Here is a 55,778-nt window from a genome sequence, read left to right on the forward strand (position 1 = left end):
CGACCTCGAGGCGCTCCCGCAACAGGTTCAAAAACACCTTGTACTCGGCCGAGTGATCGGTGTCCTCGGGCGGGACGACACCGGCCTTCTCGAACTGCGCACCACGCAGCACGAGCATGGTCGCGTCACCACCGTCGTCGAGGATCATGTTGGCCGGCTCGTTCGGCCAGGTGAGCATCTGCTCGGCCGCCCACCAGTACTCCTCGAGCGTCTCACCCTTCCACGCGAACACCGGGGTGCCCTGGGGCTCGTCGACGGTGCCGTGGGGTCCGACGACGATCGCGGCGGCCGCGTGGTCCTGGGTGGAGAAGATGTTGCACGAAGCCCAGCGCACCTGCGCGCCGAGAGCGACGAGGGTTTCGATCAGGACGGCGGTCTGCACCGTCATATGCAGCGATCCGGAGATGCGCGCGCCTTTGAGGGGCTGCACATCGTGGTATTCGCGGCGCAGAGCCATCAGGCCGGGCATCTCGTGCTCGGCCAGGCGGATCTCCTTGCGGCCGAATTCGGCCAGCGAGAGATTTGCCACCTTGTAATCGATGCCGTTGCGCTGATCGGCGACAGGCGGCACAGGTGTGAGAACGGCGGTCATTGTCGATCCCTCGATTTCGTCAAGCAGAGACAGGAACGTGTCGGCCGAGTACCGCCTGCAACTCGGCGACGCGGTCGCACCGCTCCCAGGGCAGGTCGATGTCGGTGCGGCCGAAGTGCCCGTAGGCCGCGGTCTGCGCGTACAACGGGCGGGACAGGCCGAGATCACGAATGATCGCGGCCGGACGGAGATCGAACACGGAGCTGATCGCGGCCTGGATCTCGGCCGGGTCGTAGTTCTCGGTGCCGAACGTCTCGACGAAAAGCCCTACCGGAGCGGCCTTTCCGATGGCGTAGGCGACCTGCACTTCGATCCGTTCGGCCAAACCGGCGGCGACCGCGTTCTTGGCCACCCACCGCAGGGCGTAGGCAGCGCTGCGGTCGACCTTGGAGGGATCTTTGCCGGAGAACGCGCCGCCGCCGTGCCGAGCCATTCCGCCGTACGTGTCGACAATGATCTTGCGGCCGGTCAGGCCCGCGTCGCCCATCGGCCCGCCGACCACGAATGTTCCGGTCGGATTCACCAGCAGGCGCACATCGTCGGCGTCGATCCGCCCAGGCAGCTCATCCAGCACCGGATCGAGAACATAGGTACGCAGGTCCGGTGCGAGCAGATCGTCCAGGTCGATGTCGGGCGCATGTTGGGTGGAGAGCACGATCGTGTCGACGCGGACCGGAGTGTCACGGGCGTATTCGATGGTCACCTGAGTCTTGCCGTCAGGACGCAGGTAGGGCAGCACGCCGGTCTTGCGAACCTCGGCCAGGCGCCGGGAGAGCTTGTGCGCCAAGGCGATCGGCAGCGGCATATATTCCGGGGTGTCGGAATTGGCGTAGCCGAACATCAGCCCTTGGTCACCGGCGCCCTGCTGGTCGACCGGGTCACCGTGTCCGTCGACCCTGGCCTCGTAGGCATGCTCGACGCCCTGTGCGATGTCGGGCGATTGGGCGCCGATCGCGATGTTGATGCCACAGCTGTGACCGTCGAACCCCTTCGCCGAGTTGTCGTAGCCGATCTCGACGATCTTCTCGCGCACGATGGCGGGGATGTCGGGTACCGCGGTCGTGGTGACCTCGCCGGCCACGTGTACCTGGCCGGTGGTTACCAGGGTCTCCACCGCGACCCTGGACGTCGGGTCGGCGGCCAGCAGCGCGTCGAGGATCGAATCGCTGATCGCGTCGCAGATCTTGTCCGGGTGGCCCTCGGTGACCGATTCACTGGTGAACAACCGCCGGGACGGATTCTGAAGGGACATCGGATTTCCTATCTGATCTCGGCCGGCCAGCGCACGGCCATGCCGGTGAACACGTAACGGCTGGCCTCGATCGCCAACAGCACCACGGTGTGGCCGGGCCGGATCCGGCCGTCGGCCAGGCCGGCGTCGAGCGCCAGCAGGACGGCGGGCGAACCGGTCGCGCCGACGTCGGCGAGGTTCTCCACGATCTTGGCTTGCAGGCTGTCGAAGTCGGCGTGGGAAAGACCCGCCTCCTCGAACTCGCGGCTGAAGTAGTCGGCGTTGCCTTCGGGCAGCACCACCGCGTCGACGTCGTCGAGGCGAAGCCCAGACTTGTCCAGCAGTTCACGCAGGGCGGTGACGAAGATCTGCGGACCGTACTTCGCGACACCGGAGGCGTCGAGCGTGATCTCCATGAGCCGCTTGCGTTGCAGCTGTTCGTGGATCGGCCGGTCGGTGCCGCCGCCGACCACCCGCATACCCGGTGCGCGACGGCCACCCATGCACGCGTTGACATAGCCATAGCGGGTCGCGCCCTCGGCGTCGCCACCGCCGCGCAGCACGACGGCCGCGGCGCCGTCGCCGAAGTTGTACAGCGTGAGGCGGTCACGCATCCGGACCATGTCGGGGTCGCGGCCGAGGAAGCTCGGCGCCAGGATCGGCGAGATCGCCTCGGTGCCGATGACCAGCGCGGTGGTGTGGGTGCCGTCGGCGAGCTGACGGAAGGCGATGTCGAGCGCCTGCACGGCGCCGACGCAGCCGGCCCGCACCTCGATGACGGCGCAGCGCTCGAGCCCGAGATGTTCCTGCACGTAGCTGCCCGCGGTGGGTAGATGGAACTCCGGGCTCGCCGTGGATACGACGATGAGGTCCACTTCCTCGGGGCTCACACCCGCCTGTTCGAGCGCGCGGCGGGCGGCGGCCTCGGCCATCCGGCTGTTGCTGATGTGATGGTCGCCGGCAGCGGGATCGATCATCCAGTGCCGGTGTTGCACCTGGAGTCCGGCGAGCACGTCGGCGGGCAGCGGACCGACCAGCTTCTCCAGGTCGTCGTTGCTGATCGGGGCGCCGGGCAGGAAGGAGCCGGTACCCAGGATGGTGACATTGCGGTCGATGGTCATGGCGGTGATTACTCCGTTTCCGGGACGAACACCAGGGAGAGGTGGGTTCCGCCCAGCGATGAGCTGTTGACGAGAACGGGAGCGGTCAGGGATGCCTGCTCGCTCAGGGCAAGGGCGGCCGAGAGATGGGCGCCCGCGCCGACCGGTTCGCCCAGGACTGTTCTGGGTCGTTCGCACCGAGCGCCGGTGCCGTCGAGCACCCTGGCCAGGGCGGCGGCCTCGGGTTCGTCGACCGAGCTGATACCCGCGGCATTGGCCCAGACCGCGCCGAGGTCGGCGGGCCCAAGCCCCGCCTCGGCCAGGGCCGCCCGCATGGCCCGCTCGATGCCCGCACCCTCGCGATCCCAGGCACCCACTCCGCGTGCGTCCGAGGCATTGCCGTAACCAGCGAGTTCGGCGAGCACCCGCGCGCCCCTGGCACGTGCGAACGACTCGCGCTCCAGGAGCAGGGTGATCGCGCCCTCGGCGAGGATTGCCCCGCCGCGGTGCTGGGCATCGAACAGCGGAATGCGCTGGTAGGCCTGGAGCGCGAACGGTGCCAGGGCGTCCACCGCCGGGCACAGCAGCGCGTCGGCGACCCCGCCGCGCAGCAGGTCGTAGGCGACTCCGAGCGCGGTGGCACCCGCGGCATGGGCGGAAGTGAGCGTGGAGGTCGGGCCGCGGACACCGAGCAGCATCGACACCTGGCCCGCCGCGGCGTTGTACACGGTGTTCGGGAAGATCGCCGGGTTGGCCGCTGCCGCACCGGATTCCAGGACCGGAATCGTGAAGCGCTCGAGGCTCTCCACCGGACCGAGGCCGGTACCGAGGATCACTCCGATGCGGTCGCGATCCTGGGCCGACAGATCGAGCCCGGCGTCGTCGAGGGCCATCCGGCTCGCGGCGACCGCGAAGATGCCGAGCCGGTCCATCCGGCGGCGCTGCTTCGGCGTCAGGTAGGGAGATGGGTCGAATTCGACCGGCGCGAAGGGGAATTCATCACCGGACAGCGGTGGCCGCAGGCCGGCGTGATAGGCGTGTGCCAGTTCCGACGGTGCGGTGCCGCTCGGCGTGATCACCCCGATCCCGGTGACGACGACCCGCTCGGCCGTCTGCGGTGCGCGCCGTCCGGCATCATGGCCCGCCCGCCCGAACATCACGGTGGCGTTCGCCCCGGCGAAGGCGAAGTTGTTCGACATCGCGATGTCCATCGCCATCGGCCGCGCGACATTGGGGACCGCATCCAACCCGCACTTGGGGTCGGGTTCGGTGAATCCCGCGGTGGGCGGCGCGATCTGGTCCCGCAGCGCGAGCACCGTGGCGATGCCCTCGACCGCGCCCGCGGCACCGAGCAGATGTCCGACCATCGATTTGACGCTGCTCAAGGCGATCCGGTCCTGCGCGGGCCCGAACGCGCGGCGCACCGCGTTGCTCTCCGCCGAGTCGTTCTTCGGGGTGCCGGTACCGTGCCCGTTGACGTAGCCGACCTCGGCCGGGCTGATGCCGGTGGCGGCGAATGCCGCGGTCAACGCGCGGGCGGCGCCTTCGCCTTCCGGATGCGGCGCGGTTGGGTGATAGCCGTCGGCGGACAGCCCGTACCCGAGCACCTCGGCGAGGACCGGCGTGCCCAGCGCGAGTGCCACCGAATGCTCCAGCAACAGCAGCATGCCGCTGCCCTCGCCGAGCGAAAGCCCTTGCCGGTCCTTGGAATAGGGCGCCGCGGGCACCGGCGACAGCGACTCCAGGCTGTAAAAGCCGGCGAACACTGTCTCGTTGAAGGCATCGCTGCCGCCGACCAGCATCGCGTCGGCCCGGCCTGCCCGGATCATCTCGACCGCGTGTGCCAGGGCGTGCGCGCCCGCGGCGCAGGCGGTGTTGACCGACAACACCGGGCCCCGCAGGCCGAATGCTCCGCTCAGGGCTTCGGCGATGGTCTGCGGCTGGATCATCAGATACTGCTGCCAGTGCGGCTGCTCGCCGTCGCGCTCGGCACGCCAAGCGTGTTCCAGGCTGCGCAGGCCGCCGTTGCAGGTGCCGACTGACACGCCCCAGCGGGACCGGTCGATGCCCGGCTCGCCGGCGTCCGGCGTCGCCGACAGACCGGCGTGTTCGATGGCCTCCCTCGCCGCGGCGAGGGCGAATTCGATCACCGGGTCCACGTCCGACGCCACCGACGTATCCCGGTCGGCCCGCCATGAGGTGACCTCACCGCCCACGGTGGTGCCGAACCCGGACATGTCCAAGCTCTCGACCGCGCCGATCGCGACATTGCCCGCGAGGAAGCCCTTCCACATCGCCTCGGCACCGGGGCCCTGCGCGGTCACCGCACCGACCCCGCTCACCACGATTCTCGGGAGAGTTCGCATCCCGATCTCACCTCGCCTTCGCCATGGCCAGCGAGACCGCCTGGCCTTCGAAACCTCTGGCCAGCGCGAGCGCGGTGGTCAGCTCTGCCTGCCGGGGACTGCCCGGCACGTAATCCAGGTCGCACAGGGGGTCGGGCCGATCCAGGTTGGCGGTCGAGGGAATCACGCTGTGGTACAGCGCGAGTGCGACCACCGCGGCATTGGCCGCTCCTGCCCCGCCGACCAGATGGCCGATCTGCGGCTTGACGCTGCTCACCGGCACATTCCCGGCATGCGGACCCAGTGCGGCGTGCAATGCCCGCGTCTCACTGACGTCACCGTCGACGGTGGCGCAGCCGTGCGCCGCCACATACGAGACCGCGTCCGTGCCGACCCGGGCGTCGCGCAGCGACATCTCGATCGCCTGGGCCAGCCCCCGGCCCTGCGGGTGCGGCGCAGGCGGCTCGTGGCATTCGTTGCCGGAGCCGAAACCGGTGATCTCGGCGTAGATTCGGGCGCCCCGCGCCTCGGCCGCACCACGCTCCTCGAGCACCAGCAGCGCCGCGCCTTCACCGAGGACCGAACCCGAACGCTCGGCGTCGAACGGCCGGAACGCGGCCGCACCACGGTCGTTGTCGGTGGCGAGCACGCCGACACCGTCGAGTTTGGACATCGGCCACCAGTTGGTGGCGTCGTCGTATCCGCCTGCCACCGCCAGGTCCGCCTCGCCGCGCCGGATGGCACGCATCGCCCGCCCGATCGCGGTGGCCCCGCTGTCGGCGGTGCCCGCGTAGAACGAGTTCGGGCCGCGGATGCCGAACTTCTGGGAAACGTGGAACACCGCGGCCGGCTGCAGTCCCTCGACGAAGAACAGCGGCGCCATGATCGAGGCACCCTCGGCGCCGAGGCGATGCATGTCGAGACTGCCGTCCGGGCGCCGGATCCGGACGATGCTCTCGATGAGATCGTCCAGGCGCGAGATCTCCTTGTTGCCACCGAGATAGAGCCCGGCCCGCGGGCCGAGACCGGACCGGGTGTCCAGTCCCGCGTCCTGCAGTGCCAGCGTCGCGCCGGCGACACCGAGCTGGTCACCGCGATTGAGCATGCGCAGTGACTTGCGCGAGGCGAACTGCGCCGGATCGAAGCCGGTGATCTCCGCGCCGAGCCGGGTACGCAGGGGCGCCGGGTCATAGGCATTGATCAGTCCGATCCCGGAACGCCCGGCCAGCAGCCCGTCCCAGGTGGTGGCGGCGTCCGCGCCGAGCGCGGTGAGCAGTCCGATGCCGGTGACCACCACTCGTCGTTGCTCGCTCATCGAGTCCCCCTGTCCTGTTCCAGGCGCAGCGTGCGCACCGTGGCCACTGTGCGTCCGTCGACTTCGGCAACGGCGCGACACTCGAAGTAGTCCGCGGTCACCGCGGTCGCCTCGACGGTGAGGCGTATCTGGTCGCCGGGTTCGACATAGCGACGGAACCTGGCTCCGAGAATCGATTGCTGCCGGTTCAGGTGCGACGGCGCGACCAGGACAGCCAGGGCGGCCATCCGTTCGAGCAGCAGCACTCCGGGCAGCACCGGGAAGCGCGGGAAATGCGAATCGAACACCGGCAGTGTCGCGGGCACGTTGGACAGGGCACTGCCACGCACACCCGCCTCCACCTCGAACACCCGATCCAGGAGGACCTGCGGTTCACTCATCGTGGGCTCCGATCACCAGGGCGGTGTTCGTGCCACCGAAGGCGAAGGCATTGATCAGGGCCGCCCGCACGGTCGCCGGCCTGGCCGCACCCGGGACGTAGTCGAGGTCGAGGCCACGGCCCGGCGTCGCCAGATTGATCGTCGGCGGCACCAGTGCGTGCCGGATCGCGCCGATCGCGGCGAGCACGTTCAGACCCGCGCCTGCTGCGGTGAGGTGCCCTGCCATCGATTTCGGCGAACTCACCAGCAGCCGGGACGCATGCTCACCGAATACCTTCTTCAGCGCCACGGTCTCGGATTCGTCGTTGCCCGGAGTGCTTGTGCCGTGCGCGACAACGTAATCGATGCCTTCGACGCCGAGGCCCGACTCGGCGATCGCACCTTCGACGGCCTCGACCGCGCCGGTGCCGTCGGGTGGTGAATCGGTGATGCGCCAGGCGTTGAGCGTGGAGGAGTAACCGAGCACCTCGGCCAGGATCGGCGCCCCGCGCCGCACCGCCGACTCGTGCTCCTCCAACGCGAACACCACCGCGCCTTCGCCGAGCACGAAACCCGAACGGCTGCTGTCGAACGGGCGGGAGGCGCGCTGCGGATCCTCGTTGTACTCGGTGGCGAGTGCACCGAGCAGACTGAACCCCAGGGCGTCGAGCCAGGTGGTCAGCGAGTCGTAACCGCCGGCCAGCATCAGGTCGGCATCGCCCTCCTGGATGAAGCGGTAGGCCTCCCCGATAGCGTGCCCCGAGCCCGAACACGCCGTGCTGACGCCGGCCACCGGGCCGGTCGCCTCGAGCAGCCGCGCCATCACCGCGACCGGGAGGTTCTGGTTGCCCTGCAGCGTGGCACTCGGCGACTGCCGCTGGAATGCGCCGCGATTGCCGGTGGTAGCCCGCTCGTGGCCGATGTCGACCAGCAGCTGCAGATCCGGCCGCCCCACGCTCGCACCCATCGCCACACCACGGCGGTGGGCCGGTGGCGCACCGTCACCGAGACCCGCCGCGGCGATGGCCTGCGCCGCCGCGGCGACACCGAACCCGCCCGCTCGGGACAGATGCCGCCACCGTGTGCCGGGTGGCAGATCCCGAGCGGGCACGAAATCACGCACCTGGCCCGCGATCCGCACGGGGAAGCCGGACACGTCGAACGTGGACAGCGCCCCGACTCCACTGCGGCCCGCGGCCAGGCTGTGCCAGGTGGTCTCCGCGTCGTTGCCCAGCGGGGTCACCGCGCCGATACCCGTGACGACGACCCGCCTCATGCGACCAGTTCCTTCCGGCACAGTGTCCGGCCCATCCGCGCGGTGGCGGCCGGGTCGTCGAGATTCTCGGCGGCCAGCAGCGCGCACATGATGCCCGCCGCGGTGAGAACCGGGTCGCCCTCGACCCGAACGGTCGCATCGATCACCGCGGCCTCGCCGGTGAGCGCGGCGACCCGGACCTCGACGACGAGCTCGTCACCGGGCACTACGGCAGCGAGATGACATACCTCGTCGACCGACAGCAGCGCGGCGCGCTGCCGGAAATCACTGCCGAGCAACAACAACCAGCTCGCGGTCTGACACGCGACCTCCAGGACGAGCCCCGGCGGCATGATCCGCGCGCCGGAAACCGCACTCACCCAGTAGGTCTCGGCGGCGGATGTCAGTTTCCGGCCGGTCGCGCTCCGCCCGGCCTCCCAGGAATCGATTCTGTCTATCAGGTGAAATCGCATCTGCTTCTCTTTCCGGATCAACTCATCCGCCCGGTGCCCAGCTGGGCGCCGAATCCGCCGTCGACCCGCATCACTTCACCGGTCATGTAGGCCGAGCCCGGTCCCGCCAGAAACGCGATGGCCTCGGCTATCTGCTCGACCTCGGCGAGAGCGCGCAGCGGAATCTGCCGCTCGAGCTTCTTGCCACCGCCGACCTCGAGCAGACCGCCGATCAGGTCGGTCGGCGAGAAACCCGGCAGCACCGCGTTCACCCGGATTCCGAAGCGGGCGAGTTCGACGGCACTGCAGTAGGTGAAGGCATTGATCGCGCCCTTGGATGCGGAGTAGTTCGACTGCCCGATCCAGCCTCGTTCGGCCATCACCGACGACACATTCACAATCACGCCGTCCCGCTGGGACATGAACTGATCCAGCACCGCCTTCGTGCTGTTGAACACCCCGCCGAAATTGACCTGCATCACCGCCAGCCAGTCGGCCGGCTCCATGTCGTAAATCAGTCCATCGCGGGCGATTCCGGCATTGTTGACCAGAATGTGCAGCCCGCCCAGTTCGGCGACGGTCCGTGCGACCAGGCTGTGCGCCTGGCTCGGGTCCGACACGTCGGCGCCGATCGCGATCGCGGTGCCGCCTGCTTCGGCGATCTCGGCGACCACGGACTTCGCCGCCTCCTCGTCCGCGCGATAGTTGACCGCGACCGCGGCACCGCGGGCCGCGAGCAGCCGGGCGGTGGCACGTCCGATACCGCGGGAACCGCCGGTCACCAGTGCGATCCGACCGTCGAAAGTCATGCCGTTACCTCCTCCGCCGCAGCGGCGGTGTCGAGTTCAGTACTGTCGGCGTCCGCGGCGGTGAGGACGACGAAAGCGATGGCCATTCCACCGTTGTGCGACAGCGAGATATCCATGTCGCCGATCCGGTGCCGCGCCGCGGCCGCGGCCGCGACACCCGAGAGGTGCAGCCGCGGTTTGCCGCTCGCGCTGTTGACGACTTCGACGTCGCGCCAGCGCATGCCCGCGCCCAGTGCCTTGAACACCGCTTCCTTGGCGGCGAACCGGGCGGCCAGATGCTCGGCTCTGCGCTTGCGCCCGGCGACGTAGGCCAGCTCGCGCGCGCTGAAGATCTCCTCGGCCAGCGCGGGCTGCCCGGCCAGGCGCGCGGCGAGCTGCTCGACATCGGTGATGTCGACACCGACGAAGATCTTCGAGCCCGCCTGCGCCCGCGCCCTGAACACCGCTCAGCTCGCTTCGGCTGCCAATGCGCTACGCGCACTGGCCATCTCGGCCAGGTTTCGGACCGTGAACAGGGTCATCACCTGGTCCGCGGTGAGCTTGCCCGCGAGCTCGGCGACATCGATCTGCGGCAGTACCGAAGCCAGCTGCGCCAGCCCGGCACTGCTGATGATGCCGTCGGCGTCCTCGAATTCCTCGTCGCTGAGCTCGCCCTGGAGCAGCTCGGCGATCTCGGAGGCCTGGATCTTCACCCCGACCTTGCGCTCGATCCGGAACAGGATGTCGAGCAGGTCGATCGACTCCGCGCCCAGTTCGCCCAGCACGGTGGCGTCCGGCTCGGCCTCGTCCAGATCGATGCCGACCGCTTCGGCGACGGCTTCCTGCACCGCGTTGAGGGTGTCCACATTGGTCTCGGTCATGATTGGTTCCTCTCCTGCACTTTCCTGATTGCGCGAATCGCCCCGTCGAGGCGGCGATCGTCCCCGGTACTCGACACCGGAAATCCCTCGAAGGTGTTCTTGACGAAGCCCGTCAGCACGCGGCCCGGGCCGATCTCGACGAAATCGGCGAATCCGAGCTCACCCGCGGTACCGAGCACTCCGGTCCAGCGCACCGGCTGGGCGAGCTGCGTGCGCAGTACCTGCCTGGCCTGCGCGCCGTCGCCGAGTCGCGTACCGGTGACCGAGCTGATCACCGGTATCTCGGCCTGCCCGAACGGATACCGGGCGAGTTCGGCGGCGAACTCCACTTCGATCTCGGCCATGAGCGAACTGTGGAAGGGCGCACCGACTTCCAGCATCACGACCTTCTCCGCGCCGGCAGCGGTGGCGGCTTCGGCGACCTCGGCCAGCGCGTCCCGGTGACCCGACACCACGACCTGCCGAGGATCGTTGTAGTTGGCGACCTCGGCGACGCCCGGCACTCGCCGCTCGGCACACAACCGCTCGACCACCTCGTGACCGAGGCCGATCACCGCCAGCATGCCGCCGTCACTGCTGCGTGCCACGCGGGCCATCAGCTCCCCACGGCGAGCCACCAGAGCCAGCGCGGCCTCGAGCGACAGCACCTGCGCCGCCACCAGGGCGCTGAACTCACCGAGGCTGTGCCCGGCCACTGCGGCAGGACGGAAACCGCTGGCCCGCAGTACTTCCCAGGCAGCGATGCTGGTGGCGACCACGGCCAGCTGGGTCACCTCGGTACGGGTCAATTCGGCCTTGGCGCCGGACACGCACAGCTCGGTGAGCCCGAATCCGGCCACCGCGTCCGCGGTGGCGAAGATCGGCCCGGCGATGCCCCCGTGTCGTTCGAGCAGGTGCGCGGCCATACCCGCACGTTGGGAACCCTGACCGGGGAACATCGCCAGAATCGGATCATCGACCGTCTGCCGCGGCGGCGGGGCCGTCCTTGTGGAAACCGTCATGTCTTGTCTCGCTTCCTGATTCAGTGAACGACAGCCGCAACCCTGCGCGGCCTGGCGCGGGGCTGGTGCTGCTCCCGGGCCCGTGGCGCCCATGCCCCCGGTGGCTTGCCGATCGGGGCCCTTCCGCTGTCGCGCCACGCGCCGGTGCCGGACTCGGCCGGCACGGCGGCGATGGCGGGCGGAGCCAGTAGTGCCAGCGCCGCGACCAGCGCCACGATCTCGCTGTCGGTGGGATTGCCACGCACGATGCGCAGGTCGGGCTCTTCCTCCCGCGCTGTCACAGCGGAATATTCCCGTGTTTGCGAACGGGCCCGTTGGCTCGTTTGCTCGCCAGCATCGCCAACGACCGGATCAGTACCGATCGAGTCTGTTCGGGGTCGATGACGTCGTCGACGTGCCCGCGGCGGGCAGCCACGAAGGGATTCATCAGTTCGTCCTGATACTGATCGATCAGTTCCCGGCGCAACGATTCCGGATCGCCGGCAGCGGCGATCTGTTTGCGGAAGATGATGTTGGCGGCCGCCTCGGCACCCATCACCGCGGTCTGATTGGTCGGCCAGGCATAGGACAGATCCGCGCCGATGGACTTGGAATCCATGACGATGTAGGCACCACCGAACGCCTTGCGAACGATGACCTGGATACGGGGCACGGTCGCCTCGCAATAGGCGTACAGCAGTTTCGCCCCACGGCGGATGACCGCGTCGTGCTCCTGGCCGACGCCGGGGAGGAAGCCTGGCACATCCACCAGGGTGACCAGCGGAATATTGAACGCATCGCACATCCGCACGAAACGCGCGGCTTTCTCCGAGGCCGCGATATCGAGGACACCGGCCAGTACCGCCGGCTGATTGCCGACGATACCGACGACTTTCCCATCCAGCCGTGCGAGCACACAGAGAATATTGCGTGCCCAGCCCTCGTGGACCTCCAGAAACTCACCGTCGTCGACGATATCGGCGATTACCCGGCGCATGTCATAGGGCACCCGGCCGTCGACCGGAACGATATCGAGAACTTGCGTGCACAGACGCTCCGCGGGATCCGACGTAGGATACTCCGGCGGGATTTCCTGGTTGTTCGACGGCAAATAGGAGAGCAGTTGCCGGACGTCGTCGAAACACGTTTCCTCGTCGGGCGCCACGAATGCGGCGACACCGGTGCCTTCGGCATGACGCCGGGCGCCGCCGAGTTCTTCCTGAGTGACGCTTTCCCCGGTCACCTCGCGGACCACATCCGGACCGGTGATGAACATATTCGCCATACCCTCGACCATGAAGGTGAAGTCGGTCAACGCCGGCGAATACACCGCGCCACCCGCACACGATCCGAGCACGACACTCAGTTGTGGTACGACACCGGACGCGCGGACATTCCGAGCAAAAAGACCGCCGAATCCGGCGAGTGCGTCGATGCCTTCCTGAATGCGAGCGCCACCACCGTCGTTGAGACCGACCACCGGTGCGCCCGCGGCGTCCGCCAGGTCGAGCAGTTGATGCAGCTTGCGGGCGTACACCGCGCCGAGCGCGCCGCCACGGATCCGGGCGTCATGGGCGAAGACGAACACCGTCCGGCCGTCGATCGTCCCCCAGCCGGTGACCACGCCGTCACCGGCCGGATGGGACTCCTCCATACCGAAACCGGTCGCCCGGTGTTCGGCGAACATCCCGACCTCGGTGAAACTTCCGCTGTCGAGCAGCATGTCGATCCGGGTCCTGGCATCGATCTTGCCTTTGTCGCGATGCCGGCGATCGGCGGCACCATCGGCAGCCGACAGGGCCGCGATGCGGTGCGCGGTGAGCGACTCGACCGCGACCCGCATCGAGGCAGGCGCAGGGGCGGCGGACCCGCGGCCCTGCGGTGGTTCTGGCAGGTGATCCAGGACAGGATCCCGGATCTCGTCGTGCAGAAACATCAGCTTCACCCCTGTCGCGTTCCATGACTGCAACCGATCCTGGGCGGTCGACCTTGAATTTTTCTGCTAGGCGGCCTCGAGCCGGAATTCATCCGCCGGGCAACAATTCGGCAAAGAACTCACGCTGGTACGATTCCACCCGTGAGCGAGACCGCGACATCGCCGCACGGCCCCCCGCCGTCATTTCCGCGCCATTAATTTCCGATGAACATATGCGATACCGGACGCACCGTAGCAGTACCAGATGTCGACCCGACCGGCCAGTTTCCGTTGTGTTGGATTTATCTCACCGGGCGACCGACTCCCAGACGGCCTACATCCGCACCCTCCGGTAGGCTGGGACCGCCGACCCGGATCACCGAATCGGCGCATTCGCTTGCAAAAATGCCACACTATCCGGGGGGATATATCGCACAACCACAGATCATTTGTCGTAAATTTTACGCGCGATATCTCCACCTGGGGGAATAATGTTGTTCAGCATTCTCGGCCCGATCGAGTTGCATGTCGGGGAAACCGTGGTCGATCTGGGTCCGGCAAAACAGCGTGCCATTCTTTCCGCGCTGCTGATCGACCGAGATCGTCCGGTCCCGATCGATGTCCTCGTGAATCGCGTCTGGGGCGATACACCGCCCGCCGAGGTGCGCAATCTCGTCTACACCTACGTGGCCCGGCTGCGCCGCAAGCTCGGCACCGCGAACGCCGAGGCTACGGCACCGACGCTCAAACGGGTCGTCGGTGGCTACTGTCTGCAGACGCCGCCGGAGAGTGTCGACCTCCATCGGTTCCACCAGCTGCTCGGCCGCGCCCGACGGCTGACGCCGGACGACCCTGAGCGCAGTTCTCTGCTGGCCCTTGCCAATTCGATGTGGCGTGGCGTACCTCTGGCGGGCATCGGTGGCCGCTGGGCCGACGCCATGCGGCACAGTCTGCAGCAGCTGCGCCATGAAGCGCTGGTGGAGTGGGCTGATGTCGAGGTCCGGCTCGGCAGGCCCCGGACAGTGATCGACCCGCTGCGCCAGGCCTATGTGGAGAGTCCGATGTCGGAATCGGTGGCCACGCACCTGATGTTCGCGCTGCACGCCGACGGGCGCAGTGCCGAAGCGCTGCAACTGTTCGAGCAGATCCGCCGGCACCTGGCCACCGAGATCGGCGCCGACCCCGGGGCGGCGCTGCGGTCGGCCCATCGTGAGGTGCTGCGCGGCCGGACCCGCGAGCCGAGCGCCGTCACTGCCGTCACCTCCCTGCGGGTCGACGACCACCCGGCACCCGTAATCCACACGGCGGCAACGCCGTTCCATGACGCCGCGATGTTGCCGATCGACCTGCCGGATTTCACCGGCCGCGCCACGCAGATCGCCACGATCCGCGACGCGTTGACTCCTGGCGAGAAGCCGCTGATGCCCTCGGTGGCCGTGCTGTACGGCCCAGCCGGATTCGGCAAGACCACCACCGCGATCCGCCTCGCCTACCAGCTGCTGCCGCACTACCCATCCGGTCAGCTGTTCATCGACATGGAAGGCGACACCCCCCACCCGGTCGCCCCGTCCGCGGTGCTCGAACGATTCCTGCGGGCCCTCGGCGTCGCGCGGGCCGAGATCCCGGACAGCCTGGCCGAACGCGCGGAACTTTTCCGGGCCCGAATCGCCGGGTCGCGCACCCTGGTCATCCTCGACAACGCCGCCGACGAAAGTCAGGTTGCGCCCCTGCTCCCCGGCACCGGGCACTGTGCGGTGATCGTCACCTGCCGGGCGAGACCCGCTGTACCCCATCGAGTTCCGGTCGTCCGGGTGGGCGCCATGACGCCCGGGGAGTCGGCAGCTCTGCTGCGCAGCCTGGTCGGGCAGCGGATGGATCGCGAACCTGCCGCGGCCGCGAGTCTGCTCGAGCTCTGCGCCGGATCGCCCCTGATGCTGCGGATCGTCGGCTGCCGACTGATGATGCGCCAGCATTGGTCCGTCTCCCGTCTGCTCAATCGCCTGCTCGACGACAACCGTCTGCTCACCGAGCTGACCGACGGCCAGCACAATATGAGTGCCCGGATCAGCCGTACCTATCGATGTCTGGATCACGCGACCCAGCGGTTCTTGCGCGACCTCGCGGAGCTGCCCGGCGACCGCCTTTCGGTGCAGTCGGTCGCCCAAGCCCTGCAGATGTCCGAGGTCGAGGTCGAGGAACACGTCGAGGAGCTGCTCGACGTGCACCTGGTCGACCCGATCCCCGGCCTCGAACCGGAAGGCTCGGCCTTCACCCTGCCCAAACTCCACCGGCTCTTCGCCCAGTCGGTCCCCGAACCGACCGGGCCCAAGCTCGGCGTGGTCGGATTGTGAAACCTGCTACGCGCCGGTCGATCTCATCGTTCGGCGCGTAGCGGAATTCGACCATGCGCGCCGGGCGAGGAGATCAGCTCGGCCGCCCGTTCCCCGATGAGCACGGCATGAGCATTGGTGTGCCCGCGGGGGACAACCGGTATCACCGAAGCATCGGCAACGCGCAGCCCGTCGACAGCGTGCACGCGCAGGGCCGGGTCGACCACTGCACCGGCATCTGCCTGGAACCCCATTCGGCACGTGCCCACCGGATGAAAGATCGTCGTCGCGGTGTCCCGGACGAAACGGGCGACCTCCTCGTCGGTCGTCGGCAGTTCGCCCAGCGCGTCGCCGATCACACCGGACAGCGGCTCGGTCCGCAGCAGCCGTTGCGCGACCCGGAAGCCGCGGATCAGGACTGCCAGGTCGGCAGGGTCGATCAGGTAGCCCGGATCGATCCGTGGTGCGCTCCCCGAGCCGGCGTCGGTGAGGGTGATGCTCCCGCGACTGTGTGGTCGCAACAGCACCACGCTGAGGGTGCGGCCGGAGACGAAACCCTCGTCCCCGAACGCGATCGGCGACCAGATCAGCTCGAGATCGGGCGACGGTGAACCGGGCGACGGGAGAAAGGCAACCGCCTCACCGATATTGGAGGTCAGCGGGCCGAGCCGCCCCTCGGTGTACAACCGCCGTGATTCCGCGCTGTCCGCCTCGGCGAACCGGTCCGGCCCGACTGCGGCGAAGGCCAGATTCACGATCACGTGATCGTGGAGGTTGGCACCGACACCCGGCAGGTCGACGAGCGGACGCACGCCTGCGCTCTCGAGTTGGTCGCGCGGGCCGATACCCGAGCGCATCAGCAGCTGCGGTGACCCGATCGTTCCCGCGCACAGCACGATCTCGCGACGAGCGGTGACAAGCCGGCCGTCCAGCTCGACCGCGACCGCCCGCCGATGCTCATCGAGCCGTACCCGCTGTGCGGGCCGATCGGTGAACACCACCAGGTTCTCCCGGTGGCGGGCAGGCGCCAGATACGCGTCGGCGACGCTGAACCGGGACCCATGCCGTTGGGTGAGCGGCGTGATCGCGCACCCGGCGGCGGTGAGATCGCCGAGCCCGCCCATGATTTCGGGGAGACCGGCGGCGACACATGCCTCGACGAACCGCAGCGTGCTCGGATCGGGATCCCGCGGCGGCGACACCCATTGCGGGCCCGTCATCCCGAAGGTGAAACCGTCCGCGGGCGGCCCCGCCCACCGCTCGGCCCTGCGCAACGCGGGCGAGACGAGCTTCCACGCCCACGTCTCGCCCGCGGCGGCCACCCAGTCGTCGAAATCGGCGGGGTAGCCCGGAACCCACATCTGGAAGTTCATCGTCGACGAGCCGCCGAGCACCCGGCCCCGAGGCCAGTCCAGTGCCCGGCCGTGCATTCCGGCTTGCGGAACCGTGCGGTAACCCCAATCGCCCGCGGATCCGAACTGCCGCACCGAGTGCAACGGCACCCGTAGCCCCGGATCGATATCCGCACCGCCTGCCTCGATCAGCGCCACCCGCACACGCGGATCCTCGCTGAGCCGGGCCGCCACCACACAGCCTGCCGACCCTGCCCCGACCACGACGTAGTCGAATTCCTCGACCCGTCCACTGTTGTCGCTCATCGCATGTCTTCCGAGGGATTCCGAGCCTGGATCAGTTCGCCGCGAGATCCTCGAGCAGACCCGGCCGCGACGGCACCCAGCCGAGGTCCGTCCGGGCCTTGGCCGAGGTGGCGACCTGGTCGAGCATGAACGCCTCGACCATGACGCTCCAGTACTGCTGAGCCTCGGTGGGATCCCAGTGCTCGACCCGAGCGCCCACCCGGTCGGCGACGACCTTCGCCGCGTCGCGGACCGCCACCGAATCCTCGTTCGTGCCCAGGTAGACCGAACCGGCGGGCGCGGACTCCACAGCGAGGGCGTAGAGCTCACCGAGATCGTCGGCGTGCACCACCGACCAGCGGTTGGAGCCGTCGCCGAAGTGGCGGATCAGGGCGCCGTCCGCATCCTCCTGCGGGCTCAGCAGCATCGGCACGTAGCCTCGGCCGCCACCGTAGACCAGGCCGGGCCGGATGCGCACGGTGCGCACACCACGCTCGGCGGCGCCGTCCGCGAGGACCTGCTCCGCCGCCGGCCGCCAGGAGACCACCATCGGCGGCGCGAACGGTGAGATCTCGGTCGCCGGGGCGTCACCGGTATTGCCGTGCAGCCACAGGCCGCTGGTGTAGACCAGCGCCTTGCCGGTGCCCTGGAAGGCCGACAGCAGCGACTCGACGACGATCCCGTCCAGTTCACCGGCGCGTTCGTCATTGCTCGACGCGGCGTGGACGGCAGCATCGACATCCGCGGCGGCGGCAGACAGCGCGCTCGGGTCGAACAGGTCGGCGACGAGCGGCTCGACGCCCTCGGGCACCGGGCGATCGGACGCGGTCACGGTACCGACGACGGTGTGCCCGCGCCCGCGCAGCGCACGCGCCACCGCGCTGCCGATGGTGCCCGAAACGCCGGTAACAAGAACTCGCATGGAGTGCTCCTCAACTAGGTGTACGTCGATTTCTATCAACGTTAGAAATTGACTGTAGAGGCGCCGCGCAGCATTGTCTACCCTTGTTAGAAAATGACCGAGGAGTAGCGACGTGCCCCGAGAAGGAAAACGGATCAAGGGAACCGCCTGCGAACGCGCCGAGGCCCGCGAGCAACTCCGAGCCGAGCTGCTGACCGCGGCTCGCTCGATCGCGACGGAGTCCGACGGCTTCGACAGCATCACCATGCGCTCGATCGCCGACCGCGTCGGCTATACAGTGCCGATCGTCTACCAGTACTTCGCCGGCAAGCGCGCACTGCTGCTGGATCTGGTGGAAGTCGGATTCACCGAGCTCGCCCATCACCTCGATCGCGCCCAGTGCCCGGCGATCCAGGAGCGCGAAGGCGGCCTGCTGCCGGCGACCGCCGTGGCGTATTGGCAGTTCGCCATGGCCGACCCGCACCTCTACCGCCTCATGCACACCCTGCCGGAGGTGCCGTTCGGCACTGCCGACGCGCCCGCTCCCGCGCGCGCGTGTTTCGAGGCGTTACGCAGGGCGGTTGCCGCGGGGCCTGCCGCCGGGGGCCCGCGGTTGCCCGAGTGGGCCCACGACGAGGACGCCGCCGCCGATCTGCTGTGGGCCCACCTGCACGGGCTGGTCGGCCTGGTGCTCGACGGCCGCATCAAGGGCGGCGGAGAACGCGGCCGGATCCTGCTCGCCGATCTGACCCGCCTGTTCAGCTCCCCCGTAGCGCCCACATCCGGCTGAGCCGGTTCAGCAGCACATCCAGCGGCTGCCCATGTTCGTCGGTGCGGATCCGGCGGCTGCGCGCCAGCGACACCAAGCCGTGCACCGCACTCCAGAAGACCTCGGTATCGACTTCGGGATCGCGCTCGCCCGGTAGCTCTTCGATCACGCCACGCAGCTCGGCGAACGCGCGCACCAACGGTTCCGGCGTCTGCGGACTTCCGAAGGCGATCTCGGTGACACGGACGAACATCGCGTCGTAGAGGGCAGGCTGACAAACCCCGAACTCGACGTAGGCGTGCGCGATATCGCGCAATTGCCTGCCGGGCGACCCACCCCGGGCCCGCACCCCCGCGAGCGTGTCCGCCAGCTCGGTGAATCCTTGCAGCGCGACCGCCTGCACGATGGCCTCCATTCCGGCGAAATGGCTGTAGAGCACCGGCTGGCTGTACTCGATCGCCTCGGCCAGCCTGCGCGCGGTCACCGCTCCCCAGCCCTGCGACTCGGCCAGCTCGCGGGCCGTATCGACGATCAGCCGATGCCTGCCCGCCCGCTCTCGTTCCCGTCTCTCACGCACCGTCATGCCACAACGCTAGCGCAGCTAACTCTACTAACGGTACAACTAGACATAGCCAAACTAGAACATCTAACATCGCTAGGACATTCAGCAACGACCCACGGGAGCTGTCGTGGCACATCAAGTCCTCGCCGGAATCGCGATTCTGGCGGTAGCCGTGATCTACGGAACAGACGTGTTCTGCGCGGTGGTCCAGCGCGCAGCCATGGCCCGCGTCGGTGACGGAGTACTCACCGCCGCAATGGGTTACATCCACCTCTATGGCGATCAACGGTTGAAGTTCCCCGGCGCGATCGGGCTGATCACCACACTCGCCGCCGCGGTGACAGGTGCACTCACCGGACGTGGAATCGGTTCCGTCGTCGCGGGTTTCGTCGCCGTCGCGGCGCTGATCGTGTGGTTCGGCATCTACGGCCGGATCAGCGCTCCGGTGAACGCGCGGCTCACCGCCGCCGCCGAAGCGAACCAGGTCCCGCCGGACGCGCGGGCGCTGCAACAGACCTGGGATTCGGTGATCAACCCGCGAGCCGGTTTGCAGGGCATCGCGTTGCTGTCGCTGTACCTGAGCTCGGTCCTGTCCTGAATCGCGACGAGGAGCACGTCATGGGCAACAAGTATCTCGACGGCAACTTCGCGCCGGTCACCGAAGAACTCACCGCCACCGACCTTCCGGTCACCGGTGAGATCCCCGCCTTCCTCGACGGACGCTACGTCCGCAACGGCCCCAACCCCCTCGCCGAGCTCGATCCACAGACCTACCACTGGTTCATGGGCGACGGCATGGTGCACGGCGTCCGGCTCGCCGACGGCACAGCCAGGTGGTACCGCAACCGCCGCGTGCGCCCCTCCCCGCCCGGCTCCCCCGCCACCACCGGCGGCATCGAATTGCTCGGCGCCAACACCAATGTCATCGCGCACGGTGGCAAGATGCTCGCGCTGATCGAGGGCGGCATGGCCAACTACGAACTCGACGAGAACCTGGATACCGTGGGGCCCTGCGACTTCGACGGGACACTGCCCGGCGGCTACACCGCACACCCCAAACGCGATCCCGCCACCGGCGAACTGCACGCGGTCACCCACTTCTTCGGCCGCGGCGACATCGTGCAGTACTCGGTGCTCGACACCGCCGGCCGGGCACGGCGCATAGTCGACATCCCCGTCCCCGGCGTGCCGATGATGCACGACTTCTCCCTCACCGAAAAGTATGTCGTGCTCTACGACCTGCCCGTCACCTTCGATGCGCACAGCGCGGCCGCCATCACCGTGCCGCGCCCGCTGCGCTACCCGACAGCCCTGCTGCTGTCGGCGCTGGTCGGCCGCGTGCGCGTGCCCGACCCGATCACCGCCATGGTCGGTAAGCGAATGCGTCCCAACGACCGGCTGCCTGCGCGCTGGAATCCCGCCCACCCGGCCCGGGTCGGGCTGCTGCCGCGCGAGGGCACCGCCGAGCAGATCCGCTGGTTCGAGGTCGAGCCCTGCTATGTGTTCCATCCGCTCAATGCCTACGACGACGGCGACACCGTCGTGCTCGACGTAGTTCGGCACCCGAAGATGTTCCACACCGATACCAACGGACCCGACGAAGGGCCGGCCACCCTCGACCGCTGGACCGTCGATCCGACCAGCGGCAAAGTCCGCGAAACCCGGCTCGACGACCGGTCCCAGGAGTTCCCGCGCATCGACGACCGGCTCGTCGGCCGCGAGCACCGCTACGGCTACACCATGGAATCCCTCGGCGGCGGCAGCCCGGCCGGTGCGCTGATCAAGCACGATCTGCGGCGCGACACCAGCCTCGTGAAGTCGCTCGGCACGGACCGGCAGGCGAGCGAGTTCGTCTTCGTCCCGCGCGGCCCCGACGCCGCCGAGGACGACGGTGTACTGCTCGGCTACTCCTACGACCGGCAGACCGACCGCAGCGACCTGCTGATCCTGGACGCGCAAACGCTCGACACCGTGGCGGCGGTCCACCTGCCCAGCCGCGTGCCCAACGGGTTCCACGGCAACTGGATGCCCGACGAGACCACCCGCGGAGGCGTGCGATGAAGACCATCCGAATGACCGAGAGCCTGATGAGCTACGTCAACGGACACACCAATCTGTTCGACGACGTGCTCGCCCAGCTGGTTGCCGACACCGAGCGGCTCGGCAGCCCGGCGATCATGCAGGTCGGGCCCGACCAGGGCGCTTTCCTCACGCTGCTGACTCAGCTGAGCGGCGCACGCCGGGCACTCGAGGTCGGCACGTTCACCGGCTATTCCGGGCTCTGCATCGCCCGCGGCCTCCCCGCGGACGGGCTGCTCGTCACCTGCGACATCAATCGCGAATGGACCGCCCTGGCGACGACCGCCTGGCGGCGAGCCGGCGTGGCGGACCGGATCCAGCTCGAAATCGGGCCTGCCATCGACACGATCCGGGCGCTGGACCCCGCGATCTCGTTCGATATCGCGTTCATCGACGCGGACAAGACCGGCTATATCGATTACTACGAGGAAATACTTCCGCGCTTGAGTCCCGGCGGCGTAATCCTGGCCGACAACGTGCTGTGGTTCGGCACCGTTGCCGAACCGCCGTTCGACCAATCCACCATGGCTGTCCGGAAATTCAACGATCATGTCCTGGCCGACGACAGAGTCGACGTGGTGACACTGACCATCGGCGACGGCGTCATGCTGATCCGCAAACGGCCCTGACGCCTGCGCAACCCGCGGCCGGCACTCGCGATGGCGGGTGCCGGCCGCGATCTGTCTCAGGGCAGGAACAATTGGGCGCACAGGCCGACAAGCGCGACCACCTGGACACCCACCCGCACATTGATCACGCTGTCCCAGCGGGCCTGTAGCTCCCGCGCGTCCGGCAAGGTCAGCCCGGCCAGCGCCGCGGTGCTGAATGCCTCGTTGACCGGCTTGGCGATGCGCAGATAGAGCACCATCCACACCGACAGCGCCACTACCGCGACCCCACCGGCGACCGCCGCCGCGCTCCGCCCCGCCAGCGCGCTGCAGATCACGCTGAGCACCGCGGTGGCCATGCCGAAACCGCCGGGGATCGGCAGCCGCCGGTCGCCGTAATAGTGGACGTAGCCGACCAGGTGCGTCAGCGCCCGCTCGTCGAGATGGCGCAGCGATGTTCGCCAGACGACGGCGGCGAAAGTATCGGTACCGTAGGTGACGGCACAGCCGACGATCGCCAGCGTGGCCAAGACATAACTGAGGGTGTTCACAATTCCTCCCGGGGCAGGACATTCGGTTGCGTGCCAGCCTTTTCTAGCCGGGCGATCTCTTCTCGATCTGTATCCGAAACTCCCCGCCACCCGCACTGTCCATTTCCGTTCAGGGTCCGGTCAAGGTTTTCTTCCGGCGGCGGTCGCGATGATGGAGACATGACCAAAGCTGTGCGCCGTGTCCTGATCGCCGGTGGCGGCATCGGCGGCTTGTCCACCGCACTCGCCCTGCGCAGGCATGGGATCGAGGCCACTGTCTTCGAAACTGCCGACACCCTCCGCGACGGCGGCGCAGGCCTGCACCTGTGGAGCAACGGGATGCTCGCCCTGGCCGCGCTCGGCGTCGCCGACGCAGTACGGGACATCGCTCCTGCCCAGCAGTCCTGCCAATTCCGTACCGCCACCGGTGATTTGCTCGGCAACTGGCCGGTCGGCGAGTTCGCCGAGCGGTACGGGCAGCCGACGGTCGCCATCGGACGGTCCGATCTGCATCACATCCTGCGCACCGCTGCGGAGGGAACCGAGATCCGCACGGGTGCCACCGTTTCCGGATACCGGCACGACCGTGACGGCGTCACCGTCGAATTCGCCGACGGCAGTACCGAACGCGGCGAACTGCTCATCGGCGCCGACGGCGTGCACTCCGCGGTCCGCCGCACCCTCGCCGGCCCCGAACCCGCTCGCTACACCGGCTACATCGCCTGGCGCGGCGCCGCGACGGTCGGGCCCGACGTCGTCTCCCCCGGCACCTTCTGCGCGCTGTTCGGGCACGGCACCCGTTTCACCTACTACGACATCGCGCCCGGCCGAACCTACTGGATGAGTGTGGCCAACGGCGCCCCTGGCGGTCGCGACGGCGACGGCGTGGTGGACATGCTGCTCGAGCGGCACCGCGACTGGCCCGCGCCGGTGGCCGAACTACTCACGGCGACACCGGAAGACACGATCCTGCGACACGATGTCGTCGACCGCGCGCCCATCACGACCTGGGGTGAGGGGCGGGTAACCCTGCTCGGCGACGCCGCGCACCCGATCACCTTCAACATCGGCCAGGGCGCCTGCCAGGCAGTCGAGGATGCTCTCGTGCTCGGCGAACACCTCGCCCACGCCACCGATCCCGTCACCGCACTGCGCGCTTACGAACACGAGCGCATGCGCCGCACCGCACCGCTGCAGCGCATGGCCTGGCGAATCGGACGGATGGGCGCCTGGGAGAACCCCATGGCGATCGCCTTGCGCGAATCGTTCATGAAATTCTCCTGGAACCGGTTCGCCTTCAAAGCTGTCGAGCGGGACCAGGTCGCCTACGCGCTTCGATACCTCACCGACCCCGATCCGGCACGATGACAGGAGACGATATGACCGAGCGACTCGAACAGGACGACCACTTCTTCTCGGCGTGGGCGAACAGCTGGTGGGACACCGACTCGATGATGAACCCACTCAAGTCGTTCAATCCACTACGATTCGCCTACTTCGACCCGTATCTGGAGGCGGGCTGGCAGGACGTCCGGGTACTCGATGTCGGCTGCGCGGGAGGCTACACGACCGAGTTCCTCGACAACCGGGGCGCCAAGGTCACCGGCATCGATGTGTCGGCCAAACTCATCGACGCCGCCGAAAAGCACGCCGCGGAGTCCGGTCGCGCCATCGATTACCACGTGGGTGCCGCGGAGTCGCTCCCCTTCCCCGACGCCACTTTCGACGCGGTCACCTGCGTCGACGTGCTCGAACACGTGCAGAGCCCGGCGGCCGCGGTCCGCGAGATCCACCGGGTGCTCAAGCCCGGCGGGCGATTCTTCTTCGACACCATCAACCGGACCTTCCGTTCCCGCGTCATGATGATCTGGGTGCCCGAGCGCCTGCTCGGCATCGTTCCCAAGGGCGCCCACGACTTTGCCGATTTCATCACGCCCGAGGAGATGAATACGTATCTGGACGCGGCCGGATTCACGGCCATCGGCGCACCCAAGGGCATTGCGATCCGCGGTCAGAACAAGGACGGCAGCCTCAAAGCCAAGCTGGTTTCGGATATGTCCGCACTGTATCTCGGCGTCGCGCGCAAGTGACTCCGTGACGACAACGGCGCCTGTGGATTTCCACAGGCGCCGTTGTCGTCGGCCAGGCGATCAGCGCCGTCGGCCGTGACCCAGCTCGGCGACCTGCCCCGTCGCGGCGTCCTTCCACGGATCGCACCCGTGGACCTCGACAAGCTGCTCACGCAACCACACATCGAACGGCGACGCCGACTCCGCCAGCGCCAGCGCCGCACGCCGCGGGTCCGGTGCCTCGATGTGGTAGATCGCCATCTCCCCCTGGGGCGTACTCACGCACCACATCAGCTCGCGGCTGATCTCGGCCGCCCGCCGCGACTCTTCGTAGCCGGGCTTGCGGTCGGCGTCGAGCTCCGCATGGATCTCCCGCCACCGGCCGACACGGCCGGGCAGGACCGGGCACGTATGCACCAGCGGCACATCGATCGACCGAACCCGGCCGCGCCGTGGCACCTTCGCGCCCAGTCCGACACCGAGCTGGGCCAGGATGTTCGAATCCACGCCGATGCCCCAGCGTTCGGCGATCTTGCCGTCCTGCAGGCGCCAGACCACGACGCCCTTGGAGCTGATCTGCTTGCCGGTCGGTGCCAGGCCGAGAAATTCGCCGTCATGAGTACCACGCCAGGTGTTGTGGATGACTACGTGATCGGCGTGCGCACTCATCTCCTCGATCGTCACCTTCAGATCAGGAAAACCGCCGCGCAGGCCGGCGATGGTGTACTTCACGCCTTCCAGCCCCTCCGGCGCACCGGGCAGCGGCTGATGATCGACGATGTCGGGCCGGTAGATCTCGTCCAGGATCGAGAAGTCCCCCTGGTTGACGAATTCGTCGAAAACCCGCCGGATGATTGCCTTGTTAGCTTCAGATGACACCTACGCTCCTCCAGTCCCACCCACGACGATCGGCGAATCCGCGTGTACCGCCTGGTGATTCGACAGTTCCGCGTCCAGCTTCGCTGGCCGACCCCGCACCGGCCTCGAGCCGATCTGACAAGCTCAGTTCCGCTGGGGATTTCGTCCCGCCTGCGTGAGCGCCAGGCGGAGGGCGTACTCGATTTGGGAGTTGACGCTGCGCAGGTCGTCGGCCGCCCACTTGGCGATTGCCTCGTGGACGGCCGGGTCGAGCCGCAGCAGGATCTTCTTGGGTTCCTTCTTCGGCGCGGTCATGGCACCCGTCAGGCGTAGAGGGATCCGGTGTTCACGACCGGCTGGGTGGCGCGGTCGCCACAGAGGACGACGAGCAGGTTCGAGACCATGGCGGCCTTGCGTTCCTCGTCCAGTTGCACGGTGCCCGCTTCGGTGAGGCGGTCCAGGGCCAGGCCGACCATGCCGACGGCGCCTTCGACGATCTGGGTGCGGGCGGCGACCACCTGGGCGGCCTGCTGACGGACCAGCATCGCCTGGGCGATCTCGGGGGCGTAGGCGAGGTGGGTGATCCTGGCCTCGATGACCTCGATGCCTGCGGTGAGGGTGCGTTCACGCAGTTCCACGGTGAGTTCCTCGGCCACCTCGGAGCCGTCGCGCAGGCTGGTGCGGGCGTCGTCGTGCGCGTCGTAGGGGTGGGTGGTGGCCAGATGCCGGACCGCCGCCTCGGACTGGGTCTCGACGTACTCCTCGTAGTCGTCGACCGCGAAGGCGGCCTTGAAGCTGTCGACCACCTTGTAGACGACGACGGCCGCGATCTCGACCGGGTTACCGTCGGCGTCGTTGACCTTCAACTTCTGGGTCTCGAAGTTGCGCACCCGCAACGAGATCGACTTGCGGTCGGTCAGCGGGACCACCGAGAAGAAGCCGGGCTCGGAGACCGAGCCGATATAGCGGCCGAAGAAGGTGACCACCTTGGCCTCGTTCGGATTGACGATGATCAGCCCGGTGGCGAGCAGCGCGACCACCAGCACGGCGATCACCGCGACGACCGCGCCCGCCCAGGCCACGACACCACCGTCGTGCTGGGTCGCGGAGATGAATGCCAGCACCGCGGCGGCACCGAACAACAGGGTGAACACGAGCCACCCCAGCAAGACGACGAATCCGTTCATGCGGAATGCAGACCGCAGCTCCATGACATCCTCCCGATATCTGAGTGATATCACTAAGATAGTAGAAGGCGACCGCGGTTCGCAAGGCCGGACAAATCGGCCGCTTCGCCGCTAGACGGCGGGGGCGATGTTGCGGTTGAACCGGAACATGTTGTGCGGGTCGTACTTTGCCTTCGCCGCGACCAGCCGGGCGTAGGTACGGGGCGCGTAACCCGCTTCGGTCTGCGCCGCGCCTGCCGCCGCGCCCGCGCCGTAGAGAAAGTTCAGGCTGTGCCCGATAGTCCACGGCGCCAGGGCTTCTCGCACCACGGCCAGACCGGCGGGTGCGGCGTCGCCCGCCCCCGCTGCGGTGATCACCCGTACGACGTACTCGGCCTCCCGGTGATCCACCGCCACTCCTGAGCCCCCGCGCAACGCCCCGCCGAGGTGACGAATGTCGACGACCGCCTCGACCGGTCCACCGGGGGCGGTCATGGCGCGCAGCGCCGCGAGCCCGTCGGCGGTGAGCTCCGCGAGCAGCGCGTTGGTCGCGGCGTACGCGTGCGGGAAGTCCGGGTCGCTGTGGATGGTGTGCGATGCGGTGTAGGGCATGGTGCGCAGGTCGCCGCGCAGGCGCTCACCGATCGCCCGCAGCGGGGCGACCAGCCGCTCCCCCTCCTCGGCCGCGCCGCGGAAGGCGATGCGGATCGAGGCGACGTGCCTGCCGCGCAGCGGTTCCGGCACGGGCTCGATGTCGGGGAAGGTGACCACGGCGACGGTGGAGGTGAGCGTGTCGGGCAGCGTCGCGGTCCATTCCCGCCACGTGTCCAGCGCGGTGTCGACCAGCGGGGTATCGAAGATCAGCTGCCCGCCGTAGACCTCGGCGACGGGGACGAGGCCGAGTTCCAGGCCGGTCACCACGCCGAAATTGCCGCCGGAGCCGAGCACCGCGCCGAACAGTTCGTCGGCCGGGGTGAGTGTGCGCATGCGCCCGTCGGCAGTTACCAGGTCGAGGGAGCGCACATGGTCGGCGGCATAACCGAATTCACGAGCCAGCAACCCGAGGCCACCGCCGAGCACATATCCGACGACGCCGACCGACGGCGAGGAACCGTTGAGCGGAGCCAGCCCGTGCCGGGCCGCCGCCTCGACCAGCGCACCCGCCCGCACACCCGCGCCGATGCGGGCCGTGCGCGCCTGCGGGTCGACCGTGATGGCGTCCATCCGGCCGGTGGTGATCAGGACGCCACGGTCGGCGGCCACCGAGAGCCCGTGGCCCGTCGCCTGTACCGCCACCGGAAGTCCGCGCCGGGCAGCGTATTCCACGGCAGCGCGGACGTCCTCGGCGTGGACGGCGCCGACAACCAGCGCGGGGCGGTGGGTGTAGGCGGTCTGGAAGCCGGCGATCTCCTCGGCGTACCCGGCATCGCCCGGGGTGAACACCGGGCCGGTGAAATGGGCGGAATCGATGGTCTGCGTTGCGTTCTCGGTCATGTCTTCGACTGTGCCGCGGTCTCGATGAGAAGTACAACAGATAGTTCTTCTTGCTACGATAATTGATAGTTATAGTATTGCCGCATGGAATTACGGCAGCTCCGGTACTTGGTGACGGTCGTCGACGAGGGCGGCTTCACGAGGGCGGCCGAGCGCCTGCACCTGACGCAGCCGGGGCTCAGTGCGCAGATCAGGCAGCTGGAGCGCGAACTCGGTCAGCGCCTGCTCGACCGCGGCGCCCGCATCGTCACCCCTACCGAAGTCGGCGCCGCCGTGCTCGAGCACGCGCGGGCCGCGCTGGCGGCGGCCGACCGAATCGCCGAGACCGTGCAGGAATTCACCGGACTGCTGCGCGGGCACGTCCGGCTCGGGGTGATTTCCGGCGCCGCGACCGAGGAGTTCGATGTCGCCGGCGTGCTGGCCGACTTCCACGACGACCATCCGCAGGTCGGGATCAGTCTCACCGAGGACACCGCCGAGCGGATGCTCGCCGCCCTCGAGCGCGGCGAGCTCGACATCGCGCTGATCGGATTGACCGGCGCCCCACCGAACCCCGGCATCGGCCTCGACGTGATCCTGGAAACCGCCGTGGTCGCCGCCGTCGCCCAGGACGCTCCGGTCGACCCCGCCGAGTCGGCGGGCACGATCACCCTGTCCGCGCTGACCGACCGGCGCCTCATCTGTCTTCCGCACGGCACCGGCCTGCGGGGCGTGTTCGAAAGATCCTGCGCTGCTTCCGGTTTCACCCCGGAGATCGCTTTCGAGGCCGCCGCTCCCCCGCTGCTGCTCCGTCTCGCCGCCCGTGGCCTCGGCACTGCCATCGTGCCCGCGCTCACCGCCGACGAAGCGGCGATATTCGGCGTGCGCGCCCTCGATATCGTCGAGCCGAGAATTCACGGCCGTCTCGCCCTGGCGTGGCGCACCGATCGTCCGGGCAGCCCGGCGGCGAAAGTTCTGCTCGGCCAATTGCGGATCGCGCTCGGCCGCCGCGCTACGCACTGAATGGACCAGACACCAGGGGTCGAGCACCCTGCCGGGGTACTCAGCGCCCGCGCGAGGTCGCCAGGGCGCACGCTTGCGCGTATCCGCGCACCAGCGGCCGGCTGTCGTCGCGCCGCCAGGCCAGGGCGAGTTCGCAGGGGCCGATGCCGGTGACCGGCCTGGTGACCACGCCGTCGTGGGCGACCAGCGGGGCGTTGCCGGTGGCGAGCAGGACCACGCCGTCGCCGTTGATCAGCGCCTCGTAGGTCTCCTCGGTGCTCGACACCTCGGCGCCGATGATCGGCGGATATCCGGCGCGTTCGTCGAGGGCGAGCCAGTAGTCGCGCAGGACACCGGCCGAAGTCGGGAGTGCCAGGAAGGGCTCGTCGAGGAGGTCGGTGAAGGCGATGCTGTCGTGTGCCGCGAGGGGGTGGGTTTCCGGGAGGGCGACGAGCCGCGCTTCGGTGGCGACGACCAGCCACCGATAGCGCTCGCCGTCGGCCAGGGGAAGCCAGACGAAGGCGACATCGGTCGATCCGTCGGCCAGGCCTGCCGTCGGATCGTCCCAGCTGATTAGGCGCAGAACAGGTTTCGCATGCGGGAAGGCGGTGGCGAATCGGGAGCGCACCGCGGGCAGGATGCCGCGGCCCGGACTGGTGCTGATGCCTATCGACAGCCCCGCCTGCTGGGCGGCCTTCGCCGTTTCGACGGCGGACGCCGCCGATTCCCAGGCGGCGAGGACACGGCGCGCCTCGGGCAGCAGCGCCGCGCCGACCGGTGTCAGCGCGACCGAGCGGGTGTCCCGCACGAACAGTGCCGCGCCGAGCAGACTTTCGAGCTTGCGGATCTGTTTGCTGAGCGCGGGCTGCGAGACGTACAGCGCGTCGGCGGCGGCGGTGAAGTTCAGCTGATCGGCGACCGCCACGAAGTAGCGCAGGTCGCGCCCGTGCACATCCATAACCCTTGGTTATCACAGGGGGTATTGGACGGCACTTCGGCGCGGCGGAAGTATCGAGGGCGAAACATCAACGGACAGAGGAGAACCTGATGAGCGACCCGCAGATCTGGCTGGTCACCGGAGCGAGCAGCGGCTTCGGCCGCGCCATCACGGAAGCGGCGATCGCGGCGGGCGACACCGTCGTCGCCATCGCCCGCCGCACCGCGACACTGGACGATCTGGTCGTCGCGCATCCGGATCAGCTCGAGACGATCGCCCTCGATGTCACCGATATCGCGGGTATCGATGAGGTCGTCGCCGATGTGGTGGCCCGGCACGGGCGCATCGACGTCCTGGTCAACAATGCGGGGCGCACCCAGGTCGGCGCCGTCGAGGAGACCACCGACGCCGAACTGCGCGGACTGTTCGACCTGCACGTCTTCGGCCCCGCCGCCCTCACCCGCGCGGTGCTGCCGCACATGCGCGCCCAGCGCGGCGGTGCGATCGTGATGATGAGCAGCTTTGGCGGTCAGCTGTCCTTCGCCGGCTTCTCCGCCTACAGTGCAACGAAATTCGCGCTCGAGGGCCTGTCGGAGGCGCTGGCCGACGAGGTCGAGCCGTTCGGCATCAAGGTGCTGATCGTCGAACCCGGCGGCTTCCGCACCGGCCTGATGAGCCCCGGCGCCGCCCTGCTCAGCGCCGAGACCGGCACCTACGCCGACACCGTCGGCCCGACCCGCCGCATGGTCGCGACCAGCGACGGCCGTCAGCCCGGCGACCCGGCCAAGGCCGCCGCCGCGATCCGCACCGCACTGGCGGCCGACAAGACACCCCTGCGGCTGCCATTGGGCGACGACGCGGTCGATGCCATTCTCGGACACCTGGATTCGGTGCGCACCGAGGTACTGGAGTGGGAAACCGTGGCCCGCGCCACCGGATTCGACGAGAACTGACAGCGGATCATCCGGCGAGCCGAGCCACGAGTGCGCCGCACCCAGCCGACGGGGCCGGACCACACAGGTCCGGCCCGCCGTCGTCACGCCACGATCGGGCTACCCTGCGGCGCCGGGGAATTCGGCACCGAGGATCGCCGAGCCACCTCGCGCACCACCAGGTAGATCGGGAAGGCGATGGGCGACAACAAGATCGTGCCGACCAGCAGCGGAGCCATCAGCAGCGGGTGGATGGCGCGGTCGCGGCTGTCGAGGTAGATCCAGCGGCCGAGGAACAGGTCCCAGGCGATGATCTGGGCCCAGAGCGCGGTCAGGACGGCGGGGTCGGCGACGGCGTCGGTGATCGCGGCCAGGGACGGGGAGGTCACCAGGGACCACATCGCGCCGAGGACCGGGACCGCGACGATCGCCCAGACGACCAGCGGCACCAGCGTGATCCACGGTGAGCCGATGATGGTCCGGGTCATCCGCCAGGTGGGCGCCAGGATCATCAGCGCCCAGAACGGGACGGTGACGAAGAAGGACAGGTCGAACAGCGTGCTCATGCGGTGACTACCTTTCGGGTGCCGATCGCGCTCGCGACCGAGAACAGGGCGCCGGCGACGACACCGGTGAGAATCGCGGCGGCGGCGGTCAGGGTGGTCTGATCGGGGTGGATCAGCGGCTGCCCGCGCAACGCCTGCCAGGTGACCAGGGCGAGGACCGCGGCGTAGCCGGCGGACGCGGTGACGACCAGGCCCACCCGCACGCGCAGCACCCGCAGGATCGGGATCCGCGGCACGAGGAGCACCAGCAGCGCAGCGAACAGCGGCACCACCTGCAGGGCGTGCATGCCGAAGAAGTGCGGGATCCGCAGATCACCCGCGGTGGTGCTCCAGCCGGTCAGCGGCATCCCGGGGGTGCCGTCGGGCGCGCCGACGGTGTGCGCGCCGACGATGTCGTCGACCCCGGATTCGCGGCCCGGCATCAGATTGCCCAGCGCCAGCCCGACCAGCGTGATCGCCAGGCCGAGCCGGATCGACCAGGTGATCGCCGCGTCACCGATCCTGGTCACCGAGAGCTGGACGGCGATCACCATGGTCGCGAGGAACAGCACGATGATGATGCTGCCCATGATGACCCACAGCACGCCGTCGAACACGGTCGTCATGTTGAAGTGGCTGCGCATGCCGCGCACCACCTGCCCGACGATGATCAGCTGCTCGATCACGCCCGCGACGACGATCACCGTCGCCATCCACCCCATGAGGCGGGAGGCTTTGGGCCGCAACGACATCAGCCAGGCGAGCGCAATGGAGTAGAGCACGAACGAGATCGCGAACTTGGCCGGTTTGAACCAGGCGGCCGAGCCGGCGACGACGCGGTCGTCGACCAGCATGCCGATCACCGCGACGACGGCGAGTACGGCATTGGCGGCGGCGAAGTACAGCAGGGGCCGATGCAGCGGGGCGCGGCGGCGGGGCAACGAGTCGACGGACAGGACAGGCATGCGATTCTCCCAGCTATAGATAGTTCCACTATCCGTTATGGATAGTTAGACTATCCGCAAGGCTGGTAGCCGGCAAGGGGGACGACCGAAAACGGAGGTTGCGGTGCGCATCTCGGAGTTGAGCGAACGCAGCGGGATCGCGGTGGCGACGATCAAGTACTACCTGCGCGAAGGGCTGCTCCCCGCGGGCGAACGCACCAGCCCCAACCAGGCCAGCTACGGCGAGGAGCACCTGCGCAGGCTGCGGCTCGTGCGCGCGCTGACCGAGGTCGGCGGGCTGCCCATCGCCACCGTCGGTGACGTCCTCGCCGCCGTCGACTCCCCCGATCTGCCGCTGTTCAGCCTGCTCGGCGTGGTGCAGGGCAGCATGGCGACACCCGCGCCCGCCGCCCCCGAGACGGAGTGGGAGCGCGCGTACGCGACGGTGCGCGCGGAGATGGACCGGCGCGGCTGGGACATGACACCCAGCCCGGAAGCGATCGACACGCTCACCTCGGTCCTGGTGCGCCTGGCCCAGCTCGGCTACGCGGGCTGGGCGGACACGGCCCTGCCCAGCTATTTCGACGGCGCGCGGGTGATCGCGGAGAACGATGTGGCGACCGCGGTGGCCGCGGGCGGGCGCGACGACATCGTCGACGCGGTGGTGGTGCTGACGGTGCTCGGCGACACCGCACTGGCCGCCATCCGCCGCATCGCCCAGGCGCAGGTATCACTGGAACGCCTGACGGAGAATCCCGTCGAACCCCAGTGATGTCCAGCGACCGTCCAGGCAATGGTGTCGGCCGTCAGCCGGGCTGATGGTCGCTCGGCGGGACTCACTACAGTGTGGCGGGCTCGCCGAACACCGCTCCGCTGTCGTCGACTTCGGGTGTTCTGGTTTGCACGTAGGTGTATTGGCGGATGGTGGCCGGGCCCACGCAGTTGTCGACTTTGATGTGGAAGTCGCGGGTCACGATCCGCACGGTCTTGCCCGGGATGAGCGGCTTGCCGTCCCCGATATCGACGTTGGTGATGTCGCCGGGTTCCAGTTCCAATTCCAGGAACAGACCAGGGTCCACCGCGATGGCGGGGGTGATGCCGTTGAACTCCTGAAACTGTCGCGATTCGCGCTCCTGTGCTTGCGCGGACTGCTCCGTATGGGACTGCACCGACTCGCCGGTACTCGACTGCTCGACGGTGTCCGACTGCGACTGCTCCGTCGCCTGCCGCTGCACCTGCTCCGTCGCGGCGTTCTGCTGCGGCCCCTCGAGCCCGAATTCCGTGGTGGGATCGATGCCGGGGAGCACGACACCGATCCTGGCCGCACAGCCGACGGAGTATCCGGTCTTGAGCACGCCCTCGGCCTGCCCGTCGAGCCGTCCGTACGCGACCGTGGAGACCAACGCTTCACGGCTGGTGGGGGCGTTGTTCAACGGCGCGATTCGATAGATGACTTCGTCGTGTGTGCCGACGGTGAAACTGCCCATATCGGACTCGAAAGTCTTCTCGTGCGGTGGCAGATTGACGGTATCGGCATGCGCGGTCGGCTGCGACAGTATGGCCAGCGCTGAAGCGATGTAACCCACTCTCCAGATGATTCGCACCATGACCCCGGACAATAGTGAATCCGACCGCCGTTTCCCCGTCGCGCGCGCGGGCGTGTCTCGACCGATGCGGCTTGTTGTTCACTCGTTCATTCGGCACCACACCGGTTCGGCAATGTGGTGAGGTGTCGCGGGACAGCTCAGAGCAGCCGGGACAGGAACGTCTTCGTGCGCTCGTGCTGCGGGTTCGCCAGCAGCTCCCGCGGCGGACCCGACTCCACGACCACACCGCCGTCCATGAACACCAGTTCGTCGGCGACCTCGCGGGCGAAGCCCATCTCGTGGGTCACCACGACCATGGTCATGCCCGAATCGGCGAGCTCCCGCATGACGGTGAGCACCTCACCGACCAGCTCGGGGTCCAGCGCCGAGGTGGGCTCGTCGAACAGCATCAGCTTGGGGTCCATCGCCAGCGCTCGTGCGATGGCCACGCGCTGCTGCTGACCGCCCGAGAGCTGCGCCGGGTAGGCGTTGCGCTTGGCCGAGAGCCCGACCCGTTCCAGCAGTTCCTCGGCCCTGGCGATCGCCTCGGACTTGCGGATGCCACGCACCTGGGTGGGCGCCTCGATCACGTTCTCCAGCGCGGTGCGGTGCGGGAACAGGTTGAAATGCTGGAACACCATGCCGATGTCGCGACGCTGGATCGCGGCATCGCGCGGATGCATCTCGTAGAGCTTGCCGTTCTTCTCCCGGTAGCCGACGAGCTCGCCGTCGACGTACAGCCGGCCCGCGTTCACCTGCTCGAGGTGGTTGATGCAGCGCAGGAACGTCGACTTGCCCGAGCCGGACGGCCCGACCAGGGTCAGCACCTTGCCCCGCTGCACCTCGAGCGAGATGCCCTTGAGCACCTGCAGCGCGCCGAAGTTCTTGCACACCCGGTCGGCCAGCACCATCGGCGGTGTTGCCCCTTGTGGTTCGGTCATTTCGCCTTCACCGCCGCCTGCGCCGTGGCCAGTTCCTCGAGCTGCTTGGCTGTCAGCTGCCGGGTGGCACCGCGCGAGTAATAGCGCTCCAAGTAGTACTGCCCGACCATGAGCACGCTGGTGATCGCCAGGTACCAGGTGGCACAGACGAGCAGCAGCGGGATCGGCTGGAAGTTCACGCCGTAGATGTCACGCGCGCGGCCGAACAGGTCGGTGCTCAACGGGATCGCGGTGACCAGCGAGGTCGTCTTGAGCATGCCGATCAGCTCGTTGCCGGTGGGCGGGATGATCACCCGCATGGCCTGCGGCAGCACGGTGCGGCGCATGGTCTGCGTCCACGACATGCCCAGCGCCACCGACGCCTCGCGCTGACCTTCACCGACGGAGTTGATGCCGGCGCGCACGATCTCGGCCATGTAGGCGGCCTCGTTGAGGCCGAGGCCGATCACCGCGAACAGGAACGCCGCCTGCAGGTTCTGCACGTCGAGGTGGAAGAACTGCGGACCGAACGGCACGCCGAGGTCGATCTGCTTGTAGAGCGAGGGCACCAGGCCCCAGAACACCAACTGCACGAAGACCGGGGTGCCGCGGAAGATCCACAGGTACACCCACGCGGTGGTGCGCAGCACCGGGTTCGGGGACAGCCGCATCACCGCGAGGACCGTGCCCAGACCCACCGCGATCGCCATCGCGAGCACGGTGAGTTCCAGGGTGACGATCGCGCCCTGGGTGATCCGGCTGTCGAACAGGTACTTGCCGTAGGTGTCCCAGCGGTAGGCCGGGTTCGTGGCCGCGCCGTAGGCGAACAATCCCACCAGGATCAGGATGACTGCCGCCGCGATCCAGCGGCCCGGCCTGCGCAGCGGGACCGCTTTGATCGGTTCGGGTTCGGTGCCCGGACCGGGCACCTCCACCGTCTTGTCCTGCTCGGTCACGTCAGCTCACAGCACCGTTGATCACCGAGGTCTTGATCTGACCGTCCTGGACGCCCCAGTTGGTCGTGATCTCGCCGTACTTGCCGTTGTCGATCAGGTGCTGCAGCGCCTTCTGCAGGGCCACCGCCAGCGGCGAACCCTTCTGCACGGCCCAGCCGTAGGGGGCGGAATCGAACAGCGGGCCCGCGGCCTCGATCTTGCCCTCGCTCTGCTTGATCGCGTACGCGGTGACCGGCGAATCGGCCGACATCGCGTCGACCTGGCCGAGCACCAGGGCGTTGGTGGCCGCGCTCTGCTCGTCGAAGGCCTTCATATCGATGGCGGGCTTGCCCTCGGCGACGCACTTGGCGCTCTTGGCGGGAATCTCGTCGGTGTGCTCGACCGTAGTGGACTGTACGGCGACTTTCTTGCCACACGCATTGGCGGGATCGATCGCTTTACCGGTTTGCTGGGCCCACTGGATACCCGCGGAGAAATAGGTCGTGAAATCGACCTGCTGTTCGCGTTCGCGCGAATCGGTGATCGAGGACATACCCACGTCGTAGGTGCCTGCCTGAATCGCGGGAATGATCTTCTCGAAGGAGGATTCGACGTAGTCGACCCGCAATCCGAGGGTGGTCGCGACCGCGTCGAGCAGGTCGACGTCGAAGCCGACGATCTTGCCACCGGCGTCCTTGTACTCGTTCGGCTGGTACGGCACGTTGACGCCGACGACGATCTTGCCTGCCTGCTTGACCTTGTCGGGAACGGCGGCGGCGAGCGCGTCGACCTTTTCCACCGACACCTTGGTCACCGTGGAGGTGTCACCCTCGGTGTTGCTGGCGCAGCCACTCAGCACCAGCGCACCACCGGCGACCGTACATAGCAGCCGCACGGCGCCGCGGCCGAGAACAGTTCGAACAGACAAAGGAGCCTCCACATTTCACGTCGACGCCGGCCACGTGTCAGCGCCTGTTTGGCAATGTATGCGAACCGGACACAGCGTGGTGCGACAGTAACCGAAGATTAATCAGCGAATGTGAAAGGGGTCCCTTCACCTGCGGTGCACGCGCGCTCTGACCTGCTCGGTGAATTCGCTGGTGGAAGCCAGACCACCCAGATCCGCGGTCGCGATTCCGGCCGCCAGAGTGGCCGCGACGGCACGGGTGATTCGATCTGCCGCGTCGTGCAGACCGCGGTCGTCGTCGCGAACGGCCAACCACCGCAACAACATCGCCGCCGACAGCTGCAGGGCCGCCGGATTGGCGCGGTTGCGTCCGGCCAGACCGGGCGCGGCGCCGTGCACGGCCTGCGCCATCGCCCTGGTGTCCGAACAGTTCAGCGATGCGGCCATACCCAATGAGCCCGCCAGCTCGCCCGCCAGATCCGACAGGATGTCACCGAAGAGGTTCTCGGTGACGATCACGTCGTACTCGCCGGGCGCGCGGACCAGGTGCGCGGCCATCGCGTCGACGTGCTCGTCGTCGACCTTCACGTCCGGGTACTGCGCGGCCACCTCGTAGCACACGTCACGGAACAGGCCGGTCGTCATCGGCAGCACATTCGCCTTGTGCACCACGGTGACCCGCTTGCGCCGCCCCTGCGCCAGCCGCAGCGCCTGATGCGCGATCCGCTCGCATGCCTGCCGGGTGATCACCGCCACCGCCATCGCCACATCGGGCGTCGGCCGGAACTCCCCCGACCCGGCGAACATGTTGCGGTCGGCGTAGAAGCCTTCGCTGTTCTCCCGCACGATGACCAGGTCGATGTCCGGGGCCGTCGACCGCACCCCGGCGAACGCCACCGCGGGCCGGATATTGGCGTAGAGACCGAGCCGCTTGCGGATGACGCCACCCGGCGCGACCCGCATGTCCGCGGGGTAGGAGGCGTTGTCGTGCGGGCCGAGGATCCAGGCATCGAGGTCCTCGAGCGCGCGCAGCGTCTGCTCCGGCAGCGGGTCGGCGCAGGCCGCGATGGCCTCGTGGCCCATCAGCAGCGGCACCCACTCCACCGGCCCGAGCCCCGCCGCGCCGATCGCCTCGTCGACGACCGCCCGCGTCGCGGCGACCACCTCGGGGCCGATTCCGTCACCGTCGATCACACCGAGCCGCAGGTTCTTCGTACCGTTCACGCCTCCATCCTCGCGCCTGTCCCGGCCGACCTGGCCACGGGGACACGCCACAGCGACTACTTTCTGCAGATCATGGTGCAGTCGGTGGAGTTGCTCCTGGACGACGACGGTGCGGACGAGGTCCGCAGACAGTGGGCGGTGCTGGCACAAGCGGGCATCGCCAGCCCCCGTGGCGCCACCCACCGGCCGCATGTGACGGTGGCGGTGGCGCGCGAGATCTGGCCGCGGATCGACCGCGCGCTGGCCGGGATCGAGTTCCGGCCGCTGCCGATCCGGCTGGGCGGGCTGCTGGTCTTCGGGGCGCGCAGGCCGATCCTGGTGCGACCGGTCATCGTCACCGAGGACCTGCTCGCCCTGCACCGCCGGGTCTACCACCTGGTCGAACCCTGCCCCGGCGTCCCCGCGACCATGCGGCCCGACGCGTGGACACCGCACGTGACGCTGGCCCGCCGGATCCCACCGGATCGGCTCGGCGACGCGGTCGCCGCCGTGGCCGCCGACCACGATTTTCCCGCCGTTGTGGTGGGCATTCGCCGCTGGGACGGGGAGGCCCGGCAGGAGCGCATCGTGATCGGTGGAAGATAGAGGGACGCCACGGCGTTACAGCCGAGGACACCGACAAGGAAGGGACGTCATGGCCACCCAGACGCTGACCCAGCAGAACTTCGACGAAGTCATCACCGGAAACGACGTGGTCCTCGTCGATTTCTGGGCGGAGTGGTGCGGTCCGTGCAAGAGCTTCGCACCCACTTTCGAGAAGGCCTCCGTGCAGCACACCGACGTGGTGTTCGGCAAGGTCGACACCGAGGCCGAGCAGGGACTCGCCGCTGCGGCGAACATCCGGTCCATCCCCACCATCATGGCCTTCCGCGAGGGCGTGCTCGTGTTCGCCCAGCCGGGCGCGCTGCCGCCTGCCGCGCTCGAGGACCTGGTGACCCAGGTGAAGGGCCTGGACATGGACGAGGTCCGCAAGCAGATCGCCGAGCAGGCCACCCCCGCCGAATAGGCGCCACGAAACGTCAAGGGCCCGTTCACCTTTGGTGAGGTGAACGGGCCCTTCGCAGGCGTTCGGATTCAGCCGGCGAGCAGGTTGACGCAGGCGATCATCGCGCGCACGGTCGATTCGGCGCCGTCCCCGGCCATGGCCGCGGCCCAGCCGCGCCTGCCGTTGAACTCGCACTGCACGAAGGTGGCGGTGCCCTCGGCGGTGCGGCGCTGATGGAACTGCAGGATCTCGAGGGGGTAGCCCTCGTCGTAGAGCGCCGAGGTCATGGCGGCGACCGGGCTACCGGCCGCGATGACGGTACGCAGGTGGTCGGCGAACGCCAGGGTCGCGGTGAAATCCGTTCCGGAACAAGTGAATTCGCGGAGTGCGATCGGTCCGTCGATCCGGGCGTACCGGTCGAGGAACTGGGCGGGGGTCAGGTCGATGGTCTCGGCGCGCAAACCCTTGGGGGCGGCGTCGAACAGGGCACGGTCCAGTGTCAGCAGTGTCATTGCAGGTGAGGTCTTCCCGAAGATCGTCTTCGTTGGCAGTGGGACCAGCAGAACAATGAAAATCAGCCCGCAGCGAGGGGGCCGGTCCGAATCAGACCCCGCTACGGCGGGTTACTACGAGAAGAATCTGCCGTGTGGCTGCCTGCGCGGTCTGCGCAGCAGCGGCCGCGCGGTCGCGGTCAGCGACAAGCAGCGCGGCAAAGCGGTCGGCGGGATTCGGCACGGGATCGAGAATAGGTCGATCGTCGCGAAACCGCAACCTACTTATCGTCCCGACGTGTCTACCCGTGAGTACTATCACCGCAGCTCAGCGGCGGCTCGCCCCGGGCCGGTACCGTGGACTCATGGGTACGGTCTTCGCGATGACGATCCCCGGGCTGGCGATCCTGCTGATCCTGCTCGCGCTGCTCGAGGTGGTGGTCAACCGGCTGACCGGGACGCGGGTGCTGCCGTGGACACGCAAACGCACCGGCCCCGCGGTGGCGGCGACCGGGTTCGAGCACCTCACCGCGATGTTCCAGGGGTCCAAGCAGCACGAGTTCGAACAGCGCCAGAGCACCCTGATGCACCGGGAGACGCCGTCGGAGGGCGCCCCGCCGCGGGATCAGGTGGATCTGGCGGGTGGGTCGGCCCGGTTGGTCGCGCGCGAACGCTGAACCGCCGCGACCTGGCACTGTCCGGTCAGCCGGCCAGCCGCTCGACCGAACCGAGTGCCCGCGCCGAACCGTCGACATCCACCTGCAGGTGCAGGCCGCCGGGCTGCAGGCTGGTGCGCAGGACGACCTTGTCGCCCATCATCACCGGGCCGACATGCTCGACGATCGCCCGGTACGGCAGTTCGTGGTGGTCGGGATGCGCGGCGAGGGCTTCCTCGACCGCCTCCCAGTAGACGGCGTTGTTGACGTGGCCGAGCCGGTCCACGTCGGTCACCCGGAGTGGGAACGACACCGCCTCCGCAGCGGCGCCGTCGAGCTCGGTGAGCGCGGCGCGCCAGCGCAGCCGGTGCTCGGTGGTGCTGGCCAGCATCGGCGCCATGAACGCGTCGCTCATCCGCGCCGGACGGCCCGCCACCGGGTCGATGTGGATCAGGAACGCGGCGGCCTCGATGTGGCCGCCCCGCTCCCCTTTGAGCTGAATCCGCATGTCGCACCAGCGATTCGACAGCGAGTCGGCCCAACGGTGTAGGTGCACCCGGTCGCCGAAGACGATCGGCTCGTAGACGTCGATGACGGTGCGCCGCACGATCCACGCCTGGTGCGCGTCGCCGTCCTCGACGGCGTCGAGATGGTCGAACCCGATGTCCTGCAGATACCGTGCCACCGCGTCCAGGCGCAGCCGGTCGCGGCCGTCGGTGTCCCCGAGGCGCACCGGCCACGACGTCGTGAAGGCCTGCTCGATATCGGGGCAGTCGGGCAGCGGGGTCGCGATGACATCGGTAGTCATGTGTCCGATGCTGCCATATTCCGCCGCTGCCGCTGCCCGGCGCCGAGGCGTTTCGCGCCGCCGGAATCAGGCGCGTTCGGCGGCGGCCTTGACCCCCGCGACGTGGGTGGTCCACATCCCGCGCGCGTGCTCGGCCTCCTCCTCGGTGGCGTTGTTGTCCTGACTCAGCGACAACCGCGTGGTCGTGTCGTCCCCGGTGAGTTCGTAGGTGAGCGTGTGATAGTTCTCGGGCAGGTCGTCCTGGCCGCTCAGCGGGCTGTAGTGGGTGACCTTCAGCAACCGCCCCGGCTCGACCGCGAGAATCTCACCACGGTCCTCGTAGGACTTCCCCTCGTACTCCCCCTGCCACACGATCGGGCTCCCCGGCTGCCAATCGGTGTTCACCTCGGCACCGAACATGAACCGGCGAATCTGCTCCGGGTCGGTCAGCACGTCCCATACCCGCTGCGGAGAGGCGCTGATCTCGGTCTGCACAGTCGCGACGAATCCGGTCATGATGCTCAACTCCTTCGGTCGACCACCCAACACTACGACCGCGTAACCCCCGGCGTCTTGGACAAAGGCGTCACGATCCGCCGACCGGAAACGTGCAGGTGGGCGAGATCGCCGGGGCGGACCCTCCCGCCCCGGCGCCGATGCTCAGTGGGCCGCCGAATCCCAGCTGCGGCCCGTGCCGACCGAGACGGTCAGCGGCACCGACAGCTCGATGGCCGAGGACATCTGTTCGCGGGCAAGGGCTTCCAGTGCCTCACGTTCGCCGTCGGCGACCTCGAAGACGAGTTCGTCGTGGATCTGCAGGAGCATGCGCGAGCGCAGGCCGGCCTCGCGCATCGCGGTGCGCACATTGATCATCGCGACCTTGATGATGTCGGCGGCGGTGCCCTGGATGGGGGCGTTGAGGGCCATGCGCTCGGCGGCCTCGCGGCGCTGGCGGTTGCTGGAATCCAGGTCGGGCAGGTAGCGGCGGCGGCCGAACAGCGTTTGGGTGTAGCCGACCTTGCGGGCCTGCTCGACGACCTCGGCCAGGTAGTCGCGGATGCCACCGAAGCGGTCGAAGTAGACGTCCATCTGCTCCTTGGCCTCGGCGGTGCTGATCTTCAGCTGCGCCGAGAGCCCGTAGGAGCTCAGGCCGTAGGCCAGACCGTAGGACATGGCCTTGATCCGGCGGCGCATCTCCGGGTTCACCTCCGACAGCGGGATGTCGAAGGCCTTGGACGCGACGAAGGTGTGCAGGTCCTCGCCGGAGTTGAACGCCTCGATCAGGCCCTCGTCACCGGACAGGTGCGCCATGATCCGCATCTCGATCTGGCTGTAGTCGGCGGTCATCAGCTCGGTGTAGCCGGGGCCGACGACGAAGGTGTCGCGGATCTGGCGGCCGGTGTCGGTGCGGATCGGGATGTTCTGCAGGTTCGGCTCGGTCGAGGAGAGCCTGCCGGTGGCGGCGATGGTCTGGTTGAAGGTGGTGTGCACGCGGCCGTCGTCGGCGACCGACTTGAGCAGGCCGTCGACGGTCACCTTGAGCCTGGTCGCGTCGCGGTGCGCGAGCAGGTGCTCCAGGAAGGCGTGGCCGGTCTTCTCGAACAGCGATTCCAGCGCGTCGGCGTCGGTGGTGTAGCCGGTCTTGGTGCGCTTGGTCTTGGGCATGTCGAGCTCGTCGAACAGCACCACCTGCAGCTGCTTGGGCGAGCCGAGGTTGATCTGCTTGCCGATCACCTCGTATGCCGAGTTCGCCGCCTCGGTCACCCGGTCGGCGAACTGGCGCTGCAGCGACTCGAGCTGGGCCACGTCGACGGCGATGCCCGCCTCTTCGAGCCGGCCGAGCACGTCGAGCAGCGGCAGCTCCATCTCGTCGAGCAGGGCGGTCGACTCGATCGCGGCCAGCTCGGTGTCGAGCGCGTCGGCGAGATCGGCGACCGCGCGGGCACGCAGCATCTGCTCGCGCGCGGTCTCGGCGGCGACGGTGTCCTCGTCGTCGAGCAACGACAGCTGGCCCGAGTCGCCGGTCTCGGCGCGCAGTTCGCGCTTGAGGTAGCGCAGGGACAGATCGTCGAGGTTGAAGCTGCGCTGGCCGGGCCGGACCAAGTAGGCCGCCAGCGCGGTATCGCTGGAGAGACCGGCCAGGGTGAAGCCGCGACCGCGCAGCGCGTGCCCGGCGGCCTTCGCCTCGTGCAGCGCCTTGGGTACGGCAGGGTCGGCCAGCCAGGCGCCCAGCGCCGCCTCGTCCTCGGGGGTGAGTACGGTGAGATCGATGTAGCCGCCTTCACCGTCACCGGCGGCGATGGCGAGGGCACGGGCGTCGCCGTGCACCGGGGTGCCGGTGCCGACCACCGACAGACCTTGGCGCACACCGGCTTTCGCGTGCTCGGCCAGCCAGCCGGCCACCGCGCCCTGGTCGAGGGCGCCACCGCTGATCTCGAAGCCCGATTCGGCCTCGGGCTCGGCGGAGCCGAGGGTCTCGAAGAGCCGGTCGCGCAGCACCCGGAATTCCAGGTCGTCGAAGAGCTGGTGGATCTTCTCCCGGTCCCACGGCGCCTGCGCCAGCTGGTCGGGGGCGTAGGGCAACGGCACCTCGCGCACCATCTCGGTGAGCTGGCGGTTGAGCACGACGCTGGACAGGTTGGCGCGCAGCGCGTCGCCCACCTTGCCCTTCACCTGGTCGACCTTGTCGACGAGCGTGGCCAGGTCGCCGTATTCGCGGATCCACTTGGCCGCGGTCTTCTCGCCCACACCGGGGATGCCGGGCAGGTTGTCGCTCGGGTCGCCGCGCAGCGCCGCGTAGTCCGGGTACTGGGCCGGGGTGAGTCCGTACTTGGTCTCCACCTCGGCCGGGGTGAAGCGGGTGAGATCGGAGACGCCCTTGCGCGGATAAAGGACGGTGACGTCGTCGTTGACCAGCTGGATGGCATCGCGGTCACCGGTGACGATGAACACCCGGTACCCCTGGGCGACGGCCTGGGTGGTGAGCGTGGCGATCACGTCGTCGGCCTCGTAGCCGTCGATCGCCATCACCGGGATACCGAGCGCGCCGAGCACGTCCTTGGTGAGCTCGACCTGACCGCGGAACTCGTCGGGCGTCGCGCTGCGATTGGCCTTGTACTCCGGGTACGCCTCGGTGCGGAAGGTCTTGCGGGACACGTCGAACGCCGCGGCCACATGGCTGGGCTTCTCGTCGCGCAGCAGATTGATGAGCATCGAGGTGAACCCGTACACCGCGTTGGTGGTCTGCCCGGTGACGGTCTTGAAGTTCTCCGCCGGTAGCGCGAAGAACGCGCGATAGGCCAGCGAGTGCCCGTCCAGGAGCAGCAGCGTGGGCCGCTCACCGCCCGAATCGGTGGTCGTTGTCGATGCCTGCGCAGTCGTCGGTGAACTCACCCGGATGAGTGTAGGGACCACCACCGACACCCCCGAACCCCGCCGCGCCGGTCGGGGCAGGCGGTGCCGACGAAATCGGCCCCCGCACCGCTCGCGAAGCGGTACGGGGGCCGATTGCCGTGCGATTCCCGGATCAGTCGTGGCCCAGGTAGGCGGACATGACGGCGGGGTCGGTGAGCAGGGCGGCGCCCGCTCCGGTCTTGGTGACCTCGCCGGTTTCCAGGATGTAGGCGCGGTCGCTGCGGGTCAGGGCCTGCTGGGCGTTCTGCTCGACGAGCAGGACGGTGGTGCCCTGGCGGTTGATCTCGCTGATGATCTTGAAGATCTGCTGGATCACCATGGGGGCCAGACCCATCGATGGTTCGTCGAGCAGCAGCAGCTTCGGGCGGGCCATCAGGGCTCGGCCGATGGCCAGCATCTGCTGTTCACCGCCGGAGAGCGTGCCGCCGACCTGTTTGCGGCGTTCGGCCAGGCGCGGGAACAGTTCGAAGATCCAGTCCAGGGTCTGCTGGTATTCGGACTTCTGCTCGAACGGCCTGCCGTAGCAACCCATGTCGAGGTTCTCCGCCACGGTCATGCCGGGGAACACCCCGCGACCTTCCGGCGCCTGGATCAGGCCGTGCACCACCCGGTCGTGCGCCTTCATCGAGGTGATGTCCTTGCCCTCGAACAGGATCTTGCCCGAGGTGAGCGGCAGCAGACCCGACAGCGCGCGCATGGCGGTCGTCTTGCCCGCGCCGTTGGCGCCGAGCAGGGTGATCAGCTCGCCCTGGTCGACCGACAGCGAGATCCCGTGCAGCGCTTCGATTCTGCCGTAGTTCACGACCATGTCGCGGACCTCGAGCAGCGGTACCCGCTGCTCGACCTCGGCCTCGGGCTCCTCCCGCGCCGCTTCCACCACCGTGGCAGGCGCCTGCGTCGGCGCCGCTTCCGCCGTGGCGGCGGCACCGGCCCCCTCGCGCACCTCTTCGACCGTGTCCGCGTCGGGCACACCGAGATACGCCGCGATGACCGCCGGATCCTCGCGCACCTGGGCGGGCAGGCCGTCGGCGATCTTGCGCCCGAACTCGAGCACCACGATCCGGTCGGTCACGCCCATCACCAGGCGCATGTCGTGCTCGATCAGCAGCACGGTGTACCCGTCGTCGCGGATCTTGCGGATCAGATCCATCAGCGCCGACTTCTCGCTCGGGTTGAACCCGGCGGCCGGTTCGTCCAGGCACAGCAGCTTCGGCTCGGTCGCCAGCGCCCGCGCGATCTCGAGCCTGCGCTGATCACCGTAGGAGAGGTTGCGCGCCTTCTCCACCGCGCGCGGCGCGATGCCGACGAACTCGAGCAGCGCCATGCCACGCTCGATGGCGTCGCGCTCCTCCCGCCGGTGCTTCGGGGTACGGAACACCGCACCGGGCACCGAGGTGGAGTGGCGGGCATCGGTGCCGACGACCACGTTCTCCAGCGCCGTCATCTCCCCGAAGAGCCGCACGTTCTGGAACGTGCGGGCGATACCCATCCGGGTGATCTCGTTGCGCTTGGTCTTGGCCAGCGGCCGCCCGTCGAAGTGCACACTGCCGCCGGCCGGCTTGTAGACGCCGGTGATCGCGTTGAAGCAGGTGGTCTTGCCCGCGCCGTTGGGGCCGATCAGGCCGAGGATCTCGCCGCGGCGGATCTCGAAGCTGACCCCGTCCAGCGCGGTCAGACCGCCGAACTTCACCGTCAGGCCGTCGGTGCGCAGCAGCGCCTCGCCCACCTCGGTCTCGATCGCGCGATGCGGCGCGACCACCTCGGCGACCGTCCCGGCGTCGCCGAGTTCGGGCAGTACCGCGGTGACGTCGACCTCGCCTGCCGGTTCGACCTCCGGCACGGGCTTGTACCCGGCCGACATGTCCTCGTTGTCGTACAGCGCGTCCCCTGCGCCCGGCCCCGTCATCGCCCTGCTCCGATCAGTTCGGCCGCCGGCTTGCGCACGACCGCCTGGTACACCTGCCTGCCGTAGGTGAGCAGTTTCTGCCGCACCGGGAACAGACCCTGTGGCCGCAGAATCATCATCACCACCAGCGCGATGCCGAAGTAGAAGTACTTCAGGTCACCGAGCGTCTGCGCGCCACCCTTGCGGAACAGCAGCACGCTGCCCAGCAGCAGCAGGCCGAAGACCACCGCGACGATCGACACGGTGATCACCCCGCGCCTGGCCCACACGCCGAGCGCGGCACCGCGCCACCGCCACAGCAACCACAGGCCGACCAGCAGCGCGATATCGAGCCCGAGCAGCAGATAGCCCGTCGACTCGCTCGACACCAGCTGCACCGACTGCAACCGCATCGGCAGGTACGCGATGAGGAAGGCGCCGACGATCACGCCGAGCTTGTTGCCCGAGCCACCGAGCACGACGGCGCACAGGAACAGCATCGACAAGATGATGTCGAACTGCTTCGGGTTCACATAGGTGACCTGACCGGCGTACATGGCGCCCGACAGGCCGCCGACGGAGGCGCCGATCACGAAGGCCCACAGCTTGAACTTGAAGGTCGGCACGCCCATGATCTCGGCGGCGTCCTCGTCCTCGCGGATCGCGACCCAGGAGCGGCCGACCCGGCTGCGCTCGAGGTTGCCGATGACCAGCAGGACCACGACGACCAGCGCCATGCCGAGCCAGAACCACCAGGTGCCGTTGTTGGCCCGCTCCAGCGGGTTCGAGCTGTCGGGATCACCGAGGTTGCCCGGGGAGAAGTAGCCACCGGGATGCGCTTCGGATTCGCCGACCTGCGGGTAGGCGATCTTGGACAACCCGAGGCTGCCGTTGGTCAGTTCCTCGAGATTGTCGGCCATCAGGCGGACGATCTCACCGAAGCCCAGCGTCACGATCGCCAGATAGTCGCCGCGCAGCCGCAGGGTCGGCGCGCCGAGCACGAGACCGGCGAACGCGGTCAGCGCAACCGCGATCGGCAGGCACGCCAGCCAGGCCCAGCTGGGATTGAGCCAGCCGCCGTCGGTCTGGTTCCACGGACTGTTCGGACTGGTCAGCAGGCCGACCGTGTAGGCGCCGACAGCGTAGAAACCGACATAGCCGAGGTCGAGGAGACCGGCCTGGCCGACGACCACGTTCAGGCCGATGGCGATCAGCGCGTACATCGCGAACTGCGCCATCACGCCGCCGAAACTCACGCCGGGGGTGTCGATAAACGGGGGCGGGTACAGCGGCAGGATCGCCAGCACGGCGATGACCGGCACGCCGACGGCCCATTGGCCCGGCCGGGACAGCCCGTCCCACCAGTCGCGGATCGCGTCGCCGAGGCCGCGCCGATCCTGGTCCTGCACCGGGGTTTTCGTCAGGTCGGTCATGCGCGCGCCCTCCCCAGGCTCTCGCCGAGGATGCCGGTCGGCCGGAACATCAGCACGGTCACCAGCAGAACGAACGCGACCACGTCACGCCATTCGTTGCCGAACAGGATCTGCCCGTATTGCTCGGCGACGCCGAGGATCATGCCGCCGAGCAGCGCGCCGCGCAGGTTGCCGATACCGCCGAGCACCGCGGCGCTGAAAGCCTTGATACCGAGAATGAAACCGCCGGAGAAGATGATGCCGGTGGGAATGTAGAGCGTGTACAGCATCGCGGCCGCACCGGCCAGCAGACCGCCGATGAGGAAGGTCAGCACGATCACCCGCTCGCGCGAGACACCCATCAGGGTGGCGGTGTCGGGATCCTGGGCCACCGCGCGGATGGCGCGGCCGAATTTGGTTCTGTTGATGAGGATCTCGGTGGTGATCGCGAGCACGATGGCCGCGGCGAAGATCACCAGCGCCACATTGGTGACCTGCGCGCCGAGGAAGGTGAACTGCACCTTCGGCTCCACGAGCCGGATCCCGGTCTGGGCGTTGGAGCCGCCGAGACCGGGCTTGATCTTGGGCAGGATGTAGTGGACGAACTCCTGGATCACGAACGACATGCCGATCGCGGTGATCAGGAACGCCAGCGGTTTGGCTCCGCGCCTGCGCAACGGGCGGTAGGCCACCCGCTCGAGCCCGATCGCGGCGATACCCGAGACCAGCATGCCGAACAGCATCGCCAAGCCGAGATAGATCACCGTCAGCAGGACGCCCTGGGAGTACGCGTTGCCGCTGGGGGCGAAGCCGAGCAGCTCCAGCCCCACGTAGGTACCGAACATGCCGAGCATGAAGATCTCGGAATGCGCGAAGTTGATCAGTCGCAGCACGCCGTAGACCAGGGTGTAGCCGACGGCGACCAACGCGTAGATCGATCCGTAGGTGAGTCCGTCGACGGTCAATCGCCAGAACTGGTCGATCACCCCGGAGACGTTGAAATCGATGGACCCCTCGGCCAACAGGGTCACACCGAGCGATGCCGCTGATGTCATGATTTCTCTCGCGTCAGGCAAGCGGTGGGGGGGGGGGGTGGCCCCGCCCCCCCCCCCCCACCCACCGCGACCGGGCGAAGGGCTACGCGGTCAGTGCGCTCGCTCGAAGAACTGAGCCGGGTCGAGCGTGTGGAGGCTGGTCCAGCGCGGTTCCTGAACCGGGGCTCCGGCATCGTCGGCGGCGTCGAAATAGCCCTGTAGTTCCAGCGCCAGCCGCGGATTCTCATCTACGCGCCGGGCGATCGTGTACAGCACCGCGAGCACGTGCAGACACCGTGCGGTCCGCGCCGAACACGAGCAATCGGTGCTCACCAGGGTCGGCGCGGGAGAGTGTCCGGCATCGAGCAGCGCCCGGTGCATCTCGTCGGTGAGCACGGTCGGATCGGGGATCGCCCGCGCGATCACGGTGACCGCCGACCGTGCCAGCGGCGCCACCTCGACATGCGCGATCGATGCCTTTCCGCCGCGATGCAGGTGCGCGCGCACCGTCCGCGCCTCGATCTCAGTGCGTACCCCGTCGTTGCGGGCGATGCTGCGGGCGCGCGGCAGCAGCGGTTCGGGGCGGGTCTGGCGCAGCGGTTCGGCCAGCCGCACCCAGTCCCTGCCCCACGCCGTGTAACCGAATTCGTTGTCGGCCATCAGTTCTCTCGCTTCCGTCGCAGGATGTCGACGAGGGCGTCGTCGTCGAGCCGGGCCAGGTCGGCGATCCCGGCCGCATCCGAGAGGTCGGTGAGCGCCGACTTGCGGGTGTGCATCGCCGCGATGTGCTCCTCGACGGTGGTCGCGCTGGTCAGCGTGGTGACGGTGACGGTGCGGGTCTGCCCGATCCGGTGCGCGCGGTCCGAGGCCTGCGCCTCGACGGCGGGATTCCACCAGCGATCGAAATGGATCACATCGGCCGCGCGGGTGAGGGTGAGTCCGGTGCCCGCGGCCCGCAGGCTCAGCACGAGCACCGGTGGGCCGTCCGGGGATTGGAACGCGGTGACGATCCCGGCGCGCTGGTCGGCGTCGAGCCCGCCGTGGAAGAACGGCGCGTCGACCCCGAACTGTTCGGCGAGATGACGCACCAGCAGCTCACCGGTCTGGCGGTACTGGGTGAAGATCAGCGTCGGGTCGCCGGTGTCGAGATTGGTGGCGACGATGTCGGTGCACAGGTCGAGCTTGCCGGAGCGGCCTGCCAGTTCGCCCAGGTCGCCGGAGACCAGCCCGGGATGATTGCACGCCTGTTTGAGGTGGGTGAGCGCGGCGAGTACCCGGCCTTGCCGTTGCAGACCGGAACCGAAGCCCTCGTCGAGCGCCTCGGCCAGGACCGCGTCGTACACCCGCTCCTGCTCGGCGGTCAGATCGCACAGCAGATCGCTGTGGATCTTCGCAGGCAGCGATGCCGCGACGTGAATCTTCTTGCGGCCGAGCACCACCGGCTCGACGGCATCGCGCAACCGGGCCGCCGCCGCGGCCGAACCCTCCTCGATCGGCCGGACGAACCGGCGCCGGAACTGCGTGCGATGCGCGAACAGTCGCGGCACCGTGAGATTGAGCAGCGCGAACAGTTCGTCGAGATGGTTCTCCACCGGGGTGCCGGTGAGCGCCACCTTGGCGTCCGCGGGCAGGGCACGCGCCGCTCGCGACACCTGGGTGCGCGGATTCTTCAGCGCCTGCGCCTCGTCGAACACCACGGTGGTCCACTGCCTGCCGGTCAGTGCGGCGCCGTGTAGCCGCAGCGTCGGATACCCGGTGACGACGACGGTCCCCGGTGCAGCGGGCACATCGCCGCCACGCCAGGACACCGCCTTCAGGCCCGGCGCGAACCGCGTGATCTCGTGCACCCAGTTGCCCACCAGCGAGGTCGGGCACACCACGAGTTGCGACCCCTCGGCGCGCCCCTGCAGGAACCCGATGGTCTGCACGGTCTTGCCGAGGCCCATCTCGTCGGCCAGCACCGCACCGCCGTACGCGTCGACGGTCTCGCGCAGCCAGCCGACGCCGCGCACCTGATACGGACGCAGCGTGGCGTCCAGGACTTCTGCCAGCTCCGCATCGGCGGCCGCGGTCTCGCGCAGCACGCGCACTGCTCGCTGGGCCGAGACGATCGAGGTGCCGACCGCATCGGGGACGGCGTGCGCAGCGGCGGGTAGTTCGACGGAGACCGCCGACCCGTCGCCGCGTGGTCCCGGCGCACCGGTGCTGCGGCGCGGCGGTGCTGTGGTCGCGCCCGCCGTGGGCGACAGGGCTGCGGGTCGTGCAGCGGCCAGCAGCTCGCGCCAGGCCAGGGCCGACGGCGCGAGGTCCGCGGTGGCGACGCCGGCCAGCTCGGCGGGTGTCACCACGGCGGCCGGGATCTCGACCGGTTCGATCGCGCCGCGCTCGCCCACCGGCAGCGCGAGCGTCAGCGCTTCACGGTCGCCGATACCGGTGGGCGCGGCACCGGCACCGCGACCGGTCCAGGTCCACAGCGCGAACAGATGACGGTCGGGCAGATAGGTGGCCTGGGTGGCGGGCAGAGCGGTCTCCTCTGATCGGGCAACGCGAACAACCGAACAACGTACACTGTACTGAGTTTGTTCCCGAGTGCCAGAAAGGACGGCTCGTGCCCACCGACGGCGTCGAGAAATCCACCGCACAGGCCACCCAGATCCTCGAGCTCCTGTGGCGGCACGCCCTGCCCGCCAAGCCGGGAGCACGCGGCCCGAAACCCGGTCTCACGGTCGACGCCGTGGTCGCCGCGGGTATCGCCCTGGCCGATCGCGAGGGCATCGACAAGCTGACGATCCGCACGGTGGCCGCCGAACTCGGCCTGCGCGCGATGGGCCTTTACACCTACGTGCCGAGCAAGGACGCACTGCTCGTGCTCATGGTCGACGCCGTCGCCGCCGAGGACCCGGCGATACCCGCCGACCTGCCGATCCGGGACCGGATGATCGCGATCGCCACGCGGATCAGAACCGAACTGATCACCCACCCGTGGCTGCTCGAGGTCTCCCCGTGGCGCCAGGTGCTCGGTCCGGCCAGGATGCGCCGCTACGAGAATCAGCTCCGCGCGATCTCCGACGCCGGGCTGACCGACCTCGCCATGGACCGCGCGATCGCGGTGCTCACCGACTTCGCCACCGGCAATGCCCGGCTCGCCGTCGCGGCCGCAGGCGCGGCGGCCCAGCTCAGCGACGCGGACTGGTGGCAGGTGCACGGCCCGCTGCTGGCCGAGGTGATGCCCGCCGCCGACTTCCCCCTCGCCGGCCGGGTGGGTACCGCCGTGGGCGAGCACTATCAGGCACCGGCCGACCCCGACGGCGCCTTCGCCTACGGCGTCGCGACGCTGGTCGACGGCATCCTCGCCGACGCGGGCGACTGACCCCGGACACAACAACAGCGGGCGACCTTTCCAGGTCGCCCGCTGTCGGGTTGTTCTGTTGTCAGATGTGATTGTTTCGGACGCGAGGAGTGGTCAGAGAGCGGGAGCGGATTCCGTGTCGATCACGGCTTCGAGCTCGCGCAAGCGGTCCATGTGTTCATTCGCGTGGTGCTGGCAGAAGAGCAACTCGCCACCCGCGGGAAGAACGGCACGCACTCGGGCAGCCGCCCCGCAACGATCGCAACGATCGACCGCGGTCAGTGGGGTGCTGGTCAGGGTTCCTGGCATGACTCCTCCGTCCCGGCTCCCGGCGCTGCGTGGCCGTTCGCCTAGGTGTGGGCCCCGTGGTCACTCCACGAGGCTCGCATCCGCTACTTCCCAGCAGGGGTACGACTACTCTGTCAGACGTTCGGGGTTCAGGCTTTGTTCCCGGAAGTGAATCTTTGTGTTTTCGATAACACGACCTGCGGTTTCGCTGAAAGCGAACACCACCGGTCACCGTCTCGAGCCCCTGCCGATCACCCACGGCGCCGTCGCTGCCACCTCCCACTCGAACCTGTCACTCATCGATCTGTCGCTCGCTGCGGTGTTGCCCGTTACCCGCGGTACGCAACACCGAACCGAACCGCATCGTCGATCCTGTGTCAGGGTCTTCGACGTCCGAACCTGTTGTCTACCCGGAGATTACCCGTGACATCCGACACCCACACGCTTGTTCACCTGTGTTCTTCCCAAGAATGGGAACATTCCCAGCGAACCGGCGAACGCAGGCCGCCGTCGCTGACCGAGAGCGGCTTCGTCCACCTGTCCACTCCCGCCCAGGTCCACCTGCCCGCCAACCGGCTCTTCGCCGGGCGCACCGACATGATGGTGCTGTGGCTGGATCCCGCCCGGTTCACCGGCGAGGTGAAGTGGGAGCCGGGCGTACCGGGCGATCCGGCCTCGATGCTGTTCCCCCATCTGTACGCCGCGCTGCCGGTGGCCGCGGTGCTCGCGGCCGAGTCGTACCTGCCCGGGGCGGATGGATTGTTCAGCACGCCCCAGCGCGGCGAAGTGGCGTAGACCACATCCGCGGTCACCACACGACTACTGTGGACGGTGTGAACGTCGATGTCACAGCGCTACCGGGGATCGGAGTGCGCAAGGATTTCGAGGTCAAGTCGGGGCGCCGCGTCGGGGTGATCGCCCACCGCAACGGCGACATCGACTTGATCGTGTCCAAACCCGACGACCCGGATGCGATCGCCGCCCAGGTGCCGCTGTGCACCGACGAGGCGTCGGTGCTGGCGAACCTGCTCGGCGCGCCGCAACTGGTCGCCAAACTCAACGACGACCATCGCGACCTACCCGGGATCACCACCCGTCAGCTCGCGATCGGCGACGAATCACCGTTCGCGGGTCGCACATTGGGTGAGACCGGAATGCGCACCCGCACCAAGACCTCGATCGTCGCGGTGATGCGCGCCGGTCAGCTGCACCCGTCGCCCGGCCCGGACTTCACCTTCACCGAGGGTGATCTGCTCGTCGTCGTCGGTACCCCGGACGGCCTGGACGCGGCCGCGAAGATTCTCGCGCACGGCTGACCGCCGTGATCTCGCAGGCCCTGGCTCTGCTCGAGCTCGGCGCGATCTTGTTCGCGCTAGGCATCTTCGGGCGGGTGGCGGGCCGGTTCGGGATGTCGCCGATCCCGCTGTACCTGCTGGGTGGGCTGGCGTTCGGGCGCGGGGGATTCTTCGAGCTGGAGGTAGCCATCGAGTTCGGGCACCTGGCCGGCGAGATCGGCGTCGTGCTGCTGCTGTTGCTGCTCGGGCTGGAGTACACCGCCCCCGAGCTGATGACGGGTCTGCGGCGCTCCTGGGCGGCGGGCGTGCTCGATATGGTGGCCAACGCGCTGCCCGGCGTCGCGGTGGCGCTGATCCTGGGCTGGGGCGTGACCGGCGCCGTCGTCCTCGGCGGCGTCACCTACATTTCGTCGTCGGGGATCGTGGCCAAGGTGCTCGACGACCTGGGCCGCCTCGGTAACCGTGAGACGCCGGTCGTGCTGTCGATCCTGGTCTTCGAGGACCTGGCGATGGCGGTGTATCTGCCGATCCTGACGATGATGCTGGCCGGGCTGAGCCTGCTCAGCGGGCTGGTGTCGCTGGCGATCGCCCTGGCCACCATCTCGGTGGTGCTGGTGGTGGCGTTGCGCTTCGGCAGGCTGGTCTCGGCGGTGCTCGACAGCGCCGACCGCGAGGTGTTCCTGCTGCAACTGCTCGGCGCCGCGCTGCTGGTGGCCGGCGCGGCCTCGGCGCTGAACGTCTCGGCCGCGGTCGGCGCGTTCCTGCTCGGCATCGCGATCTCCGGTTCCACCGCGCGCGAGGCGGCGAAACTGCTGGAGCCGCTGCGTGATCTGTTCGCCGCGATCTTCTTCGTCGCCTTCGGGCTGTCGATCGATCCGGCCGCGGTGCCGCAGGTGTTCGGCTGGGCGGTCGCGCTGGCGGTGGTCACCACCGGCACCAAGGTGGCCGTCGGCTGGTGGGCGGCGAGCAGGCAGGGGATCCGCCGGATGGGCCGCGCCAGGGCGGGCGCCGCGCTGGTGGCGCGCGGCGAGTTCTCCATCGTCATCGCGGGTCTGGCCGTCGCCTACGGCAAGGCCGACGCGCGGCTGGCCGCCCTCGCCTCGGCCTATGTGCTGCTGATGGCGATTCTCGGACCGATCGCGGCCAGGGTCGTCGAGCCGGCCGTCGAATTCACCCGGCGCCGTGCCGATGTGGCGGCGAGCTGATCAGTCGACGACCCGGCGCGGCCAGCTGCCCGCGCCGTCGTAGACCAGTTCCTCGGTGCGGTACTCGATGTGCTCGCGCGTCGGCGCGCCGGGCGCGGGGGGCAGGGGAGCGGGCGGAATCGGTTGCCGCCGATGGGGTTTCGGCTGATGCCGGGAGGTCAGCCACATCCGCGGCAGCGCCTCCTCGTTCTCGATCTCGGTGAGGCTCACGCTGATCAGCACCAGCATGGTGACGATGCTGCTCACCCCGATCAGCGGCGCCAGCAGATCCATCGCGCCCGAGCCGGTCGGCGGCGCGGCGTGATGGTTGGAGTGGGCGTGCATGGCGGCCATACCGGTGTAGTGCATTCCGGTGACGGCCACACCCATGATGATCGCCGCGCCCACCGTCGCGAGAAAACCCTTGACGCGCAACGTGAACCAGAGCGCCACGATCGAAGCCACCACCGCGATCACCATCGACAGCGTGACGATCTTCGGGTCGTAGGACACCGTCGCCGTCGACTTCATCGCGTACATGCCGGTGTAGTGCATGGTGCCGACGCCGAGGCCGGTGATCGTGCCGCCCGCGAGCAGCGAGCGCAGTGTCGGCTGGGGCTTGTTGACCATGAACAGCCCGATTCCGACCACCACCATCGCGGTGACCGCGCTGAACAGCGTCAGGGGGAGGTCGTAGCGGATCTCCGCGCCGCGGATGGTGAAACCGAGCATGGCGATGAAATGCATGACCCAGATGCCGGTTCCGCCGATGGCGATCGCTGCGCCGATCAGCCAGCCGACCCGTCCCTCCACCGCGTTGCGGCCGCGGGCCGCGCACTGCAGACCGAGCAGGCAGCCGGTGACGGACATG

General features: G+C 68.5%; 58 protein-coding genes and 1 pseudogene (1 of these 59 running past the window's edge). 17 read left to right on the plus strand and 42 right to left on the minus strand.

From position 1 onward, the window contains the following. The 14 genes from ACFVAV_RS08085 to ACFVAV_RS08150 all read right to left on the minus strand — a co-directional run. Positions 1-592: adenosylhomocysteinase (locus tag ACFVAV_RS08085; RefSeq protein WP_379031890.1), on the minus strand; the 592-nt coding region annotated here is incomplete at its 3' end. 19 nt (positions 593-611) lie between these two features. Beyond that, the gene (metK, locus tag ACFVAV_RS08090) at positions 612-1,844 is read right to left on the minus strand and encodes a methionine adenosyltransferase (protein ID WP_379031892.1); all 1,233 of its coding nucleotides are present in this window, start codon (positions 1,842-1,844) and stop codon (positions 612-614) included. An 8-nt stretch (positions 1,845-1,852) separates the two neighbouring features. Continuing rightward, positions 1,853-2,944, minus strand: coding sequence for a 3-oxoacyl-ACP synthase III family protein (locus ACFVAV_RS08095; protein ID WP_379031895.1), 1,092 nt, complete (start codon positions 2,942-2,944; stop codon positions 1,853-1,855). Positions 2,945-2,952: 8 nt separating this feature from the next. Beyond that, positions 2,953-5,289, minus strand: coding sequence for a beta-ketoacyl-[acyl-carrier-protein] synthase family protein (locus ACFVAV_RS08100; protein WP_379031898.1), 2,337 nt, complete (start codon positions 5,287-5,289; stop codon positions 2,953-2,955). Positions 5,290-5,296: 7 nt separating this feature from the next. Then, positions 5,297-6,583: a beta-ketoacyl-[acyl-carrier-protein] synthase family protein gene (locus tag ACFVAV_RS08105; protein ID WP_379031901.1), complete on the minus strand. Its 1,287-nt coding sequence runs from the start codon at positions 6,581-6,583 to the stop codon at positions 5,297-5,299. Next, on the minus strand, positions 6,580-6,963 hold the full coding sequence (locus tag ACFVAV_RS08110; RefSeq protein WP_379031903.1) for a 3-hydroxyacyl-ACP dehydratase FabZ family protein: 384 nt from the start codon (positions 6,961-6,963) through the stop codon (positions 6,580-6,582). Before ACFVAV_RS08110 ends, ACFVAV_RS08105 begins: the two co-directional genes overlap by 4 nt. Continuing rightward, positions 6,956-8,218, minus strand: a complete 1,263-nt coding sequence (locus ACFVAV_RS08115) for a beta-ketoacyl-[acyl-carrier-protein] synthase family protein (RefSeq protein ID WP_379031905.1) — start codon at positions 8,216-8,218, stop codon at positions 6,956-6,958. Before ACFVAV_RS08115 ends, ACFVAV_RS08110 begins: the two co-directional genes overlap by 8 nt. Next, a complete protein-coding gene (locus tag ACFVAV_RS08120; protein WP_379031907.1) occupies positions 8,215-8,670 on the minus strand; it encodes a hotdog domain-containing protein in 456 nt (151 codons plus the stop codon). Before ACFVAV_RS08120 ends, ACFVAV_RS08115 begins: the two co-directional genes overlap by 4 nt. A 17-nt stretch (positions 8,671-8,687) precedes the next feature. Next, positions 8,688-9,458 (minus strand): SDR family NAD(P)-dependent oxidoreductase, encoded by a 771-nt coding sequence (locus ACFVAV_RS08125; RefSeq protein WP_379031909.1) that lies wholly within the window; start codon positions 9,456-9,458, stop codon positions 8,688-8,690. Continuing rightward, a complete protein-coding gene (gene acpS, locus ACFVAV_RS08130) occupies positions 9,455-9,901 on the minus strand; it encodes a holo-ACP synthase (RefSeq protein WP_379031911.1) in 447 nt (148 codons plus the stop codon). Before acpS ends, ACFVAV_RS08125 begins: the two co-directional genes overlap by 4 nt. A 3-nt stretch (positions 9,902-9,904) precedes the next feature. Further along, the gene (locus ACFVAV_RS08135) at positions 9,905-10,318 is read right to left on the minus strand and encodes an acyl carrier protein (protein WP_379031914.1); all 414 of its coding nucleotides are present in this window, start codon (positions 10,316-10,318) and stop codon (positions 9,905-9,907) included. Further along, positions 10,315-11,319: an ACP S-malonyltransferase gene (gene fabD / locus ACFVAV_RS08140; RefSeq protein WP_379031916.1), complete on the minus strand. Its 1,005-nt coding sequence runs from the start codon at positions 11,317-11,319 to the stop codon at positions 10,315-10,317. Before fabD ends, ACFVAV_RS08135 begins: the two co-directional genes overlap by 4 nt. A 20-nt stretch (positions 11,320-11,339) precedes the next feature. Then, positions 11,340-11,600, minus strand: coding sequence for an acyl-CoA carboxylase epsilon subunit (locus ACFVAV_RS08145; RefSeq protein ID WP_379031918.1), 261 nt, complete (start codon positions 11,598-11,600; stop codon positions 11,340-11,342). Continuing rightward, positions 11,597-13,141: an acyl-CoA carboxylase subunit beta gene (locus ACFVAV_RS08150; protein ID WP_379033516.1), complete on the minus strand. Its 1,545-nt coding sequence runs from the start codon at positions 13,139-13,141 to the stop codon at positions 11,597-11,599. Before ACFVAV_RS08150 ends, ACFVAV_RS08145 begins: the two co-directional genes overlap by 4 nt. A 563-nt stretch (positions 13,142-13,704) precedes the next feature. Between ACFVAV_RS08150 and ACFVAV_RS08155 the strand changes: the two genes are divergently transcribed. Continuing rightward, positions 13,705-15,564, plus strand: coding sequence for a BTAD domain-containing putative transcriptional regulator (locus tag ACFVAV_RS08155; RefSeq protein WP_379031921.1), 1,860 nt, complete (start codon positions 13,705-13,707; stop codon positions 15,562-15,564). 23 nt (positions 15,565-15,587) lie between these two features. On the opposite strand, the gene ACFVAV_RS08160 is transcribed toward ACFVAV_RS08155, so the two are convergent. Next, complete coding sequence (locus ACFVAV_RS08160) at positions 15,588-17,201, minus strand: GMC family oxidoreductase (protein ID WP_379031924.1); 1,614 nt, start codon at positions 17,199-17,201, stop codon at positions 15,588-15,590. 31 nt (positions 17,202-17,232) lie between these two features. Beyond that, entirely contained in the window at positions 17,233-18,102 is an 870-nt protein-coding gene (locus ACFVAV_RS08165) for an NAD-dependent epimerase/dehydratase family protein (RefSeq protein WP_379031927.1), read from the minus strand. 112 nt (positions 18,103-18,214) lie between these two features. Between ACFVAV_RS08165 and ACFVAV_RS08170 the strand changes: the two genes are divergently transcribed. Next, on the plus strand, positions 18,215-18,871 hold the full coding sequence (locus ACFVAV_RS08170; RefSeq protein WP_379031929.1) for a TetR/AcrR family transcriptional regulator: 657 nt from the start codon (positions 18,215-18,217) through the stop codon (positions 18,869-18,871). Here ACFVAV_RS08170 and ACFVAV_RS08175 read toward each other — a convergent pair. Beyond that, entirely contained in the window at positions 18,840-19,433 is a 594-nt protein-coding gene (locus ACFVAV_RS08175; RefSeq protein ID WP_379031932.1) for a TetR/AcrR family transcriptional regulator, read from the minus strand. The genes ACFVAV_RS08170 and ACFVAV_RS08175 overlap by 32 nt on opposite strands. Positions 19,434-19,539: 106 nt before the next feature. Between ACFVAV_RS08175 and ACFVAV_RS08180 the strand changes: the two genes are divergently transcribed. Genes ACFVAV_RS08180 through ACFVAV_RS08190 form a run of 3 tightly spaced genes read left to right on the plus strand, consistent with a single transcriptional unit; the run spans position 19,540 to position 22,120 of the window. Beyond that, positions 19,540-20,010: a DUF1772 domain-containing protein gene (locus ACFVAV_RS08180; RefSeq protein ID WP_379031935.1), complete on the plus strand. Its 471-nt coding sequence runs from the start codon at positions 19,540-19,542 to the stop codon at positions 20,008-20,010. Between the two features lie 20 nt (positions 20,011-20,030). Beyond that, positions 20,031-21,473, plus strand: coding sequence for a carotenoid oxygenase family protein (locus tag ACFVAV_RS08185; protein WP_379031938.1), 1,443 nt, complete (start codon positions 20,031-20,033; stop codon positions 21,471-21,473). Beyond that, positions 21,470-22,120 (plus strand): O-methyltransferase, encoded by a 651-nt coding sequence (locus ACFVAV_RS08190; protein ID WP_379031940.1) that lies wholly within the window; start codon positions 21,470-21,472, stop codon positions 22,118-22,120. Before ACFVAV_RS08185 ends, ACFVAV_RS08190 begins: the two co-directional genes overlap by 4 nt. Before the next feature lie 56 nt (positions 22,121-22,176). On the opposite strand, the gene ACFVAV_RS08195 is transcribed toward ACFVAV_RS08190, so the two are convergent. Further along, positions 22,177-22,650: a DUF1772 domain-containing protein gene (locus tag ACFVAV_RS08195; RefSeq protein WP_379031943.1), complete on the minus strand. Its 474-nt coding sequence runs from the start codon at positions 22,648-22,650 to the stop codon at positions 22,177-22,179. A gap of 159 nt (positions 22,651-22,809) precedes the next feature. Here ACFVAV_RS08195 and ACFVAV_RS08200 point away from each other — a divergent pair, with 159 nt between their 5' ends. Further along, the gene (locus ACFVAV_RS08200) at positions 22,810-23,997 is read left to right on the plus strand and encodes an FAD-dependent monooxygenase (RefSeq protein WP_379031946.1); all 1,188 of its coding nucleotides are present in this window, start codon (positions 22,810-22,812) and stop codon (positions 23,995-23,997) included. Positions 23,998-24,008: 11 nt separating this feature from the next. After that, positions 24,009-24,719, plus strand: coding sequence for a bifunctional 2-polyprenyl-6-hydroxyphenol methylase/3-demethylubiquinol 3-O-methyltransferase UbiG (gene ubiG, locus ACFVAV_RS08205; protein WP_379031949.1), 711 nt, complete (start codon positions 24,009-24,011; stop codon positions 24,717-24,719). Between the two features lie 60 nt (positions 24,720-24,779). Here the strand turns inward: ubiG and ACFVAV_RS08210 are convergent, their stop codons facing one another. From ACFVAV_RS08210 to ACFVAV_RS08225, 4 genes are all read right to left on the minus strand, one after another. Then, the gene (locus ACFVAV_RS08210) at positions 24,780-25,577 is read right to left on the minus strand and encodes an ester cyclase (protein ID WP_379031952.1); all 798 of its coding nucleotides are present in this window, start codon (positions 25,575-25,577) and stop codon (positions 24,780-24,782) included. A 123-nt stretch (positions 25,578-25,700) separates the two neighbouring features. Continuing rightward, a complete protein-coding gene (locus tag ACFVAV_RS08215; RefSeq protein ID WP_379031955.1) occupies positions 25,701-25,871 on the minus strand; it encodes a toxin-antitoxin system HicB family antitoxin in 171 nt (56 codons plus the stop codon). Positions 25,872-25,879: 8 nt separating this feature from the next. After that, on the minus strand, positions 25,880-26,767 hold the full coding sequence (locus tag ACFVAV_RS08220) for an SPFH domain-containing protein (RefSeq protein WP_379031958.1): 888 nt from the start codon (positions 26,765-26,767) through the stop codon (positions 25,880-25,882). A gap of 87 nt (positions 26,768-26,854) precedes the next feature. Then, positions 26,855-28,216, minus strand: a complete 1,362-nt coding sequence (locus ACFVAV_RS08225) for an FAD-binding oxidoreductase (RefSeq protein WP_379031961.1) — start codon at positions 28,214-28,216, stop codon at positions 26,855-26,857. Between the two features lie 84 nt (positions 28,217-28,300). Here ACFVAV_RS08225 and ACFVAV_RS08230 point away from each other — a divergent pair, with 84 nt between their 5' ends. Then, positions 28,301-29,218: a LysR family transcriptional regulator gene (locus ACFVAV_RS08230; protein ID WP_379031964.1), complete on the plus strand. Its 918-nt coding sequence runs from the start codon at positions 28,301-28,303 to the stop codon at positions 29,216-29,218. Positions 29,219-29,258: 40 nt separating this feature from the next. On the opposite strand, the gene ACFVAV_RS08235 is transcribed toward ACFVAV_RS08230, so the two are convergent. Further along, positions 29,259-30,155, minus strand: coding sequence for a LysR family transcriptional regulator (locus ACFVAV_RS08235; protein WP_379031967.1), 897 nt, complete (start codon positions 30,153-30,155; stop codon positions 29,259-29,261). An 89-nt stretch (positions 30,156-30,244) separates the two neighbouring features. On the opposite strand from ACFVAV_RS08235, the gene ACFVAV_RS08240 reads away from it, so the two are divergent. After that, positions 30,245-31,087, plus strand: coding sequence for an oxidoreductase (locus ACFVAV_RS08240; RefSeq protein WP_379031970.1), 843 nt, complete (start codon positions 30,245-30,247; stop codon positions 31,085-31,087). Positions 31,088-31,170: 83 nt separating this feature from the next. Here ACFVAV_RS08240 and ACFVAV_RS08245 read toward each other — a convergent pair whose 3' ends face one another. Together ACFVAV_RS08245 and ACFVAV_RS08250 are read right to left on the minus strand one after the other, a co-directional pair. Further along, the gene (locus ACFVAV_RS08245; protein WP_379031973.1) at positions 31,171-31,632 is read right to left on the minus strand and encodes an ABA4-like family protein; all 462 of its coding nucleotides are present in this window, start codon (positions 31,630-31,632) and stop codon (positions 31,171-31,173) included. Then, entirely contained in the window at positions 31,629-32,576 is a 948-nt protein-coding gene (locus ACFVAV_RS08250) for a hypothetical protein (protein WP_379031976.1), read from the minus strand. The genes ACFVAV_RS08245 and ACFVAV_RS08250 overlap by 4 nt, the downstream gene beginning before the upstream one ends. A gap of 103 nt (positions 32,577-32,679) precedes the next feature. Between ACFVAV_RS08250 and ACFVAV_RS08255 the strand changes: the two genes are divergently transcribed. Continuing rightward, positions 32,680-33,327, plus strand: a complete 648-nt coding sequence (locus ACFVAV_RS08255; protein ID WP_379031979.1) for a MerR family transcriptional regulator — start codon at positions 32,680-32,682, stop codon at positions 33,325-33,327. A 67-nt stretch (positions 33,328-33,394) separates the two neighbouring features. Here ACFVAV_RS08255 and ACFVAV_RS08260 read toward each other — a convergent pair whose 3' ends face one another. The 5 genes from ACFVAV_RS08260 to ACFVAV_RS08280 all read right to left on the minus strand — a co-directional run bounded on the left by ACFVAV_RS08260 (position 33,395) and on the right by ACFVAV_RS08280 (position 38,127). Further along, positions 33,395-34,141: an MspA family porin gene (locus tag ACFVAV_RS08260; RefSeq protein WP_379031982.1), complete on the minus strand. Its 747-nt coding sequence runs from the start codon at positions 34,139-34,141 to the stop codon at positions 33,395-33,397. Positions 34,142-34,299: 158 nt separating this feature from the next. Further along, complete coding sequence (locus ACFVAV_RS08265; protein ID WP_379033519.1) at positions 34,300-35,052, minus strand: amino acid ABC transporter ATP-binding protein; 753 nt, start codon at positions 35,050-35,052, stop codon at positions 34,300-34,302. Between the two features lie 26 nt (positions 35,053-35,078). Next, on the minus strand, positions 35,079-36,017 hold the full coding sequence (locus ACFVAV_RS08270) for an ABC transporter permease subunit (RefSeq protein WP_379031984.1): 939 nt from the start codon (positions 36,015-36,017) through the stop codon (positions 35,079-35,081). A gap of 1 nt (position 36,018) precedes the next feature. Beyond that, positions 36,019-36,924, minus strand: coding sequence for an ABC transporter substrate-binding protein (locus tag ACFVAV_RS08275; protein ID WP_379031986.1), 906 nt, complete (start codon positions 36,922-36,924; stop codon positions 36,019-36,021). A gap of 126 nt (positions 36,925-37,050) precedes the next feature. Beyond that, complete coding sequence (locus ACFVAV_RS08280; RefSeq protein ID WP_379031988.1) at positions 37,051-38,127, minus strand: isocitrate/isopropylmalate dehydrogenase family protein; 1,077 nt, start codon at positions 38,125-38,127, stop codon at positions 37,051-37,053. Between the two features lie 84 nt (positions 38,128-38,211). On the opposite strand from ACFVAV_RS08280, the gene ACFVAV_RS08285 reads away from it, so the two are divergent. Next, positions 38,212-38,712 carry a 2'-5' RNA ligase family protein gene (locus ACFVAV_RS08285; protein WP_379031991.1) on the plus strand — a complete coding sequence of 167 codons (501 nt, stop codon included), beginning with the start codon at positions 38,212-38,214 and terminating at the stop codon, positions 38,710-38,712. Between the two features lie 49 nt (positions 38,713-38,761). Further along, positions 38,762-39,133 (plus strand): thioredoxin, encoded by a 372-nt coding sequence (trxA, locus tag ACFVAV_RS08290; protein ID WP_379031993.1) that lies wholly within the window; start codon positions 38,762-38,764, stop codon positions 39,131-39,133. Between the two features lie 68 nt (positions 39,134-39,201). Here trxA and ACFVAV_RS08295 read toward each other — a convergent pair whose 3' ends face one another. Then, positions 39,202-39,624, minus strand: coding sequence for a 2-keto-3-deoxygluconate kinase (locus ACFVAV_RS08295; protein ID WP_379031996.1), 423 nt, complete (start codon positions 39,622-39,624; stop codon positions 39,202-39,204). 344 nt (positions 39,625-39,968) lie between these two features. Between ACFVAV_RS08295 and ACFVAV_RS08300 the strand changes: the two genes are divergently transcribed. Beyond that, a complete protein-coding gene (locus tag ACFVAV_RS08300; RefSeq protein ID WP_379031999.1) occupies positions 39,969-40,280 on the plus strand; it encodes a DUF6191 domain-containing protein in 312 nt (103 codons plus the stop codon). Positions 40,281-40,305: 25 nt separating this feature from the next. Here ACFVAV_RS08300 and ACFVAV_RS08305 read toward each other — a convergent pair whose 3' ends face one another. The 9 genes and pseudogenes from ACFVAV_RS08305 to ACFVAV_RS08345 all read right to left on the minus strand — a co-directional run bounded on the left by ACFVAV_RS08305 (position 40,306) and on the right by ACFVAV_RS08345 (position 51,274). Next, positions 40,306-41,067 carry an acyl-[acyl-carrier-protein] thioesterase gene (locus tag ACFVAV_RS08305; protein WP_379032001.1) on the minus strand — a complete coding sequence of 254 codons (762 nt, stop codon included), beginning with the start codon at positions 41,065-41,067 and terminating at the stop codon, positions 40,306-40,308. A 66-nt stretch (positions 41,068-41,133) separates the two neighbouring features. Continuing rightward, the gene (locus ACFVAV_RS08310) at positions 41,134-41,562 is read right to left on the minus strand and encodes an SRPBCC domain-containing protein (RefSeq protein ID WP_379032003.1); all 429 of its coding nucleotides are present in this window, start codon (positions 41,560-41,562) and stop codon (positions 41,134-41,136) included. A gap of 144 nt (positions 41,563-41,706) precedes the next feature. Further along, positions 41,707-44,439: a DNA polymerase I gene (gene polA / locus ACFVAV_RS08315; RefSeq protein WP_379032004.1), complete on the minus strand. Its 2,733-nt coding sequence runs from the start codon at positions 44,437-44,439 to the stop codon at positions 41,707-41,709. Positions 44,440-44,572: 133 nt separating this feature from the next. After that, positions 44,573-45,268, minus strand: coding sequence for an ABC transporter ATP-binding protein (locus ACFVAV_RS08320; protein WP_379033522.1), 696 nt, complete (start codon positions 45,266-45,268; stop codon positions 44,573-44,575). 147 nt (positions 45,269-45,415) lie between these two features. Further along, a pseudogene (locus tag ACFVAV_RS08325) lies at positions 45,416-46,366 on the minus strand (ABC transporter ATP-binding protein); the annotation flags it as partial. Continuing rightward, positions 46,363-47,778 (minus strand): branched-chain amino acid ABC transporter permease, encoded by a 1,416-nt coding sequence (locus ACFVAV_RS08330; protein ID WP_379032006.1) that lies wholly within the window; start codon positions 47,776-47,778, stop codon positions 46,363-46,365. The pseudogene ACFVAV_RS08325 and the gene ACFVAV_RS08330, both read right to left, overlap by 4 nt. Then, positions 47,775-48,812 carry a branched-chain amino acid ABC transporter permease gene (locus ACFVAV_RS08335; RefSeq protein WP_379032009.1) on the minus strand — a complete coding sequence of 346 codons (1,038 nt, stop codon included), beginning with the start codon at positions 48,810-48,812 and terminating at the stop codon, positions 47,775-47,777. Before ACFVAV_RS08335 ends, ACFVAV_RS08330 begins: the two co-directional genes overlap by 4 nt. 90 nt (positions 48,813-48,902) lie before the next feature. Next, positions 48,903-49,451 carry a hypothetical protein gene (locus ACFVAV_RS08340; protein ID WP_379032012.1) on the minus strand — a complete coding sequence of 183 codons (549 nt, stop codon included), beginning with the start codon at positions 49,449-49,451 and terminating at the stop codon, positions 48,903-48,905. Next, a complete protein-coding gene (locus ACFVAV_RS08345; RefSeq protein WP_379033525.1) occupies positions 49,451-51,274 on the minus strand; it encodes a DEAD/DEAH box helicase in 1,824 nt (607 codons plus the stop codon). Before ACFVAV_RS08345 ends, ACFVAV_RS08340 begins: the two co-directional genes overlap by 1 nt. Before the next feature lie 125 nt (positions 51,275-51,399). On the opposite strand from ACFVAV_RS08345, the gene ACFVAV_RS08350 reads away from it, so the two are divergent. After that, positions 51,400-52,161, plus strand: coding sequence for a TetR/AcrR family transcriptional regulator (locus tag ACFVAV_RS08350; RefSeq protein WP_379032015.1), 762 nt, complete (start codon positions 51,400-51,402; stop codon positions 52,159-52,161). A 93-nt stretch (positions 52,162-52,254) separates the two neighbouring features. On the opposite strand, the gene ACFVAV_RS08355 is transcribed toward ACFVAV_RS08350, so the two are convergent. After that, positions 52,255-52,449 carry a hypothetical protein gene (locus ACFVAV_RS08355; RefSeq protein WP_029903635.1) on the minus strand — a complete coding sequence of 65 codons (195 nt, stop codon included), beginning with the start codon at positions 52,447-52,449 and terminating at the stop codon, positions 52,255-52,257. Positions 52,450-52,851: 402 nt separating this feature from the next. On the opposite strand from ACFVAV_RS08355, the gene ACFVAV_RS08360 reads away from it, so the two are divergent. Genes ACFVAV_RS08360 through ACFVAV_RS08370 form a run of 3 tightly spaced genes read left to right on the plus strand, consistent with a single transcriptional unit; the run spans position 52,852 to position 54,928 of the window. Next, positions 52,852-53,223 (plus strand): DUF952 domain-containing protein, encoded by a 372-nt coding sequence (locus tag ACFVAV_RS08360; protein ID WP_379032020.1) that lies wholly within the window; start codon positions 52,852-52,854, stop codon positions 53,221-53,223. 38 nt (positions 53,224-53,261) lie between these two features. Next, the gene (locus tag ACFVAV_RS08365; protein WP_379032023.1) at positions 53,262-53,744 is read left to right on the plus strand and encodes a cation:proton antiporter regulatory subunit; all 483 of its coding nucleotides are present in this window, start codon (positions 53,262-53,264) and stop codon (positions 53,742-53,744) included. A 5-nt stretch (positions 53,745-53,749) separates the two neighbouring features. After that, positions 53,750-54,928 carry a cation:proton antiporter gene (locus tag ACFVAV_RS08370; RefSeq protein WP_379032026.1) on the plus strand — a complete coding sequence of 393 codons (1,179 nt, stop codon included), beginning with the start codon at positions 53,750-53,752 and terminating at the stop codon, positions 54,926-54,928. Here ACFVAV_RS08370 and ACFVAV_RS08375 read toward each other — a convergent pair whose 3' ends face one another. Next, on the minus strand, positions 54,929-55,778 hold the 3' portion of the coding sequence (locus ACFVAV_RS08375; RefSeq protein WP_379032029.1) for an MHYT domain-containing protein. 56 nt of this gene lie beyond the right edge of the window; 850 of the gene's 906 nt are visible here — the last part of the coding sequence; its start codon lies off the right edge, out of view — the gene reads right to left on this strand; it ends in the stop codon at positions 54,929-54,931.

Source organism: Nocardia sp. NPDC057663 (assembly GCF_042799895.1).
Classification (GTDB): Bacteria; Actinomycetota; Actinomycetes; order Mycobacteriales; family Mycobacteriaceae; genus Nocardia.

What these genes read in the sequence shown, in the direction of transcription:
- ACFVAV_RS08340 (WP_379032012.1), bottom strand. Translation starts at nt 49,451, where the DNA reads ATGGCCGACAACGAATTCGGTTACACGGCGTGGGGCAGGGACTGGGTG.
- ACFVAV_RS08125 (WP_379031909.1), bottom strand. Translation starts at nt 9,458, where the DNA reads ATGACTTTCGACGGTCGGATCGCACTGGTGACCGGCGGTTCCCGCGGT.
- ACFVAV_RS08295 (WP_379031996.1), bottom strand. Translation starts at nt 39,624, where the DNA reads ATGACACTGCTGACACTGGACCGTGCCCTGTTCGACGCCGCCCCCAAG.
- ACFVAV_RS08115 (WP_379031905.1), bottom strand. Translation starts at nt 8,218, where the DNA reads ATGAGGCGGGTCGTCGTCACGGGTATCGGCGCGGTGACCCCGCTGGGC.
- ACFVAV_RS08225 (WP_379031961.1), bottom strand. Translation starts at nt 28,216, where the DNA reads ATGACCGAGAACGCAACGCAGACCATCGATTCCGCCCATTTCACCGGC.
- ACFVAV_RS08150 (WP_379033516.1), bottom strand. Translation starts at nt 13,141, where the DNA reads ATGCGGGTCGCGGTCGAGTCGCTCACCGCGCACCGCATCGCGGCCCTG.
- ACFVAV_RS08245 (WP_379031973.1), bottom strand. Translation starts at nt 31,632, where the DNA reads ATGAGCACGCTGTTCGACCTGTCCTTCTTCGTCACCGTCCCGTTCTGG.
- ACFVAV_RS08165 (WP_379031927.1), bottom strand. Translation starts at nt 18,102, where the DNA reads ATGCGAGTTCTTGTTACCGGCGTTTCGGGCACCATCGGCAGCGCGGTG.
- ACFVAV_RS08265 (WP_379033519.1), bottom strand. Translation starts at nt 35,052, where the DNA reads ATGGTGCTGGCCGACCGGGTGTGCAAGAACTTCGGCGCGCTGCAGGTG.
- ACFVAV_RS08330 (WP_379032006.1), bottom strand. Translation starts at nt 47,778, where the DNA reads ATGACCGACCTGACGAAAACCCCGGTGCAGGACCAGGATCGGCGCGGC.
- ACFVAV_RS08105 (WP_379031901.1), bottom strand. Translation starts at nt 6,583, where the DNA reads ATGAGCGAGCAACGACGAGTGGTGGTCACCGGCATCGGACTGCTCACC.
- ACFVAV_RS08110 (WP_379031903.1), bottom strand. Translation starts at nt 6,963, where the DNA reads ATGAGTGAACCGCAGGTCCTCCTGGATCGGGTGTTCGAGGTGGAGGCG.
- metK (WP_379031892.1), bottom strand. Translation starts at nt 1,844, where the DNA reads ATGTCCCTTCAGAATCCGTCCCGGCGGTTGTTCACCAGTGAATCGGTC.
- ACFVAV_RS08335 (WP_379032009.1), bottom strand. Translation starts at nt 48,812, where the DNA reads ATGACATCAGCGGCATCGCTCGGTGTGACCCTGTTGGCCGAGGGGTCC.
- ACFVAV_RS08240 (WP_379031970.1), top strand. Translation starts at nt 30,245, where the DNA reads ATGAGCGACCCGCAGATCTGGCTGGTCACCGGAGCGAGCAGCGGCTTC.
- ACFVAV_RS08120 (WP_379031907.1), bottom strand. Translation starts at nt 8,670, where the DNA reads ATGCGATTTCACCTGATAGACAGAATCGATTCCTGGGAGGCCGGGCGG.
- ACFVAV_RS08235 (WP_379031967.1), bottom strand. Translation starts at nt 30,155, where the DNA reads ATGGATGTGCACGGGCGCGACCTGCGCTACTTCGTGGCGGTCGCCGAT.
- ACFVAV_RS08185 (WP_379031938.1), top strand. Translation starts at nt 20,031, where the DNA reads ATGGGCAACAAGTATCTCGACGGCAACTTCGCGCCGGTCACCGAAGAA.
- ACFVAV_RS08190 (WP_379031940.1), top strand. Translation starts at nt 21,470, where the DNA reads ATGAAGACCATCCGAATGACCGAGAGCCTGATGAGCTACGTCAACGGA.
- ACFVAV_RS08135 (WP_379031914.1), bottom strand. Translation starts at nt 10,318, where the DNA reads ATGACCGAGACCAATGTGGACACCCTCAACGCGGTGCAGGAAGCCGTC.
- ACFVAV_RS08220 (WP_379031958.1), bottom strand. Translation starts at nt 26,767, where the DNA reads ATGGAGCTGCGGTCTGCATTCCGCATGAACGGATTCGTCGTCTTGCTG.
- ACFVAV_RS08095 (WP_379031895.1), bottom strand. Translation starts at nt 2,944, where the DNA reads ATGACCATCGACCGCAATGTCACCATCCTGGGTACCGGCTCCTTCCTG.
- ACFVAV_RS08230 (WP_379031964.1), top strand. Translation starts at nt 28,301, where the DNA reads ATGGAATTACGGCAGCTCCGGTACTTGGTGACGGTCGTCGACGAGGGC.
- ACFVAV_RS08300 (WP_379031999.1), top strand. Translation starts at nt 39,969, where the DNA reads ATGGGTACGGTCTTCGCGATGACGATCCCCGGGCTGGCGATCCTGCTG.
- ACFVAV_RS08200 (WP_379031946.1), top strand. Translation starts at nt 22,810, where the DNA reads ATGACCAAAGCTGTGCGCCGTGTCCTGATCGCCGGTGGCGGCATCGGC.
- fabD (WP_379031916.1), bottom strand. Translation starts at nt 11,319, where the DNA reads ATGACGGTTTCCACAAGGACGGCCCCGCCGCCGCGGCAGACGGTCGAT.
- ACFVAV_RS08160 (WP_379031924.1), bottom strand. Translation starts at nt 17,201, where the DNA reads ATGAGCGACAACAGTGGACGGGTCGAGGAATTCGACTACGTCGTGGTC.
- ACFVAV_RS08100 (WP_379031898.1), bottom strand. Translation starts at nt 5,289, where the DNA reads ATGCGAACTCTCCCGAGAATCGTGGTGAGCGGGGTCGGTGCGGTGACC.
- ACFVAV_RS08320 (WP_379033522.1), bottom strand. Translation starts at nt 45,268, where the DNA reads ATGGTCGTGAACTACGGCAGAATCGAAGCGCTGCACGGGATCTCGCTG.
- ubiG (WP_379031949.1), top strand. Translation starts at nt 24,009, where the DNA reads ATGACCGAGCGACTCGAACAGGACGACCACTTCTTCTCGGCGTGGGCG.
- ACFVAV_RS08215 (WP_379031955.1), bottom strand. Translation starts at nt 25,871, where the DNA reads ATGACCGCGCCGAAGAAGGAACCCAAGAAGATCCTGCTGCGGCTCGAC.
- ACFVAV_RS08310 (WP_379032003.1), bottom strand. Translation starts at nt 41,562, where the DNA reads ATGACCGGATTCGTCGCGACTGTGCAGACCGAGATCAGCGCCTCTCCG.
- ACFVAV_RS08305 (WP_379032001.1), bottom strand. Translation starts at nt 41,067, where the DNA reads ATGACTACCGATGTCATCGCGACCCCGCTGCCCGACTGCCCCGATATC.
- ACFVAV_RS08175 (WP_379031932.1), bottom strand. Translation starts at nt 19,433, where the DNA reads ATGACGGTGCGTGAGAGACGGGAACGAGAGCGGGCGGGCAGGCATCGG.
- trxA (WP_379031993.1), top strand. Translation starts at nt 38,762, where the DNA reads ATGGCCACCCAGACGCTGACCCAGCAGAACTTCGACGAAGTCATCACC.
- ACFVAV_RS08355 (WP_029903635.1), bottom strand. Translation starts at nt 52,449, where the DNA reads ATGCCAGGAACCCTGACCAGCACCCCACTGACCGCGGTCGATCGTTGC.
- ACFVAV_RS08155 (WP_379031921.1), top strand. Translation starts at nt 13,705, where the DNA reads ATGTTGTTCAGCATTCTCGGCCCGATCGAGTTGCATGTCGGGGAAACC.
- ACFVAV_RS08250 (WP_379031976.1), bottom strand. Translation starts at nt 32,576, where the DNA reads ATGCCTGTCCTGTCCGTCGACTCGTTGCCCCGCCGCCGCGCCCCGCTG.